This is a genomic window from Shewanella sp. SM95 (assembly GCF_025653595.1).
GTDB lineage: Bacteria > Pseudomonadota > Gammaproteobacteria > Enterobacterales > Shewanellaceae > Shewanella > Shewanella oncorhynchi.
In genome coordinates, this window is the sequence record NZ_JAKKSE010000001.1 from 346030 (window position 1) to 403700 (window position 57671).

Genomic DNA, 57671 nt, shown 5'->3' on the forward strand with positions numbered 1-57671 from the left:
TTAAAAGAGCTATGCCTGTTATTAGACGGTGATATCCAAGGCGACGAAACGCTAATTATTAATAGTGTGGCGACCTTAGAAAATGCCAAGGCGGGTCAGATCTCTTTTTTAGCCAACAGTAAATACCGCTCTCAGCTTGAGGCAACTCAAGCGAGTGCGGTGTTATTGTCAGCTAAAGATGCGCAGGATTATCAAGGTACTGCGTTAATTGTAAAAGATCCATATGTCGGTTTTGCTCGTGTTGCTCAGTATTTGGACACGACACCCAAAGCGGCGGTAGGTATCCATCCTTCGGCACAAATTGATTCTTCAGCCCATTTAGGGGAAGGTGTCGCTATTGGCGCGAATGCTGTGATTGGTGCGAACGTCATTTTAGGTGAAAATGTGCAGATTGGTGCCGGTGTTGTGCTGGGACAAGATGTGGTTATTGGCTCAAAAACACGTTTGTGGGCTAATGTCACCGTCTATCACGATGTGCATTTAGGACAGGATTGTATTATCCATTCGGGTGCCGTATTAGGCTCAGATGGTTTTGGTTATGCTAACGAACGTGGTCAGTGGATTAAAATTCCGCAGACAGGTGGCGTGCGTATTGGCGATCGGGTTGAGATTGGTGCTAATTCAACGGTAGATCGTGGGGCATTAGGCCATACAGAGATCCACGACGGTGTGATTATTGATAACCAAGTGCAAATTGCCCATAACGATATTATCGGCGAAAATACTGCTATCGCAGGCAGTACTACTGTCGCAGGCAGTGTCACTATCGGTAAATATTGTATTATTGGCGGTAGTTGTGCCATCGCAGGTCATTTGAGCATTGCCGATGGTGTGCATGTGTCTGGTGCTACCAATATCACCACTAATATGCGTGAGCCTGGCTTATACTCTTCTGCCACCGTGGCAATGGAAAATAAACTTTGGCGTAAAAATACAGTTCGTTTCCGTCAGTTAGATGAACTGTTCCAGCGTGTTAAAACGTTGGAAAAAAATTTAAAAACACCAGATTAATTGCCCCAAGGCAATTTGAGGAACTCGGTTCGTGTCTAATCAAATGAACACTATGGATATTAAAGAAATACTTAAATATCTACCCCATAGATATCCATTCCTATTGATCGATCGTGTGCTTGATTACACTCCTGGTGTTAGTCTGCAGGCGATCAAAAACGTTTCAATAAATGAGCCATTTTTTCAGGGACATTTCCCGATACAACCTGTGATGCCAGGTGTGCTTATTTTAGAAGCGATGGCACAGGCAACTGGCCTGTTAGCCTTTAAAACGATGAGTAGTGATGTACCACCGCCAGGTGTGTTGTATTACTTTGCTGGTATCGATAATGCGCGTTTTAGACGTGTGGTTGAGCCAGGAGATCAAATTCATTTTGATGTCAAAATGATTAAAGAGCGCCGCGGGATTGGCGTTTTCTACGGTGAGGCCAAAGTGGATGGTGAAGTGGTTTGTTCCGCTGAAATCATGTGTGCCCGCAGAGAGATTAGTCAGTGATAGATACATTAGCGTTTGTGCATCCCGATGCAAAAATTGGCAATAACGTCACTATTGGCCCTTGGACCTATATCGGTGCGGGCGTCGAAATTGGTGATGATTGTTGGTTGAGTTCCCATGTGGTGGTCAAAGGTCCAACGATTATCGGCAAAGGGAATCGTATTTTTCAATTCGCCTCCGTTGGTGAAGAATGCCAAGACAAAAAGTACGCTGGCGAGCCGACACGACTGATCATTGGCGACAATAACGTCATCCGTGAAAACGTGACCATTCACCGCGGTACAGTTCAAGATAACAGTGAAACCCGTATTGGGTCGAATAACCTGTTTATGAACTATGTGCATATCGCCCATGACTGTGTGGTCGGCGATAATGTCATCATGGCGAATAACGCATCTATTGCAGGTCACGTGCACGTCGGTGACTGGGCGATTTTAGGCGGTATGACAGGCGTACATCAGTTTGTGCATATTGGTGCCCATGCGTTTACTGCCGGTTGTTCTTTAGTTTTGCAGGATGTGCCTCCTTTTGTGATGGCAGCGGGTCAACCGACAGTGCCTCGCGGCTTAAACAGCGAAGGTATGAAGCGTCGCGGTTTTTCTAAAGAAAGCCAGTTAGCCGTGCGTCGTGCTTATAAAACGTTATATCGTAGCAGCTTAACGGTAGAAGAAGCGATTGAAGCATTAGCTGAAGATGCGCAGAACGATGAGCAAGTCAAATTACTGCTTGAGTTTGTAAAGTCATCGAGTCGCGGCATTATTCGCTAACTTGATGACCACATGACAACAAAAGGGCATTTTTATGCCCTTTTGTATTATTGGTTTAAGCCTTTTTTGTGGTAGACGTAGTCGTTAAAAATGCGTTTATTCATCAATGCATTCGACCATAAATGAGCTTAGTCATTAATTGAATCATTAACTTAACATAAGTGTAGGCTTGGAACGATGCATTTTAGGTGTGGTTTACCTCTTCATCCAATGCCATTAATTCATGAGACGTGATTGGTTTATGAGCAATAAAACTCCATTAGTGTTTGCCATGGTTGCCGGAGAACTCTCAGGCGATATTTTAGGTGCAGGTTTAATGGCTGCGCTGCAAAAGACCCATCCCGATGCGCGCTTTGTCGGTATCGGTGGACCCCGCATGGAAGCCCTAGGCTTCAAATCCCTGTTTGCGATGGAAGAACTCGCAGTGATGGGAATCGTTGAAGTGTTATCTCGTCTACCTCGCTTATTAAAAGTGCGGTCATCCTTGATTAAAGAGATCACCGCGCTTAAGCCCGATTGTTTTATTGGCATAGATGCACCGGATTTTAATATAGGCCTCGAGCTTAAACTTAAAGCCCGCGGTATTAAAACCGTCCATTATGTGAGCCCATCCGTGTGGGCATGGCGCCCAAAACGTATATTCAAAATCGCGAAGGCGACCCATATGGTGTTGTCGTTATTGCCATTTGAGAAAGCTTTTTATGACAAGCATCAAGTACCTTGCACCTTTGTGGGTCATACCTTAGCGGATGATATTCCGTTGCGAAGCGATAAAGCGGCGGCGCGTCAGTTACTTGAACTCGATGCCGATGCAGAATATTTAGCTATTCTACCGGGATCCCGTGGTGGCGAGTTAAAGCAACTGGCTGAGCCTTTCGTGAAGGCGGCTTTACTGATTAAACAGAACTTCCCTGATATACGTTTTGTGACGCCACTGGTCAATCAAAAACGCCGTGAGCAATTTGAGCAAGCGCTGAAGGATTTTGCACCGGATCTCGAAATTCATATGGTCGAAGGTCAGTCGCGCGAAGTCATGGCGGCTGCCGATGGCATTTTATTAGCATCTGGCACCGCGACGTTAGAAGCCATGTTGGTCAAGCGTCCAATGGTGGTGGCTTATCGTGTTAGCCCTATGACCTATTGGATTGCTAAGCGCATGATGCAGGTCGAGCGTTTCTCGTTACCGAATCTACTGGCTGGAAAAGATCTCGTCCCTGAGCTCATTCAAGAAGATTGCACGCCAGAGAAAATAGCTGCAGCGGTCACAGTCGAGTTAAATCGAGATTTTACGCCGCTCAAAGCTGAGTTTGATGCCCTGCACCAAGTGTTACGCCGTGATGCGAGCTTAAAAGCCGCTGAAGCGGTAATGGCACTGGTTGAGCCTAAACCAAGTCATGCTAAATCGCTGGAGGCTAACTAGTGGCAACTTTTAAAAGTTTAACCGAAGCCGATTTGCTGGCCTTTTCGACGGGATTAATTGCTGGTGTGGATGAAGTCGGCCGTGGGCCATTAGTCGGCGATGTAGTGACTGCGGCTGTGATTTTAGATCCAAACAAGCCCATCAGTGGTCTGAATGATTCCAAGAAACTCAGTGAGAAGCGCCGCGAAGCTTTGTTTGATGAGATTTGTGAAAAAGCCCTGTGTTATCACGTGGGCCGCGCAAGTCCTACTGAAATCGATACGCTTAATATCTTGCATGCCACTATGTTGGCAATGCAGCGCGCGGTTGCTGGGCTTAAGATTGCGCCTGCGTTGGTGTTAGTCGATGGCAATCGCAGTCCAGCATTTGTTGCCCATAATGGCGCCTCGCTTACCAGTCACAGCATCATTAAAGGTGATGGTTTAATTGCCAGTATTAGTGCCGCATCGATTATCGCCAAAGTGACGCGGGATCGTGAGATGGATGTGCTCGATGCTGCTTATCCGCAATACGGTTTTGCTAAGCATAAGGGCTATCCGACTAAGGCGCATTTTGAGGCCATCGCCGAACATGGGGTATTTGACCAATATCGTAAAAGTTTTAAACCCGTCAAGGCATTACTGGGACTGTAAGTTGTGCTCCCAAGCCACCTGAAGATACGAGTTTCAGGTTGTTTGGGTATAAGTTCCCGTTATCCAGCAAAGTCACTGGCTCTGGCTGCGTGACTTTGTTAGTCTGCTTTCTAGTTATTGTTAACCTGCTATTCAAAGATAATCCTAATTATGTCCGATCCTCGTTTTGTGCATCTTCGTGTCCACAGTGACTTCTCTATGACCGATGGCGTGGCCAAGGTCAAGCCTATTTTGGCGCAGGTGGAAGCGCAGGGAATGGCCGCGGTCGCCTTGACTGACCAAAATAACTTTTGTGGTTTGGTGAAGTTTTACAGTGGTTGCCATGGTGCGGGGATCAAGCCGATTATTGGTGCCGATTTTTGGATGCAAGTGCCCGGATTTGAAGGCGAATTATGCGCCTTAACCATTATTGCGATGAATAATGTCGGTTATCAGAATCTGACTCAAATCATCAGTCAAGCCTATTTGCGTGGCCAAGTGGCCGGCCGTGTAGTGATAGACCAAGAGTGGTTACTCACTTATAACGAAGGCATTTTGCTGTTATCGGGCGCCAAAGAAGGCGATCTGGGTAAGGCACTGCTCAAGGGTAATGGCACACAAGTCGAATCTTTATGCGACTTTTATCAGACCCATTTCACTGACCGTTATTTCCTCGAACTGATCCGCACAGGTCGCCCCGATGAAGAGCGTTATCTGCATATGGCGGTGGCCTTAGCGCAGGAGAAGGGCATCCCTGTTGTGGCGACCAATCAGGTGGTGTTTCTTAAACCCGAAGATTTTGATGCCCATGAAATTCGGGTGGCAATTCACGATGGCTTTACCCTTGCCGATCCTCGTCGACCTAAAAAATACAGTGAACAGCAGTATTTGCGTAGCGAAGAGGAAATGTGTGAACTATTCGCCGACATTCCTGCGGCGTTGGCGAACAGTGTCGAAATCGCTAAACGCTGTAATGTAACGATCCGTTTGTACGAATATTTCCTGCCCAACTTCCCGACGGGCGATATGTCCATTGAAGACTTTCTGGTCGACTGTTCGAAGAAGGGTCTTGAAGAGCGGCTCGAGTTTTTGTTCCCTGATCCTGAGGTGCGCGCCGAGAAACGCGGCGAATACGATGAGCGCCTCGACATTGAACTTAAAGTGATCAACCAGATGGGGTTCCCCGGTTACTTCTTGATCGTGATGGAGTTCATCCAATGGGGTAAAGATAACGGTATTCCAGTCGGGCCTGGTCGTGGCTCGGGCGCGGGTTCACTCGTGGCCTATGCGCTTAAGATTACCGACTTAGACCCATTAGAATTTGACTTACTGTTCGAGCGATTCCTCAACCCTGAGCGGGTTTCTATGCCCGACTTTGACGTCGACTTTTGCATGGATAGACGTGATGAAGTGATCGACCATGTGGCCGAATTGTACGGCCGCGAAGCGGTATCGCAAATCATCACCTTCGGAACTATGGCGGCAAAAGCGGTTATTCGTGACGTTGGCCGTGTGCTGGGTCATCCCTATGGCTTCGTTGACCGAATTTCTAAACTCATTCCACCAGAACCTGGGATGACGCTGGCGAAAGCGTTTGAGGTCGAGCCAGCCCTGCAAGAATCCTATGATGCCGATGAAGACGTAAAAGATTTGATCGACATGTGTCGCAAGCTCGAAGGTGTGACGCGTAACGCGGGTAAACACGCGGGTGGTGTGGTGATTGCACCGACTAAAATTACCGATTTTGCGCCGCTCTATTGCGATGCAGAAGGTAAAAACCCTGTAACACAATTCGATAAAAACGACGTCGAAACCGCAGGTTTAGTTAAATTCGACTTTTTGGGTTTACGTACTTTGACCATTATCGACTGGGCACTGGAAATGGTGAACAAGGTCGAGGTCAAAAACGGTCGCCCACCTGTGCGTATCGAAGCGATTCCGTTAACGGATGCGGCATCTTTCCGCTTGTTGCAAAAATATGAAACCACGGCGGTATTCCAGTTGGAATCCCGCGGTATGAAGGATTTGATTAAACGTCTGCAGCCTGACTGTTTTGAAGACATGATCGCACTGGTGGCATTGTTCCGCCCTGGGCCTTTGCAATCGGGCATGGTAGATAACTTCATCGAGCGTAAGCATGGGCGCGAGGAAGTATCGTATCCCGATTCTCAGTACCAGCATGAATCCCTAAAAGAACTGCTATCGCCGACCTACGGTATTATTCTGTATCAAGAGCAAGTGATGCAGATTGCACAGGTGTTATCGGGTTACACCCTTGGCGGCGCCGACATGTTGCGCCGTGCTATGGGTAAGAAAAAGCCCGAAGAGATGGCCAAGCAGCGCAGTATCTTTAAAGAGGGCGCAATCAATAACGGCGTCGATGGCGACTTGTCGATGAAGATCTTCGACTTAGTGGAAAAGTTCGCTGGCTACGGTTTTAACAAATCTCACTCAGCCGCCTATGCGCTTGTGTCTTATCAGACCTTATGGCTAAAAACCCATTATCCTTCGCAGTTTATGGCGGCGGTAATGTCGGCTGATATGGACAACACAGATAAAATTGTGACTTTGGTCGATGAATGCGAGCGTATGGGATTACCGCTCATTCCTCCGGATGTGAACAAAGGCTTGTTCAAATTTACCGTCGATGATGATTTGCGCATTGTTTATGGCATTGGCGCCATTAAAGGCGTGGGTGAAGGTCCAGTTGAATCGATTTTAGAGGCGCGTAAAGATGGCCCCTTCGTGGATTTATTCGATTTCTGTGCCCGTATCGATTTGAAAAAGCTCAATAAGCGCGTGATTGAAAAGCTGATCTGCGCGGGCGCACTCGATACTCTAGGGCCGCATCGTGCGTCTATGATGGCAACCTTGCCCGAAGCGATTCGCGCTGCTGATCAACATGCCAAAGCCGAGGCGATTGGCCAACACGATATGTTTGGTTTGCTCAACAGTGAACCCGAAGACAGTAAGCAGCAGTTTGTCGAATGTACCCCATGGCCAGATAAAATTTGGCTCGAAGGCGAGCGCGAAACCCTAGGCTTGTATTTGACTGGTCATCCGATCAATCAATATTTAAAAGAGCTTAAGCATTACACGTCCGGTCGTTTGAAAGATGTGCATCCCACCGAACGCGGTAAAACCGCTAAGGCTGCGGGTTTAGTGGTGGCAACGCGAGTGATGCTGACCAAACGCGGCTCGAAAATGGGTCTGTTGACGCTCGATGATAAGAGCGCACGTCTTGAAATCATGTTGTTTACTGAAGCCTTTGAAAAGTTTAATCATCTGCTGGAGAAAGACCGCATCCTCATTTGTGAAGGTGAGGTGAGTTACGATGATTTTGCCGGCGGTAACCGTATGACGGCGCGTAACATCATAGATATCAGTGAGGCGCGCAGCCACTTTGCCAAAGCGCTGGAAATTGATATGGATGGCAGCGAGTTAACGCCATCGGCGTTAGACACTTTCGAGCAAGCCCTAAGCCCGTGGCGTAACGGCGCTGTGCCTGTGGTGATTAATTACACTCAAGCTCAAGCCAAAGGTCAGTTTAGACTCGCCGATGCTTGGCGAGTGAATCCAACCGATGATTTAATGCTTTCGCTCGAATCATTGCTCGGGCCAAACAAGGTGAGAATTTTATTCTAATGTTGGCGAATGTCTTAGGTGTAAACAGATGAAGTTAACTTATGTCGGCTAAGTTTGACGAAGCATTGACTGCTGGCGATCTCAGCGCGCATATCAGTGCTTTTTTGGCTGCGCAATCGTTAGCCCCTGACTGCAAGTTAGTGCTGGCTTACAGTGGCGGAGTTGATTCCGAAGTCTTAGCCTTTGGTTTAAGCCGGTTTGCACGGCAACACCCGGAGTTTACTTATCAGCTAGTGTATGTACACCATGGCCTAAGCGATAACGCTGAGGCTTGGGCACAGCATTGCCTTGAGCGGGGTCTGCATTACGGTTTGCCTGTTACGGTTGAGCGAGTCACGGTTAATCGCGGGCCAAGATTGAGCCTTGAAGCCGAAGCGCGCAAAGCGCGTTATCTGGCGATTGAGCGGCATTTAAGTGCCAATGATGTGTTGCTGACGGCTCACCATGAAGACGATCAGCTTGAGACTATCTTACTGGCACTCAAGCGGGGTCAGGGGCCTAAAGGGCTGGCGGCCATGGGACAAGTGCAAGCATTAACACATGGCAGACAACTGCGGCCGTTATTGGATATCAGCCGTGAGCAAATTGAAGCCTACGCAAAACAGCAGGGCTTAGTGCATATCGAAGATGAAAGTAATCAAGACGATAAGTACGATCGAAATTTTTTACGCTTAGAAATCATTCCCCGCTTAAAAGCGCGTTGGCCGAGTATTGCGACAACTGCGAGTCGCAGTGCGGCATTGTGCGCCGAACAACAGGCGACGCTGGATTTACAGGTGAGTGAACGTTTACCTTTATGGTTAACCCAAGCCCCTTACCATACTCAAAGTGTATTCAAGCTCGATGGTTTTGCCGAACAGTCAGCCGACTGGCAAGCGTTACTCTTACGTGGCTTTATTGAATCCCAAGGTTTTGCTTTGCCCTCAAAGGTGCAGCTTAAGCAAATCATCACTCAGCTTCTTAACGCGAAAGACGATGCTAAAGTGCATATTCGAGTGGGTGAGTGTGAAATCCGTCGCTTTGCTAATCAAGTCTATTTATTCAAGTATCAAACTCACAAACGTCACACTCAGCCTGTGAGTTGGACCTTGCCACAGCATGACTTTATTTCTTTATTACAGGGAGATAGTACCGAATTAGTCGTGTCGCCTGCGGGCTTAGCGAATGGTGAGCAGATTAGGCTGATAGTGACAAAACAAGGTCCCAGAGTCCGTTTACCTTGGCCTGATGAAGTCGTTAGTGTGCGTTATCAACTTGCGGGACAATTTCGCTGCCACCCTAATTCTCGGGGTAAGGGGCGAGAATTAAAGAAACTGTGGCAAGAGTTTGCCATTCCGCCTTGGGTACGCGAAAAGGTGGGGTTTGTGTTTTATGGCGAGCAACTGGTGATGGCAATTGGACTGTGGGTTGAAAAGGGCTTTATTGTTGAGTCGAATGGACTTGGTTTACAGGTGTTTGTTGAGGAAGCAAAGGAATTCTAGTCGAGAGTTAATCTTGGAATATTGGTGTGTTCTAGGAAAGCGAGAGGAGAGTGGAACGCAGCGCGTCAGTTTGATTTAGACCTTTATGGGGTACGCGCTGCGAGTGAGTTATCGCATTTCATTTGGCATCCCTGCGCGTGTTAAACTAATTGATTTTGGCTGAGTTTATAGCAGTTACGTCCGGCGGCTTTGGCTTGATAAAGCGCCTTATCGGCAAGTTCATAAAGTTGTTCGGCTTCAATGGTATCGTGTGATTCTGCCGCCCCTAAACTACAGCTCACCCCAAATTGATTGAAACTACTGTGCTGATTGATTACCGAGACAATCCGTTCACATAACAAGCCAGCCGCATGAATATTGCCTTGGACAATAATGACGAATTCATCACCACCAATCCGGAAGGCTTGATCTGTGTTGCGTATGGTTGCACGAATGATGTCACCAAATTCCTTCAGAATATAGTCACCACATTTATGGCCGAATTTATCATTAAGTTGTTTAAAGTTATCAAGATCGAGAACTATGAGAGCGACTGCTCCTTGTTTTCGATGGGCTCTGGCGGTCGCATTACTGAGACTCTGACTGTAATAATGGCGATTGCCTAAGCCAGTGAGCGAGTCAAACATAGCTTGCATCGACATTTCTTGATATTGCAACGCATTTAATAAAGGTTGCAATAACAGCGGTTCAATATCCTGTAAGTTTGAGGTTTGTGATGGCGTAAATGGCGTCACCAGTTGGTACTGAATCGTTAATGGCATTCCTGCACACATGAGCTGTCGTTTGACGCTGATACCATAACGTTTGCCCCAGCTGAATTTGTGCTCGCCATAGGTTAAGCGCACGCCTTGGATCGGCAAGTGTTGTCCCAGCACTTTGCCATAGCAGGCAAAGACTGTCCTAGGATCTAAACTGGCATGCAGTTGTTGGATCACTTGTATCAAGTCCAATGGATTATCATTGGGACTATAATGTTCTGTTTGATAGCGATATTCGTCGGGATACAGCTCGGTCGCTAGGCCAAAGTCCATAATCATCACTCCAGCAAATGTTAGTGCGATACATCTCTAACCTAGTCTAAGCAAATACCGTGCCGCAATATTTGTTAATAAAATTTGTCTTTGTTAGTCATTCAGTTAAGCTTAAAACTCAGCGTTAGATTTTTTGACACGTCAGCATTTTGACAGGAGTCATAGCCCCAATGGAACATAGCTTTTTAATCCAAGTATTACTTATGCTCGTGATTGCCATTGTGGCCATTGCTGTGCTGCGTCGTTTGGGCCTACCCGCAATTCTGGCTTATTTACTCACAGGGGTTGTGAGTGGCCCGAGTGGTTTTCATTGGTTTACCCAGCATCAAATGCAATCTGTCGCCGAGCTTGGCGTTGTGCTGCTGATGTTTACCTTAGGCTTAGAGTTCTCTGTGCCGCGGCTGTGGGCCATGCGCCGCACTGTATTTGGCTTAGGCAGTGCGCAGATGGTGATCACAACCTTGTTGACCATGGGCGTGGCCCTATTGTGCGGCTTGAATTGGGTTGAAGCCTTGGTTATCGGTGCTGCCATCGCGTTGTCATCTACTGCTATTGTCCTTAAATTACTCAATGAACAGGGATGGCTGAGGCGCCGCCACGGTGAACTCTCCGTCAGCGTGCTTTTGTTCCAAGATTTAGCGGTTGTGCCGTTGTTGATCCTATTGCCATTACTGGCCAATGGCGGCGAACCTTTGATGGTCGCGGACATCGCCTTTGCCTTGCTTAAAGGCATATTGGCTTTTTTCCTCTTAATGGCGTTTGGTAAGTGGGCGTTGCCGCGGATATTTGATGAGGTTGCGCGTTCTCGCTCCAATGAGCTGTTTGTATTATCGACCTTAGTCGTTGCGCTTGTCACAGGGGCTTTTACTCAGTGGCTAGGATTATCTATGGCGCTGGGGGCATTTATGGCGGGTATGCTGCTGGGAGAAAGCCAGTACCGCCGCCAACTTGAGGCGGATATACGACCGTTTCGCGATCTATTGATGGGACTGTTTTTCATCTCCATTGGCATGATGCTGGACTTTACCTTAGTGATGCGTTTCTGGTGGCAGATACTGCTGATCTTAGTGGCGGTTGTGCTAGGTAAGGCGCTGATCATTCATGGCATTTTAAGATTAGTAGGCGAGCCCTTTCGAATTGCGATGAGTACGGCTATGAGCTTAGCTCAAGTGGGGGAGTTCAGTTTTGTGGTATTGGCTTTAGCGGTCAACTATCAACTTTTAAATAATGAGATCAGTACCATATTAGTCATGGTCGCCGTGCTTTCCATGGCAATAGCTCCTTGGTTAGTTCGTCATAGTGTGGATATTGCTAAGTGGGCGCTGGGGATCCGTCAGGCAAAGCATGTGGATGAAGCTGTGCCATTGATGATGGATGATCATGAGCTGGTGATGATTTTTGGTTACGGCCGAGTAGGACAAACCATTGCCCGTTTTTTAAAAACTGAAGCTGTACCTTATCTGGTATTGGATCTCGATCCAACGCGCGTCACTGAAGCGCGTCGTGCGGGCGAACCTATTTATTTCGGTGATGTGTGTAAACGGGCAATTTTAAAACAAATGGGCGTTAAACAGGCCAAGATGATCGTTATCACTTTTTGTGAGTCACGTAGTTTAGAAGAAGTCTTACCTTTATGTAAGTTATTGGCACCAGAGGCTAAAATTTTAGTTAGAACCAAAGACGACAGCGATCTAGACTTGCTTAAAAAGGCGGGAGCTAATCAAGTGATCCCTGAGTCTTTAGAGGGGAGCTTGATGTTAGTATCGCAGGTACTACACCAATGTGGTGTGCCATTGGCACGGATCCTAAAACGGCTAGAATCTGAGCGGCGCAATCATTATCAATTTTTACACGGCTTCTTTTCCGGTACAGAAACTGATTTTACTTTAGAGTCATTGCATGCGGTGGCATTACCGCGTGGGGCCGATGCGATTGGTAAAACTGTTGCCGATATCATGTGGGAAACATTGAAAGTAGAGTTAAGGGCGATTCGTCGCAATGGCGCTGAAGTGGAACATCCTGAGCAGGACTGGGTTTTTCGTGCAGGGGATATCTTACTGATAGTGGGTAAACCACGGCGACTTGAGAAAGCTGAGGCTAAGCTCCTACATGGCTAAAGGCCTGAGGTTCACTCTTTTGAGATGGATGAAAATGCAGATATAAAAATGCCGACATAGTGTCGGCATTTTTGTCTGGAACTTGTTAACTTAAATTAGACAAAGTCTAATTACAGAATAACTACGTTCGCAGCTTGAGGACCTTTTTGGCCTTGTTCGATGTCAAAAGAAACCTTTTGACCTTCAGCAAGAGTTTTAAAGCCTTCTGAAACGATTGCGCGGAAATGAACGAATGCGTCAGCGCCACCATTGTCAGGAGAAATAAAACCAAAACCTTTATCTTCGTTAAACCATTTAACTACACCAGTAGTTTTAGACATGAATGTCTCCAAAATTTTCAAACAAATAATTCGCAATTATGCGGTATGTTAGCCAGAAATAGAATTATTTACATTGATGATAAGTTATGAGTGGAAAGCTTCATGACAGCAAAAAAAATATTACAGGCGTAGCGAAGGTTTTCAAATACATAATATTGCTTATAAATAGGTCTGAATCACAGGCCGGAGTGCAGATTAACATACTCTAGGGGTTTGTATAGTTTTATTTTTAAATGCCTCTCATATTGAAACTGCTTTTTTGCGACTCATTGAGTGCGCAAATTAGATATAACTATTAATATTCAACTATTTAGATTTTATTTTTGATTGTTATCTAGTGTGAAAGTTTTTTTATGTTTGCCATGACTGACCTGCGATTAACCTTTCAATCCGTTCCATTAGGTTTAAATACGGCTTATATGCTTAGGTAAGGATTCTGTCATGATTCGTTACGTTATTGAATTGTTGCTTATTTGTGGTTAATGGTATTCTCGTCATCCAATAAAAACGTGCTTGAGCTATGGATTCAGGGCGATAACTTTAGATTGAATATAATAAGAATGGAGAATGACGTTGAAAACAGTACTAAAACGGATTGGACTCGGCAGCTTAGTCTTAGTGCTGTTATTAGTGGCGCTGGCAGCCCATGAATGGTTTGCGAAAAAACCGTTTTTCTTTCGCGCATTTCTAGATCGAAGTGTGGTCAAGATGGCTTTCGAAAGCCCTGAGACCTTAACCTCATTGGGTTTCTTAGAATCGGTAGGGATTACAGGCCATAACGCCGAGTTGGATGATAATAGTCCAGAGGCGATGGATAAGACTTTCGCGCAAGTGCGAGATCTGCGTGAAACCTTATTGAGCTATTCCGATGCGGATTTAGGTGAAAATCAACGTATCTCCAAGGATATTGCCCTATATCTTGCCGATTTCGCATTGGTCTCTGAGCCCTATCGTTACCATAACTATCCGCTGAATCAGTTGTTTGGCGTGCAAAACGGGTATCCAAGCTTTATGCAGGCGCAGCACCAAGTGCATTCTGTGGGCGATGCTGAAAACTATCTGTCGCGTTTACAAAAAGTGAAACTTAAGTTTGCGCAAACTCTCGAAGGCTTAAAAATTCGTGAGGCTAAGGGGATTATCCCGCCAAAGTTTGTGATTGAGCGTGTTCTGACCGAGATGAATGAGTTTGTCGCGACGCCGATTCAAGACAATATTCTCTACAGTTCCTTCAAAACTAAATTGGTTGACACGGATATCAGTGCCGATGAGCAAGCACGGTTATTGGCAGCGGTGGAAGCGGACATTAAAGGTTACGTGCATCCAGCGTATCAATTATTTATCGACTACCTTACCCAGCTACAAGCCAAAGCTGGGACGGATGATGGTTATTGGGCGCTGCCAAATGGCAACCTTGCCTATGAGCAACTGCTGAAGTTCTTCACGACCACTAATTACACTGCGGACGAAATCCATGCCAAAGGGCTCGCTGAGGTAGATCGCATTCAAAATGAAATCATGACTATCTTAGCCGCTGAAGGTTACGATATAAGCCAAGGTTTCTCGGTCGCGATTGAAGCATTAGCCGCCGATCCTAAGTTTTACTACAAGGATAGCGATGCGGGTAGGGCGCAAATCCTCGTCGATTATCAAGCGATTCTTGATGAAGTGAATGCGGGACTCGGTGATGCCTTCCGTATTCGACCCGAAGCAGGCATGGAAGTGGTGCGCATTCCTGAATTTAAAGAGAAAACGGCACCGGGTGCCTATTATCAGCAGCCCGCGATTGACGGTAGTCGTCCAGGGCGTTTCTATGCCAATTTATATGACATCAAGGCTACGCCTAAATACGGTATGCGCACTTTAGCCTACCACGAGGGGATCCCTGGGCATCATTTCCAAATTGCGGTGGCGATGGAGTTAGAAGGTATGCCACTTATTCGTAAGATGGCGCCTTTTACGGCGTACATTGAAGGTTGGGCTTTATATAGCGAACGTTTGGCTTGGGAGCTCGGTTTTCAAAAGGATCCCTTTGATAATATCGGTCGTCTGCAGGCAGAGTTGTTCCGCGCTGTGCGTCTAGTGGTAGATACAGGTATTCATCATAGCCGTTGGACTCGCGAGCAAGCGATTGACTATATGAAGAAAAATACTGGCATGTCCGATCGTGATGTCACGGCAGAGATTGAGCGTTATATCGTTATGCCAGGCCAAGCGACGGCCTATAAAGTCGGCATGATGAAAATTCTCGAACTGCGCGAAAAAGCCAAGTTGGCCTTAGGTGATAAGTTCGATCTCAGGGATTTCCACGATGTAGTTCTGAAGAATGGTGCAGTTCCTTTGGATATCTTAGAAACATTAGTCGATCGCTACATTGCTGATAAAAAAAGTGCTGATACAAAAAAGGCTGAGGCCAAAGCCACTGACGCTAAAGCGAAAGTTTAGCATTTGGTTGTAACAGTTAACGCTCAGTAATTGATAATAAAATATTACTTATCAATGGCTTTGCTCTGGGTGAGACCCGTTCCCTGTCTGCGGATAAGTTTGTTATTTTATCCTGCGGGCATGGTGGGGCTGTCTATCGTGGCTATCATTCTGGCTTTCGGCCAAGGCTTTCAATACAATCCCACACAACTTATTGATAAATGTCGCGCGGCAATGGCTTGCTATTGCTCGGAGTTGATATTTTTAGTTTCAAGGTTTTTACATGAATCGCTTGTCCCCCCAAGATCCTATCCAATTGACTCGAACCACTATTGAGTCATTATTCACGCCGCCAACCTTAATGCGTGCCCGTGATTATGTGATGAAGGGACGGGTGTTGAGCGCCAAAGCGAACGCCGATTTTCGTCATATTGAAGGTCGTGTCATGGGGACGGAATCCCAGCCCTATCGGCAGGATATTCGCCTTGTCAGCATGAACCATAAGTTGATCATGAATGGCTTCTGTTCATGTCCCGCCACTGGGCATTGCAAACATATTGCTGCCGTACTTTACAGTTTACTGAGTGATAGAACCGTTGAAGATCAACGTATTGCTCAGTGGTTACATCTGCTAGACGAAAGTGATGATCTCACGGTTTCAAATGTTGATTTACTCTACGACGATCGCGTGCTGTACGTGTTATCTAAAGATGATAACGGTGTGTTTCTTGAGCTAAGAAAAGGCAAGTTGGCGAAGAATGGTGGCTATAACAAAGGCTCGAAAATCGCTTTGTCTGACGTGCAATATTATATGCCCGCTTGGATTGGCGCAGAAGACGTGCTCATCATCAATCTCATCATGTCAACCCGTCGCCATGGTGCCTCGCGTCTGTATCTTAAAGCTCAGTTAGGTGCCATGGCACTGGAAAAAATGCTCGTCACTGGGCGGTGTTTTTGGGAGGAGAGCCGTTTACCGCTCACCCGAGGTGAAGCGAGCAAGCCTGAATTCATTTGGCTAGATAAGGATGCCGAGCATAAACAAATGCAGTTAATGCTGCCCAATAAGGACAATTGGGAGCTGATCCCCTGTGAGCCACCGACTTATATCGATTTAGATTATTTTAAAGTGGGCGCATTAGACACAGAGATCAGTGTTGAAAAACTCTTGTTACTCAGTCAGATGCCGCCAGTGCCTAGCTCTCAGATTGAACTGGTGAGCCACAAACTGATTAAGCATTTTTCGGCGAAAACGGTACCTACGCCTGCTTTGATTGATTTTGTCGAGCTGCAAGTGCCGCTTCAAGTTAGGTTGACCTTAACCTCGCAGGATTTACCTGAGTTTGCTATGGCGCAGCCATTAGTGCTGCTGGAATTTGTCTATCAAGATGTGGTGCTCGGCGGCCAATATCCCGACGAGCCCTTGTCCTTAGTCACCCATCAAGGCAAAACCTATCAAGTCGCGCGTCAACTCGATGCGGAAATGGATGCGATTAATCGTCTGATGGCATTGGAACTGGTGGAGCTGGCGCCTTCTTTTATCCCTAACAGTGGCAGGTATGTCAGTATTTGGGGGTTAGGTTCACTGCCTGAAACGATTGATGCTTGGTTGCACTTTATTCAACAGGAAATCCCGGCGCTAGAGGCTTTAGGTTACCAAGTGCATTTTGCCGACAATTTCAGCTTAAATGTCATTGAGACTCCGCTGGCGATTGAGCTGGATGATACGCAAGAGGGGTGGTTTTCTCTGTCACTGAATGCTGACATCGATGGTCAAATAGTGCCTATGCTGCCCTTAATTGCCACTTGGCTTAAGCAGTACGGTGAGCCCGCCGATGATGCAGAACTGTTGTTACCCAGCCCAAATGGTGATTGGTTAAAAGTCAAAGCCAGCGTGATTAAGCCGCTGATCAGCATTATTTTAGAACTATTCGATAGCCACAAAGGCAATAGCGTGTCTTTGCCTAAATACCGTGCCCACCTATTAAATGATTTTGCCGACAGTGATATTCGTCTGCTTAATGGTGAACGAGTGCGCAGTTTAGCGACTAAGCTCGAAAATTTTAACGGTGTGTTAGAGGTCGCAGTCCCAGACAACTTAAATGCTGAGTTACGTCAGTATCAACAGCAAGGGTTGAATTGGCTCTGTTTCTTAAAGGAATATCAGCTTGGCGGTATTTTGGCCGATGATATGGGGCTGGGTAAAACCATTCAAACCTTGGCTTTTTTACTTAAGCAGCAAGAACTAAAATCCACGGTGGCAAGTTGTTCACCGAGTTTAATTATTTGCCCAACGAGCTTGGTGGGCAATTGGGCGAAAGAAGCCGCGAAATTTGCGCCATCGTTAAAGCTTGTCGTGATTCATGGCGCCTTGCGTAAGCCTTTGCTCGAACGCTTAAATGAGTTTGATATTGTGGTGACGACCTATCCGCTGATCGTGCGCGACAGTGACTATTATCAACGGCAGGTGTTTGAACATATCGTGCTCGATGAAGCACAGCAGATAAAAAATGCGCAGGCGAAAGTGACTCAAGTGATTAAAGATCTTAAAGCGCCGTTTAGATTGTGCCTGTCGGGTACGCCGCTTGAAAATCATTTGGGTGAACTTAAGTCTTTGATGGATTTTTGTTTGCCCGGACTACTCGGCACGAATGTTTTTTTTAACAAATCCTTTAGGCACAAAATTGAACGTTATGGCGATATGGAGCAAGCGCAAATCTTGAGTCAACGGATTGCGCCTTTTGTGCTGCGTCGAACCAAAGATGAAGTGGTCGGTGAATTACCCCCTAAAACCGAAATCTCCCAGAGCTTAGAGTTAGAAAAAGATCAGCGAAATCTCTACGAGAGTATTCGACTGGTGATGGAGAAAAAACTGCGGGATTTATTTGCCACTCAAGGCGTTGGTAGCAGTCATATTGAGTTTCTCGATGCCTTACTTAAGCTACGCCAAGCCTGCTGTGATCCGCGTTTGGTGAAGTTAGAGCAAGCGCAGAAAGTGAAGAATAATGCTAAGTTAGATTGGCTGAAACAGAACTTACCAGAAATGGTGCAAGAGGGGCGTAAGATATTGATTTTCAGCCAGTTCACTAGCATGCTCAGCTTGATTGAAGCTGAGCTGGTGGACTTGGGGCTCGATTACAGTAAGCTCACAGGACAAACTCGCCTACGCCAAGCGCAGATAGATAAGTTCCAAGAGGGCGATACGCCTGTGTTCTTAATCAGCTTAAAAGCGGGCGGAACTGGGCTTAATCTCACCGCGGCGGATACTGTGATCCACTATGATCCCTGGTGGAATCCGGCGGCGGAAAAACAGGCTACGGATAGAGCCCATCGCATCGGCCAAGATAAGCCAGTGTTTGTCTATAAGCTGATTGCAGAAGGTACAGTAGAAGAAAAAATCCAAGAAATGCAGCAGCATAAGCAAAGTCTGGCGGACAGTATTCTCGAAGGTAAAGGCAAGGGCACATGGCAAGGAAGCGCCGATGAACTGTTATCGCTCTTTAGCTAAATCGTGGCCAGTTTTCTAAATTGATTGAATCATTTGACTGAGGTGAACCATGCAGTACCAAGTCGACACTCATACTCATACTGTGGCTTCGAGCCATGCTTATAGCACGATTCATGACTACTTAGCGGTGGCAAAGCAGAAGGGGATTCGCCTATTTGCTACCACAGATCATGGGCCTGCGATGGCCGATGCGCCGCATTTTTGGCACTTTGTGAATTTAAGAGTTTTGCCGCGTATGGTTGATGGCGTCGGGATTTTGCGGGGTATCGAAGCCAATATCAAAAATATCGACGGCGAGATTGATTTCTTTGGTGATTATTTAAAGCAGCTCGATATTGTGCTCGCAGGATTTCATGAGCCCGTCTATCCTCCGTCAGATAAAGCGACTCACACAGAGGCCATGATTAATGCGATTAAGAGCGGCAAGGTTGATATTATTACTCATCCGGGAAACCCAGCCTATCCAATTGATATTGAAGCCGTTGCCCGCGCCGCTGCCGAATACGGTGTGGCGCTCGAAATTAACAATTCCTCCTTTGAAGTGTCCCGTAAGGGCAGCGAAGCCAATTGCACTGCGATTGCCAAAGCGGCCAAGGAATTTGGCACGATTTTAGTTATGGGCTCTGATTCTCACGTGGCTTTTAGCTTAGGCGGTTTTGCGCGGGCGCAAGCGATTATCGATGAAGTGGCTTATCCGCCATCACGATTACTCAATCGTAGTCCTTCAGCACTCTTAGCCTTTTTAGCCGCCCGTGGCCATGAAACCGTTGCTGATTTGATCCCCTTATTCAGTGACGATGAGCCATGCTGTTGATTAGTGATGAAAATAGTGGCAACTAAAGTGACGCCACTTCAATGCGGGGCGGCGAGTGCCACAGATGCTAACATTCCTCAAGTGGTGTTAATCACTGGCGCTAAGAGTCAGCTCGCTCAGGCCTTGCTGAGAGTCGCTGCCGATATTGGCGAGCTAGCCCTAAATAGCAGCACAAGTACAAACTCAGTCGCACCAATTAAGCTTTATGCGCTAAGTCGCAGTCAGTTAGACATTACCGATGCCGCCAATATTGCCGCCGTATTTGATCAATATCGACCAAGCTGGGTGATCAATTGTGCGGCCTATAATGCGGTCGACGCAGCTGAGCATGATGCAATCGAAGCTAATCGCGTGAATGCACTCGGCCCTGAGTTATTGGCGCAGCAATGTTGGCTGTCGGGGGCGGGCTTACTGCATGTGTCGAGCGATTATGTGTTTGGTGGTCATGCTGTTCGTGATGTTAGAGAAACTGGCGTTGAGCAGTATCAAAATCCAGACTCAGCTTCAAATCATTTACCAAGGCCATTTGTTGAAATTGATGCTCCCGAGCCGTTGTCTGCTTACGGTACGAGTAAGTTGCTCGGCGAGCAGAAGGTATTGGCGGTTCTGGGCGAGGATGCAACGATTGTGCGTACCTCATGGCTCTACGGTCAAGATGGGCATAATTTTGTCCAAACCATGCTGAACTTGATGCGCACTCAACCAAGCTTGGAGGTGATAGTCGATCAAATCGGCTGTCCGACGTGGAGTGATGCACTCGCTAAGGTGATTTGGCAATTAGTCATGCAACAGTGCTCGGGCGTATTTCATTACAGCGCCCAAGGCCAATGCAGTTGGTATGAATTTGCCTGTGAAATCCAGCGACAAGCCCTAGCGCTCAATCTGTTAAGTCAACCTGTGGTTATCCAGCCGATTACCAGCGCTCACTATGCTAAACAAGCATTAAATCGCGGCGTGAGTTTGGCAAAAAGACCGAGTTATAGCGTGTTGAATAGTGCCAAAGTGCAGTCCACTTTGGCTGTCAATACCTTACTGACCATGCCTGATAACGTCGTATGGCAAGATTGGCGTCAGCAACTGAATTGCATGTTGCGACGCTATTATGACGACAATTAACGTGACTCACATTTGGGGTTAGGCAGCTTTAATCAGGCGTTAAGCGTTTACATCATCGTAGTGATTAACGCTTTCGAAAACAATAAGCCCGCCAATAATCAGATTTAAGCGACGGCTTTAGACTATCAATATGAAACATAGGCTGTGAATACGAATGCAGCTGGACTTAAGCCTCTTCTCAGCGCCAATGGCTTGCCTTAGTATCGTAATCACTTTGTTTATCTGTGGTTTTGTGCACCGCGGTTTAAGCTGCGAGTCTTAGTCTATTTTGCTTGATGTATGATGAATTTGTTCTAAATTCCCCTTGGATGACAATGGCATAATGCCAAGATATTTTACGCATTAAGGAAGTTTCAGTGACAGACAAGACGACAATAGCGCAGACATTAACCAAACAAGATCTACTGCAAGTGGTCGCGATTGCCAAAGCCGCAGGCGATGCCATTATGACGGTTTATGGTCAAGATGACTTTTCGGTGAGCCATAAGGGGGACGATAGCCCTGTGACGGCCGCCGATTTAGCCGCGCACCACGTGATAGTGGCGGCATTGGCAAAGCAGTTTGTCGGTATTCCTATTATGTCTGAGGAAGCGGCGGATATCGCGTGGGACGTGCGTCGTCAATGGCAAACCTATTGGTTGATTGATCCTTTAGATGGCACTAAGGAATTTATTAAACGCAATGGCGAGTTTACCGTCAATATTGCGCTTATCCATCAAGGGGTTGCTATCACAGGTGTAGTATATGCGCCTGTGCTCGATACGTATTATTACGGCGCTAAACATTTAGGTGCGTGGCGCCAACAAGCGGGTCAAGAGAGTCCCTTATTGGGCGCCAACACGCCACGCGAAATGCCGATGATTGTCGGCAGTCGCTCGCACTTGAGCCCTGACTTAGCGCAATATTTACAACAGTTTGGTGAGCATGACATCTTAAGCGTGGGTAGCTCGCTTAAGTTTTGTATGTTGGCAGAAGGCAGTGCCGATCTGTACCCCAGACTGGGTCCTACCAGTGAGTGGGATACCGCAGCGGCGCAAGCTGTGCTCGAAAGTGCAGGCGGCACAGTTGTCTGTTATGACTCAGGTGAACCATTAACTTATAATCAAAAACCTGACATTTTAAATCCTTACTTTATTGCCACAGCTCCTGGCTGGGTAAAATAACGATTGCCTAGAATCAATCTCACTTGATGAAAGGGCAAGCTAAACACTGGAGTAGTAATTCATGATGCGCATGGGCGTCGATTTAGGCGGAACAAAAATAGAATTAGTCGCACTGAGTGATGAGGGCAATGAGCTATTTCGCAAGCGTGTGACGACGCCACGTGACTATCAGGGCACGCTTGCTGCGGTGGTTGATTTAGTTAAGGAAGCGGAAGCGACTCTTGGCGAAAAAGGCACTGTCGGCGTGGGTATTCCAGGTGTGGTATCGCCCTATTCAGGTTTAGTCAAAAATGCTAACTCGACGTGGATCAATGGTCAGCCCCTCGATGTACATTTAGGGGAATTGTTGCAGCGTGAAGTGCGGGTTGCCAATGATGCAAACTGTTTTGCGGTATCAGAGGCGGTCGATGGGGCAGCCGCTGGCGCTTCTGTGGTGTTTGGCGTGATTATTGGTACTGGCTGCGGCGCGGGTGTGGCAATTAACGGCAAAGTTCACGGTGGTGGTAATGGTATCGGCGGTGAATGGGGTCATAATCCTTTGCCTTGGATGACTAAGGAAGAGTTCAATACCACCCGTTGCTTCTGTGGTAATCCCGATTGTATCGAGACCTTTATCTCTGGCACTGGCTTTGTGCGTGATTATAATGCGGCTTTGACGACGGCGGGTACAGTGCGTGCTCCTGCCAAATCAGGTGCCGATATTATGTTGTTAGTCGATGGAGGTGACGCCATTGCGGTTGCTGCGTTTGATCGTTATATGGATAGACTCTCACGTTCACTCGCCCATGTAATCAATATGCTCGATCCCGATGCCATAGTGTTGGGCGGCGGAATGTCGAATGTCGCGGCGATTTACCCAAGATTACCGGCATTGCTGGCCCATTATGTGGTGGGGCGTGAGTGTCATACGCCTGTTGTGCAGAATCTATACGGTTGTTCATCGGGAGTGCGCGGTGCCGCTTGGTTGTGGGAAAAGTGATCCATTATTGAGGATATAAACTCCACCAGTGAACTCATTACGCTATGAAATCAACGTCTAGTGATATCAGAGTCTTGTAAACAATAGCCCAGTAAAACGCTGGGCTAGTTTTATGTGCGATGTGTTCCCCCCGTATTTTGATGCTATGATTGCGCTCCTTTGGATTGCTTGGCATGGACATCATGTTTTGGGTTAAGAAAGTTGTTTCACAGGGGATGATGCCGATTCCCTTTATCCTATTGTTATTACTGATTTCTTTTCTAGTATGGCGCCGTCGCAGTATGGCGAAATACTTAGTATCCTGCGCTTTTTTTCTCTTACTGTTTTTAAGCAGTCAACTGAGTGTGAATACCTTAGTGCGGCCGTTAGAATCAGCTTACCCGATTAATTCCACGCCCATCGCAGGCGCTTGTTTTGTGATGGTATTAGGTTCAGGGCATGCTGATATAGTAGGAGCGACTGCGGTGCAATCCTTATCAGACGTCGCCCTTACAAGGTTAACTGAAGGAATTCGGCAACTTAAGTTGGGTCAAGAGTGTATGTTGATTGTCAGTGGCTGGGGCGGTGAACTCACTCAATTTTCCCATGCTGAAATGATGGCTAAAGCCGCGGTAGAGCTAGGTGTTGATAAAAGCCGAATTATTCAATTTCCACTGGCGCGCGATACGATAGAAGAAGCGCAATACTTAAAGTGGGAGTTAGGGGAGGAGCCCTTTCGCTTAGTCACATCGGCCACTCATATGCCAAGGGCGATGGCTATTTTCGCCGCTAAAGGCTTACACCCCGATGCTGCCCCAACGGATTTTATTGGCCGAGATGATTTTTGGTGGCGGTTAACTGCCGATAATTTAGTGGCTTCTCAACGGGCGATTCACGAATACATTGGCCGTTTGTGGTTATGGATAAAGGCCGTAAGTTAAAGGTGTGGTTTGCCAAGTTCAGTCTAAAGATAGTGAGTTTTAACAGGAAGATGAACAATGACAATTGAGTCAGAAATAGTATCTGTGCGTCCTTTATCGAAACGAAATGGGTTAACCTTAACTTGGCTGGGAGGCTTAAGTCTGGTGCTGGGTTTGGGACTGTTTCTGACGTGGCCGGCCTTGTTTGCTGTTGGTTTGATGTTTTTTAGTTTGGGCGCTATTTCACTCATTCTCGGTTTAGCCAAGGTGTATGAGCCGGAAACGACTCTAGCACTAGATGACAAGGGGCTGACCTATTTTCATCGCCGCGGCAAAGTGTCTATCGATTGGGATAATATTCAGCGGGTCGATATTCCGCGGGTGACTAATGGTTTAGATACTATAGAGTTATCTTATTTAGGCATTAAACTGAAACATTTAAATCCCATTCTCGATAATATTTCCCTGCGTCTAGCAACAGGATTATTAACTGAACAGCGACCTTTGCTGGTGACAGCCGCCTCTCAAGATGCAGACTTAGCGACTTTAGAAACTTATCTCGGCGCTGAGTTTGGCCCTTTAGTGATAGAAGGGGATCGTTATCGTGGTGTATTGGCTATGTTTGGGCATCGCTGCGTGATGTTAGATACGCGTTTAGGGTATCACTTGTATATTCCCCATGACAGTTTAGATAGGGAACCTAAGGACTTTATTAAGTTACTTAGACAACGTATTGCACAATGTAGCCGCTCAGCTGGTTAAATCTACAATCTCAATTGAAGATCATCAGCAATAAAAAAGGGGACCCTAGGGTCCCCAATGAGTTGCAGAGATTAAAGTTTGGGTTGTGCAGGGGCAACCCAAAGGTACTAGTGTGCTACCTCTGCGTGTACCTTATCTACACCGTAGGTTTTACCTTCAGCATGACAAGTTGCGCAAGATTCTACTGGTAAGTTAGGATCTGTCATTGCGTCAGCTTCAACCACAGCACCGTTGCTTCTAAAGTGAGCGACAGCCGCTGCATCAGAGTGAGCGTGACAGCTACGGCATGATTCAGCTACTGGGCTAATGTAGTTGCTACCCACTTTGATTGAACGTTTCTCAGAGGCTAAACCACCGTCAGCCGCAAACAGTTTTGCATCATCTTTGTGACATGCAGAACATGCAGTTTCTGGTGACGGATAACCGACTAATTCACCATTGGCATCGCGGAAGATCCCTGCGATAACATCAAAGTTACCACTGTGGAAACGGTGGGCGACGGTGAATAAGTCTTTGTTATTGAAAGTGACTTCTGGATTAATGACTTTGCTACCGTCTTCACCTTTAGAAACCACTGTTTTATGGCCTGATGCACCTGTTGTATCGTTGTGACAGTTCATACATTGATCAAAAGTGTAAGTTCCGTGTCTGGTGCCCTTGATATAATCTAAGGTGCCGTGACAGGCGTTACATTTTGCTTCTTCTACGGTAATTCGAGCAGGATCTGTCATTCGAGCTTTAACTACTGCAGAAGCATCTAAGCTATAGAATTTAACAGGAGCAGTGTTACCAATTGGATTTGTTGGGCCAAATTCAAGTCCTGTGGCATTACAGCTACTCACTTTACCTGCTTTGATACAGACGTTGGCTTCTGAACTGACGTAGATAGTACCAACAGCTTGGGCATCGGGAATATCTTTTACGAAGGTTAATACACCATCGGCCAGCGTACCATTTTCAAGCTTAAGAGCGATTGCTGTTGGTTTGACATCTCTCCAAGCATAAACAGTACCATCAGTGGTTACGTTACCCAGTAATAAGCCGTTAGCCACAAACATACCAGTAGGGTTAGTTGTCGCGTTATACACTTTTAAATCGGTTCCGTTAGGAATTGCAGCGCCATTCATGGTCACATTGGCTTTTAATGTCAATGTTTTCATTCCAGGTGTTGCTGAAGTCACTACTGCTGCACTGGTAAAGTCAACTTTGAATAGGCTTGCATACTCAGCGCGTTTACCGACACTGTGTACAGCTTCAGGTGTTAAGCTACCGCTGCCATGGCAAGATTTACATTGAGTATCATCAGCTTGGGCTAAACCAAATTCTGAATGGTTTTCGCCAGTGGTGAAGTTCACATTGATATGACAACCCACACAAGCTTGCGCATAAATATTGGTGTTATAACTTGGTGCACCATCATGACAAGATTTACATTCTTTCAAATCAGATGGGAAACCAACTTCACCGAAATATTCTTTTGCTTCGCCACTTAAGCTGTCACTGATGTGATGACCTGCGTGGATCCTATGGATCATGGGAGCAAAATCAAATACCCAACCTTCGGCCAGTTGTGCGTCACTTGGAACGAGATCAGGGTTATGACAAGTTACGCAGTTTTTAACATCTTGGTAGTTATGGTGGGCTTCAATCTTCGCGATATGGCCGTCTACTTCACCGTGACAGTTTTTACATGCCGCACTAGATACTGTGTCTTTACCCGATACACCTAATTCATCTGTTGCAGGGATAAAATCAACGGGTACAGACAAAATCTTGTCAGATAGGACAACACCAGTACTATCGGCGATGTTGTAAGCACGTAAAAAGACTCTGTGTACTGCGTTTGGATTATCATTTGGATTAATGATTGGCGCTGCGCCACCATAAGTCCAAGTTGCTGTGTAAGTGCCTGGCGTCGCTGTATCTTCGGTTAAAGTACAAGCGTTTTTAGTTCCGTTCAGGCCGTTTAGAGTACAAGTTAACGAAGTGCCAGCGGCATTTGCCGTGGCATTATTTTGCCACTCAATCGGCGCGCCAGTACCTGAGGTGTTTTCATTTGCTGTTAAAGAATAAATTGCAATTTTATCCAGTCCTTTGAAAGGGACTACTTTGCCTGCATTTTTACCCGTAACAGTAAATTTAACACTGAAGCCTTCACTGCTGGTCACTTTAATGTCAGCAGGACTTAACGTGAATGCCAGATCTGTAATGGATTGAGCTGTCGTTGCGAAGGAACCCGCAGGGGCTCCGGGTGTACCTGGTGTTCCGGGAGTGCCTGGTGTTCCGGGTGTACCTGGTGTGCCAGGTGCCCCATCTTGACCATCGCTTCCGTCCCCGCAGGCGGTAAGACTTAAGGTACTGACGAGAGCCAGTGCCAGTAGAGATTTATTGTAGTTTTTCATCATCGCGTCCCTTTTTCTATCTATAAGACTGCGTGTGCAGTGCCTCTAATATAGGAGGATTCATCTACTTATAAAGTGGTATTTGCAAATTTGTATCTGATATGTGAACGATGATTTAACACCTGCGAATGGTAATTCTAAACTTTGCATTTTGATATTTTAAATAGTGAAATTAAGCCGCTAGCCTATGATGTGTATCACAATTTCAATCTTTAAACTTAGGCCGAAATGATGAATTCATTTTCGGTTAAGCAAAATGAACGATGTTAAGAGAGCCTGAATCTTAAGTCGTTATCTTAAGGTTTTGAGCACAAAAGCAATGGGATAAGAGAGCGAGGATAGGGGGACGATATGGTATTTTAAAGTGATTGAATTGTGCCTTGGATAAATAGAAGCTATAGCCCAGTAAACCCAGTAAACCCAGTAAACCCAGTAAACCCAGTAAACCCAGTAAACCCACTTAACCCACTTAACATCCATGACGTAAGCTAGGTTGATGAACTTAGTGTGTAATCTATTTTTGTATTAGTGTGCTGGTTCGAGTGCGGCAAGTAAGGAGCGCACGACGAGATCACACTGGCTTTGGCTGTAACGCCGATGAACTGCAGGTTTCTCAATCAGATAATAATGTGGCGCCATCATAGTTTCGTGGAGTCTATTAAGCTCTGTGTCGCTAAGGCGCTCGAGATGTAATCCGGGCATATGTTTAACTGTGTGCATATCAATGCTAGAACAAAAAGCCACACTCTTCATGGTTAATAGATGGGCATACCATTCCTCCCTGTCTATCACTTTCTCTACAGTAGGCAATAAGATACCTTGGCGCTGGCAAAATAATTCTAAGGGATCGATTTTACTGTTAAAGCCCTTGAGTTCTTGAAATAGAAACGGATGGCGACAAATTTGCTCTAAGGTAATATTCGTCTCAACGTCCCAAAGCGGATGTTGCTTGGCTGCAACGATATAAATGCCATTGATTGAGCCAAGTTTGGTGTAACTTAATTCTTTATTTTCAGCACTTTCAAACGTAATCCCAAAATCAAGCGCACCTGCGTGGATCAACTCAGCACTATTTTCCTGCCATTTATGTAAGCGTATTTGTCCTAGCTTTTGGGCAAGTTCAGGAGTGCTTAACTGAGGCGCTAAAAAGCTTAGTAGGCCATTACAAGCAGCGATATGCAGCGGTAAGTCGGTATTGATGGCCGCATTTTGTATCTGGATTGCAGATTGTTCGAGGTGATAAACCGATTCAGTAAACTGGCAAATAGCAACATAGAGACTTTCTGCTAAAGGCGTCGGTTTAAGCCCCTGTTGACGACGATAAAATAGTTCATCATTAAAGGTTAGGCGTAATGCATTGAGGCAGCGGCTTATTTTGGGGGCAGAAACATCTAGCGCTTTGGCCGCGCTATTTGAGTGTCCAGTGTCGAAAATACTTTTAAATACAAGCAAGGTAAAAACATCGAGTTCACAGATCTGTTTTAGTAATAAGTTGCTCATTTTGTATTTTGCCCTGTATGAGTCTTAAATGTTTTTGCGGCGCTATTAGGGGAGTTCTGTGTCCTTGCGATAACCCGAACCACCGCGATCAAATATCATGGATACTAACTGCCAAGATTAACATTCAGCATGCGGATTAACTGTGATCCCTCTCGGCAAAATAACAATTATTTAACTATTGTAAAGAGAGGGGGGAGTTAGATGAGTAGGCGCTATGTTTAACATCGGGCGGAAAGGAATGATTGAGCTAAAAGAGTGAGTCAAAGTCTGCTCACCTAAGGCGGCGAGCAAACGATAGTGATGCATTTCGGATTAACGAGATTCTATGACGTCGTTTTGCACGGACGGTAAGTTGAGTGGATCTGCTGTTGGGGTATGGCCTATTGCATGGGAATAAATGGTTGGTGCATCTTCTTTAATCCGCATCCCGATAAATTGGCCACCCTCAAGGATTTGCATTGAGGTACTTGCCACTTCGCCGTCGACAACACCATTACGTTGGATCACTAAACGCTCACAAATGAGTCTGCCTTTGAAGTGTCCATCGACGATAAATTCATGGCACTTTACTTCACCTTGAATTATACCGCCTTGTTCTATGGTGATATTGGCCTCAGAAAGCAGCTGACCTTGGATATCACCGCCAACAAGCACGTCGCCTGTTAATTCGATATTTCCCGTGAGTTTAGTGCCTCGAGCAATAAAGCTAAAAGAGGTACTTTTTTTAGGCGGGAAAAACAGTTTTTTTACAAACATCATCATAAATTAACTTAATTCGAGAAGGGATTAACTGAGTTCAACAGAGGCGCGATACTAGCTTAAAATCCATGAGAAGCACAGCTCTGCATGTGTTAATGCAATTACAGTGTTCTATCAAGTTGGTCGTTTTATCTCAATGGCTTTGCTAGGGCAAGGAGCTACGCAGGCACCGCATCCAGTACAAAGATCAAGGTCTATTTTAGGGCTCGGAGCCTGACCAATACTGAGCACAAAACTGATGGCTCTTGGTTCGCAGGCATCCTTACAACTTTGGCACCAGATCCCTTGAAAGGTTAAGCAGCTTTCTTGAATATGGGCTTGGTATTGCCAAGGTGCTTGAGTCAAATCGAAAATATTTTCAGGGCAAGCTTTAGCACACAGAGTACAAAATGTGCACTCATTGTCCTTAAAGGAGACTTCAGGAAATCCGCCATCACCTTTGATGATAATGTGAGTTTCACAAACCTCAAGACAGGCGGAACAACGAGTACACACATCGGTAAACTCGATATCATCACGTACCCAAGGCGGCCTTATCGCATTATCTTTACGCCGGCGAAAGAGGCTGCGACGGCTGTGATTAATACTTTGAGTCATGTTGCTCCTCGGGTGGTTAATGCTGTAAAGCGATGGTATTTAGAGGGTAAAGAAAAATGGCTTGGGAGATTTCCACAAGCCATTCAAGTTATTAGCCGTTATAACCATTCGGATTGGTTGATTGCCAATGCCAGCTACTGTTGGCCATATCTTCTAGGGTATGAGTCGCTTGCCAGCCAAGATCTTCCCTTGCGTGGGTTGGATCGGCGTAGCAGGCGGCAATATCCCCTGGGCGACGTGGCGCAATTTGGTAGGCAATAGTGTTACCACAGGCTTTTTCAAAGGCCTTAACCATGTCTAATACACTATATCCTTGGCCTGTGCCTAAGTTATAGGTCACTAGACCAGGTTTAGTGGCCAATTTTGCAAGCGCTTTTAAATGACCATTGGCTAAATCCACGACATGGATATAGTCACGCACGCCGGTACCGTCGTGAGTTGGATAATCATTACCAAACACGCTTAAGGCGGTGCGTTTACCCACGGCAACCTGCGCAATAAAGGGCATCAAGTTGTTAGGGATATCGTTAGGATCTTCGCCGATTAAGCCACTGGCATGGGCGCCAACTGGATTAAAATAGCGCAGACGGGCGATATTCCAGCTCGGATCGGCATTGTGTACATCTGCCAGTATATGTTCAACCATCAACTTAGACTGACCATAAGGGTTTGTTGCCCCTGTGGGGAAGTCTTCGGTGATCGGTAAACTTGCGGGATCGCCATACACAGTTGCCGATGAGCTGAACACGAGATTTTTTACCTTAAATTCTGCCATGACTTGGCAAAGGATAAGCGTACCCGTAACGTTATTCTCATAATACTTCAGGGGTTTTGCGACGGATTCTCCCACCGCTTTTAATCCTGCAAAGTGGATAACTGAATCAATAGCATGATCGTTAAACACTTTCTGCAATAACGCTTTATTGAGAATATCGCCTTGATAGAAAGTAACCGATTTACCAGTGATCCGCTCGACTCGGTTTAAGGCTTCTATGCTTGAATTAGACAAGTTGTCCAATACAATCACATCATTACCAGCATTGAGCAGTTCTACTACTGTGTGGGTGCCAATATAGCCAGCACCACCGGTCACTAAAATCGTCATTACTTAATTCCTTTTACAACGGTTTTTAAATAGTGCGCAAAATCTTCACCGATTTCGCTGTGGCGCAGGGCATATTCAACGTTAGCACGCATATAACCTTGCTTGTTACCACAGTCATGGCTCTTACCTTCCATGTAGTAAGCATTTACGGTTTCTTGCTTCATTAACATCGCAATCGCATCAGTTAATTGAATTTCATCGCCTGCGCCCGCAGGGGTTTTAGCCAGTAGCGGCCAAATGCTGGCTGGTAAAACATAACGGCCTACAACGGCTAAATTAGAAGGAGCTTCATCTACAGAGGGTTTTTCAACCAGTTCGACTAATGGCTCAGATTCACCCGGTTGTAAATCATGACCATTCACATCGGCAATACCGTATTGGTTGACGACGTTATGTGGCACGCCTTCCACCATGATTTGACCGACTTGGGTTTCATCAAACAGGGCAACCATAGCGGCTAAGTTATCGCTACGAAGGTCACAGCTGGCTTCATCTATGATCACATCCGGTAGCAATACGGCAAATGGTGCATCGCCGACGACAGATTTAGCACACAAAATCGCATGACCTAAGCCTTTAGCTTGAGATTGGCGCACGCTGATCACTGTTACATCTTTAGGACAAATGGATTGTACTGCTTCAAGTAACTGACGTTTAACGCGGCGTTCTAATTGGGCTTCTAATTCGAAACTGGTATCGAAATGGTTTTCGATAGAGTTTTTACTGGCGTGGGTCACGAGTACAATTTCTTTGATCCCAGCAGCGATAGCTTCACTGACTACATATTGAATCAATGGCTTATCAACAACGGGTAACATTTCCTTTGGAATTGCTTTGGTCGCTGGAAGCATACGAGTGCCTAGGCCTGCGACAGGAATAACGGCTTTACGAATTTGATGTTGTTTCATTGCGAACCTTTTAGGTCAAGGAGATGCGGTTAATGGCCAATATTGTAAATGACCTGCGCAGAAAAGCTATTTAGAAACGCTGAAAACTTAGGATATTTAAGTATTTTTACAGCGAAGTCGACGTAAGTTTTAGCAAAGGTAGCACAGAGCATCTAATCCAGCATGGGTGATGTGCAATTGCATGGCGTTTTTAATACCCTTGTAATATTTGCTTTACGTTTACGTCACAGTAGTGGTGCAAGAATAAAGTGTGAGGGAGTTAACAAATTTAAAGGCTTAGATCACTATGGTTCCATGAGCGCTAGCCACTAAGTGAAGATTATGACGAAAGGAACAGAGTACATCGCTCACAGAGCTGATGACACAGGGTTTATCAACTACCCGCAAGAAGAACATGAGATTTGGAGCCAGCTTTATGCCCGTCAAGCGATAAACCTGCCTGGCCGTGCCTGCAAGGAGTATTTGCAAGGGCTAGATGCCTTGGCTATGCCAAAGGATCGTATTCCGCAACTTACTGAAATTGATACTGTATTGCAAGCGACCACCGGCTGGAAAACGGCAGCCGTACCTGCGCTTATTTCCTTCGGCCGTTTCTTTGAACTACTGGCCAATAAAGAGTTTCCTGTGGCGACATTCATTCGCCGTAAGGAAGAGTTTGATTACCTGCAAGAGCCTGATATTTTTCATGAAATCTTTGGTCATTGCCCTTTGCTCACCAACCCTTCATTTGCTAATTTTTCACATATGTATGGCCAATTAGGTTTAAATGCCAGCAAAGAAGAAAGGGTGTTTTTAGCGCGTTTATACTGGTTTACGGTTGAGTTTGGCTTGCTACAGCCTAAAGATGGCCCCTTGTGTATCTATGGTGGCGGTATTTTAAGCTCACCTGGTGAAACTTTATATGCAATGGAAAGTGACGTGCCAGAACGTCAACCCTTTGATTTATTGAATGTGCTACGAACCCCATATCGCATCGACATTATGCAGCCGATTTATTATGTGATTGAGCACATTGATATGCTTGATGAAATTGCCAAAATGGACATCATGAGTTATGTCACTAAGGCACGTCAGTTAGGTTTATTTGCTCCTAAATATCCTCCCAAAGCCAAGGCGAGCTAGTCTCGATTCGATGGATGGTTTGATGTGTTATTTGAGTCGCCATCTAATTTAGTCATGTGATTTAAGTAATTAATAAGTAATGAGTAAAGTGCAACTGAATATCCCTATTAATGTTGCCAACAGGAGTATGTATGACTGCGTTATCGAATATGAAATGTGAAGCGTGCCAAGCCGATGCACCAAAAGTGACCGATGAAGAGTTGGCAGAACTTATTCGTATGATCCCTGACTGGGGCGTGCAAGTGCGTGACGGCGTAATGCAGCTTGAGCGCGTCTACAAGTTTAAAAACTTTAAACTGGCGATGGCATTCACGAATAAGCTGGCGGATTTAGCGGAAGAAGAATTCCATCATCCCGGCATTTTCACTGAATGGGGTAAAGTGACTGTCACTTGGTGGTCGCACTCCATTAAGGGGCTACATAAGAATGACTTCATCATGGCCGCCAAGACAGACCAGTTACTAGGTTAATTATTTAATCAATTTAATCAGCATCTTAATGTGTTTTATGATGCTGATTTTTTCTTCCTGTTACAATTCAACTGTAAACTAGGCTTGCCACTTTCAGTTTAACCTTCTAACGTATACGGGCTCTGCTATTTCCCCTCATCGCTGACGTTTTCGTCAAAGGTAACGATTTGCCTAGCAAGCGTTATTTTTGTTGTAAAGCCTAAGGCGAAAAATAGCTCTGCACGGTTTATCCCCAAAATTCAAATCAAAAAAGGGAATATCAGTCATTATGCGCTTGGAAGTCAGCTGTCAGGATCGTGTTGGTTTAGCCAAAGATATCTTAGTCGTGTTAGAGCGTTATGGTATTAATTTAATTGCCATTGATGCCAGTAACCAAGGATTCCTGTACTTACAATTTGCCGAAATCAGTTTTGAAACCTTGAGTGCCTTGATGCCGCAGATCCGCAAAGTGGAAAGTGTCCACGATGTGCGTACGGTGTCATTTATGCCCTCAGAGCAAGAACATTACGCCCTTAAAACCCTGCTCAAAACCTTACCCGACTCCGTTTTTTCTATCGATGCCAAGGCACGTATTCGTATCGTTAATGAGTCCGCCTTGCTCAATATAGGCATGGGTGAGCACGAAGTGCTCGAAGAGTCGCTTAATCATTGGGTGCAAGGTTTTAACTTCAGCCGATGGTTGAGTGAAGCACAAGTATTGCCACAAGCGGCGCGAGTTCAAATCGGCCCGAATGAGTATCTTGCCGAAATGCTGCCGATTTACCTACCTGATGAGGATGAAAGAACCATCTTGGTTGGTGCTGTGGTGTCGCTAAAATCCCCTGCGCGTGTTGGAAAACAGTTTAACGCGCTGCAGAACCAAACCACTGGCTTTGAAAATGTATTAGCCAGCAGTGACAAGATGAAGGAAGTGCTTAAGCAAGCGCGGCGTATGGCCCAGCTCGATGCACCTTTGTTGATCACGGGTGAAACGGGTACTGGCAAAGAATTAATGGCCAGAGCTAGCCATGATGCGGGGATGCGCCGTGAAAAACCTTTTATCGCCATCAACTGCGCCGCTCTGCCCGACAGCGCTGCCGAAGAGGAATTATTCGGTTACGTCAGTCAGGGCAAAGTCGTCAAACGAGGCTTTTTTGAAGAAGCTAAGGGTGGCACAGTATTTCTCGATGAAGTGGCGGAAATGTCTAGGGCGGCTCAAGTTAAGCTGCTACGGCTATTGCAAGATGGCACTTTTAGACGCATAGGGGGCGATGAAGAAGTGCGTGCTGATGTGCGAATTATTTGCTCGACCCAGAAAAATTTAGCTGAACTATGCCAAACCGGCGAGTTTAGGGAAGATTTGTACTATCGCATCCATGTGCTGAGTTATCACATTCCGTCCTTACGCGAGCGTAAAGTCGATATCATTCCACTGACGGAAATGTTCCTCGAACATTACAGTCAACAGTTGTCTAGCCCAGTGCGGCGGATTTCGGCCCAGTGCCGCGACCATTTGCTCACCTACGCTTGGCCAGGTAACGTACGCCAATTAAAGAACGCGGTCTTTAGAGCCGTGTCTATGTGGGATGGCTCGGCCGAGTTGACGGTAGAACAGCTGAAATTGCCGTCATACGCCGAAGGTTTTGGTTACTTTGATAATGAGTTTGAGGGCAATCTGGACGATGCAATGAAGCAGTTTGAAGCGAGTTTGTTGCGTCGATTATATCCGGCCTACCCGAGCACTCGCCAGTTGGCGAAAAAGCTAGGTGTATCACACACAGCTATTGCTAATAAACTGCGTGAATACAAGATAGCCAAGCGCCGTTAGTTAGAGTCTCGTTGGGTTGACACAGTCAATGTAACAGTATCGTTCCACTTAGTTGCCGACTTTTCAGGCATATTGCTTACCGAGATATTGATAAGCGGTAACTAGGTTATAAACGTAATGATTAGTTTACAAAATGTGAAATAATTGACCTAAATGTGATTTTGGTCACGCTATAGGAATCTTGAGCTGCATCGGGTATTTCTACGCGCAACAAATACGTTAAAGCAAGTAACAGAGCATGCCTCGTTGGCGCGGACTGCGTAACGTGTATGCCCTTAATGAGTCAAAAAGTCCGATTTAAATCGCCGAATATAAGCTGGGTGACGTCACGCGTTTTCCAGCACAATAAAATTGTACACCTAGCCGAAGAGCACTGGAGCCAATATGAAACTTGCAAGTTATAACAATGGTCGTCGTGATGGTCAGTTGATGTTAGTCAGCCGCGATCTCACTAAAACGGTTGCCGTTCCTGCCATTGCCCACTCTATGCAGCAATTACTCGATGGTTGGGATTTACTGAGACCGCAATTGCAAGAATTGTACGATGCGTTAAATGAAGGCATGTTAGATAACGCGCAAGCGTTCGACGAAGCTAAGTGCTTGTCGCCATTACCGCGTGCTTACCAATGGGCCGATGGTAGCGCTTATGTGAATCACGTTGAGTTAGTCCGTAAAGCCCGTGGCGCAGAAATGCCAGAAACCTTTTGGACAGATCCGTTGTTTTATCAAGGTGGCTCAGACAGCTTTATTGCCCCTAAAGCGGATATCCCATTGGCGAGTGAAGACTGGGGTATCGATTTCGAATCTGAAATTGCGGTTATTACCGATGATGTGCCTATGGGCGTGAGCACTGACAATGCAGCTAAGCACATTAAATTGTTGATGCTAGTTAACGATGTGTCATTGCGTAACTTGATCCCTGGTGAGTTGGCGAAAGGCTTTGGTTTTTTCCAATCTAAACCATCGAGCAGTTTTTCGCCTGTGGCTGTGACACCGGATGAATTGGGTGTCCGTTGGGAAGATTCGAAAGTGCATTTACCGCTGATCACCTATTTAAATGGTGAATTATTTGGTCGTCCGAATGCAGGCGTTGATATGACCTTCAATTTCAGTCAGTTAGTTTCGCATGTTGCAAAAACCCGTCCATTGGGCGCAGGCGCGATTATTGGCTCTGGTACTATTTCTAACTATGACCGTAGTGCAGGTTCGAGCTGTTTAGCGGAAAAACGTATGTTAGAAGTGATTGCCGAAGGCAAAGCCACTACGCCATTTATGCGTTTTGGTGACACAGTGCGTATCGAAATGCTCGATGATAATGATGTAACCATTTTTGGTTCTATCGATCAAAAAGTGGTTGAATACAAAGCCTAAGGCTTTCCCTTAAAGGGCTACACCGACTCAAACTAACGGGGCTTAATTGCCCCGTTTTTATACTGACTTTTATAAGGACATGAAAATATGAAGCTTTACGGTTATTGGCGTTCCAGTGCAGCCTATCGGGTTCGAATTGCCCTTAATCTCAAGGGGATTTCAGCCGAACAGTTTTCAGTACATCTCGTACGTGATGGCGGCGAGCAACATAAAGCTGCCTACATTGCGCTTAATCCTTTAGAGTTAGTGCCAACCTTAGTGGTGGATGATGAGCTGGATGTGGATGCCTTGTCGCAATCTTTAGCGATTATCGAATATCTTGATGAGATACATCCACAGTCGCCATTATTGCCTGCATCGGCTCTTGAACGTGCCCACGTGCGCGCTATGGCACTTACGGTCGCCTGTGAGATCCATCCATTAAACAACTTGCGGGTATTGCAGTATTTAACGCAAACCTTAGGTGCTGATGACACCGCCAAAAATACTTGGTATCACCATTGGGTCGCAAGTGGTTTTACGGCCTTAGAAACCTTGTTAACACGGCATAGCGGTCGTTATTGCTTTGGAAATGCAGTGACATTAGCTGATTTGTGTTTAGTACCGCAAGTGTATAACGCCCAGCGTTTTAATGTGGATTTAACGCCTTATCCCAATATCATGCGCGTGTGGGCTGAGTGTAATCAGCTTGAAGCCTTTGCCAATGCTGCGCCAGAGCGCCAAGCGGATGCGGTGTAACGAATTGCGTGGATACGGTTTTTACGAATAGAAAGAATGGATGATGAGGCTTGCTTTACAAGTCTAATCTCAGCGATGGAGTTTAAATGCTTTTCAGTAAAAAATGTCCGTATTGCAAAGGTAAACTCGGCGCTAAGGATGTGCCGATTAAGGAAGGACGCTGCTGCCACTGTGATAAGCCGATACTGTACAAATTCAATATAATAAAATGGATGCTACTGTTCGTGCCTATCTATATTGTTAGCGTTAATCTGCTAGACAAAGATGTACATGGTTTTTGGATTTGTGTTGCGGTGATGGCACCTATTTATAGTTTCGTTTCACTACTCTGTCATGAGGTCGTAAAGTGCTCAGAAACCGATGGCGAAGTGGAGTAAGCCTAATGTCTTTCCCGTGTTTTTATCTGATATTGAAGCGGGCGATACTGTTATGAGTGGTGCTACGAATAATGTTATGAATGATGCAATGAGTGAAGCAGCGCTAGAGCATCAATTACTTGAATGGATAGCTCAAGACTGCGAGCGGGTGAGGGCGCTTGAACTCGCGCTTCAATGTGCCAAAGTACACTCAATGCCGCAGTGGTGTCTGGCGGCGGGATTTGTCCGTAATTTAGTCTGGGATCGCTTGCACGAATTTGAGTTGAGTCCACTGAACGATATCGATCTGATCTATTTTTGCCCTTTAGATATTAGCCCTGAGCGGGATCTGGCGATTGAAACTTATCTTCATCAGCTTGCCCCTGAGTTACCTTGGTCGGTTAAGAATCAGGCGCGCATGCATAGTCGCAATCAAGACATGGCTTACACATCTTGTATTGATGCTATGGCCCATTGGCCAGAGTTAGAAACCGCGGTTGGAGTGTGTTTAAAATCTCATGTTGAGACAGATACTCAGGTAGATGCAGAGACTGCTCATCATTCCATGCATTACGGTATTGAGCTGGTGGTTCCCTTTGGGCTGAACTCCCTGTTTGCCCTCAAATTGAGCGCCAATCCAAAGCGATCATTACCACTGTTTGAGCACAGAGTTGCGACTAAGGGCTGGCTAACTCGCTATCCTTTGCTTACGTGTTGCTACTCAAGCTAATCTTCTCACTTTCTTATTCGTTCAGTCTAAAACTGACTTAACCGCCTCACACTGTCATTCCATGCAATCTAGTTATCTAACATGATAGGTATCATCCTCAAGCCGTTTTTATTTGTCCATTTTCTGTTTTTATCCTAATACCAATCGTATTAAATATCTGTTCATTCAGCGGGAGTTCAACGCGCTTTAGACAAGGCTAAGGCTTGAAGGCATAGTGGTACTCTGTCGAAAGCCTTAAACGCAGTATAAAGCGCGTTGAAACCCGCCCTTCGGGAGCCACACAGGCATCCCACTCCGGTGTTGCATTGACTTAAAAGGGAATAACCATTTTTGCGTCAATGCGCCTTGGATTGAGATGCCTGTGAGGCTCTGAACTGATTAGATATTTAATGTGATTGGTATCATTTAACCCATCTCTATAATTTGAAATTAATGTTCAAATAACCTCTTAGTTAAGTGCTTTTCATTGTTACTAAAATGTTTATGGTGTTATTGATCACTACCTCTTGCGGAAGTCATTAGTGATGGCTAATACAACACTTAGCTCACAGAAAACAAAGGGGTATTATCAATAAATGTTTGAATTTCGTGATTCAGCTCCCATGTGTAGTACCTATAAGTGAGTATTGCTCACTCACTTTGATTTGGATCAATAAATCAGCCGCATATCTCTGGCAGTGTAGGCGTCAATTGTTAAGGATGTAATACAAAACAAAAACCTATGTTGTACATATGGAGTATGATGATGAATAAAAACACTGTTTCTACACTGGTCGCTGCCACCCTTTTAGCCGCTGGTTTTTCTGCCTCTGTATCGGCTCACCAAGCGGGTGACATTATCGTTCGTGCGGGTGCTGTGGTTGTTGCGCCAAATGAATCAAGTGCCAACGTTTTAACTTTGGGTGAGTTTTCAGTCGATAATAATACCCAATTAGGCTTAAACTTTGGTTACATGTTGACAGATAACTTTGGGATTGAGTTATTAGCGGCAACCCCTTTTAGCCATACCGTTTCTTTGCCTGCAGATGGTGTCGGTGAGATTGCTGAAACTAAGCAACTGCCGCCAACGCTAGTGGCGCAGTACTATTTCGGTAATTCTCAATCTGTTATTCGTCCTTATATTGGTGTAGGTGTTAACTACACTAACTTTTATGACAATGATTTTAATGCCCATGGCAAGTCTCTAGGATTAAGTGATTTAAGTATGAGTACTTCTTGGGGCTTAGCTGCACAAGTAGGTTTGGATTATCAAGTGAACAAGAATTGGTTGGTGAACGCATCTGTGTGGTACGCAAAAATTAGTACAGATGTTAAGTTCACTGCCGGAGGTGCGCAACAACAATTCGAAACCGATATTGACCCATGGGTTTATATGGTCAGCGTAGGTTACACTTTCTAATCTACGGATCAGATAAGCGTAAAAAAGGAGCCTTAGGCTCCTTTTTCGTTTCTGCACTTTTATCCTGACATGTTCCACTCAGGTTAAGCCGACTTAGCGCTTTGGCTTTTTAGCTTTCCAGTGGCGAGTGTTATAGATAAATTCGGGTAATAACACAGTAAGCCAAGCGACGAGGCGCCAGCGTTTGGTCACATAGACGCGGCGTTTGCCTTGTTTCATCGCCTTGATGATTTGCGCCGCGACTTGTGGCAATGGTGCAAGCCACATCGCACTTTGCTGCATAGCGGCTTTATCGAGCAAACCAAGTTGGATATCGGTAATCGTAATCGGTAGCTTAAGGCGCTGAGCATGCATACTTAAGCCCTCAAGGTAATTCTGCCCAAAGGCTTTTGAGGCGTGATAGGCCACACTCGGCCCGCCGCGTAGGCCCGCAATCGAGTTGATTGCCGCCAGTTGTCCATAACCTTGCTCGCGAAATAGTCTAAATGCCGTATTGCAGATGGCAGCAAAACCTCGCACATTGACATCGATAATGTCTTGCTCCGGTAGCCAAGGCAGCTCAGGATCATAACTATTAAGGCCTGTATTGACTAAGACTAAGTGTGCGCCGCCAAGACTTTGCCAGACTGATTCAAGTTGGTTGATGATGGCTTGAGGTTGTTCAATTTGAAGTGCAAAAACTTGTACTTTTGTTGGCAAGGATAAGGCAAAATCGCGCAGTGATTCTGGATCTTGGGCGAATAAGACTAATTCAACCTGTTGATCTGCCAATTGCTTTGCAAGTTCACGACTTAATTGTGAGCTAGCTCCCACAATTATTGCAGTTGCTTGGGTCATAGATTTTTCGGCAACGAAATGGTGGCTTATGATAGAAAGTTATGCTCACCAAGACAAGATTTATAGCTTGGGCGTGTGGACATCTAGAAGTCTTTATGTATGATTAGGAGAAACAAAATGAACAAATGGTTGCGTTTAAGCGCGTTGAGATTAACAGCCTTAGCATTAATGGCCATCATGGGGGGGTTATCGGGTTGTGCAACACCGAATGCTATCGTTGAGATAAAAGGCGAGACCTTATATCGCGAACGGATAGCCTTACCTGCCGATGCTAAGGTCATAGTGCAACTGCTTGATGTCTCAAAAATGGATGTGCCAGCCATAGTGATGGCGGAGCGCGTACAACAAGGTGCTGCGACACCGGCACCATTCAGTTTTGCGATTGGTAGCGATCAGTTCCAACCCGGTCACACTTATGCCATAGGTGCCCGGATTATGTTGGGTGATAAGTTATTGTTTATTAATACTCAAGCCTATCACATTGATCTCAATTCCACTGAGCCAATGACGATACTGCTAGAGAAAGTCGGTGGCTAGTTAGCCCGCTCAGAAGTGAGCTGACATACGCGCCGAATCCGTTAGTATTTACGAACAGAAGAGGCGCGGTATGCCGGTTAGAATTCCAGATCATCTGCCCGCAGCAGGGGTGTTAGAGTCAGAAAATATTTTCGTTATGTCCGAGACTCGGGCGGCGAATCAAGATATCAGGCCGATGAAGGTGCTGATTTTGAACTTGATGCCGAACAAAATCGAGACTGAAACCCAGTTATTGCGCTTACTGGGTAACACGCCTTTACAAGTCGATGTGGATTTACTGCGCATTCACGACAAAGAGTCCAAGCATACTTCCATCGACCACATGAATACTTTTTACCGTGACTTTGAAGCCGTGCGCCATAAAAATTACGACGGTCTCATTATCACAGGCGCGCCGCTTGGGCAAATCGATTTCGAAGATGTGGTTTATTGGGATCATATCCGTGAAATCATCGACTGGTCCCAAGAGCATGTCACCTCAGTGTTGTTTTTATGCTGGGCAGCCCATGCGGGCTTGTATCATCTCTATGGTTTAAATCGAAAAATATTGCAACAGAAGCGTTCTGGCGTATTTGTACATAGGCGCACTTGTCAGCATTTCCCACTGCTACGTGGTTTTGATGATGAGTTCTTTGCACCCCATTCGCGTTTTGCCGAGATGGATGTGGAAGAAATTAGGCAACACCCGCAGCTGCAAGTGTTAGCGCAGTCCGATGAAGCCGGGGCCTATTTAGTATTAAGTCGCAATAACCGTAACTTGTTTGTAATGGGTCACCCTGAATATCAAAAATCGACTTTAAACGATGAATACCATAGGGATTTAGCCCAAGGCTTAACGCCAAATGTGCCACAAAACTATTATCGAAATAATAATCCAGAAGCTGAAGCCATTGCCCGCTGGCACAGCCACGGTAGTTTGTTGGTCAGTAATTGGCTCAATTATTACGTTTACCAGTTAACGCCTTATGACTTAAGTGATATGACGGCGATGACGCCGTGGGAATCGCGATAAGGTTTTGTTTAGCCTTTTATGGTGATGTGGTCACATGGATGTGACCTAAGCTGATACCCAAAATCCCTTAATTTATCTCTCCCTTCGATTCTGTTGTCCACGCTTGACTGTGCTTAATTCCTGCCTCGCTGTAAATCCTTACTGACAATTTTTACCCGATAAAATCGACACATTAGACCAAGGAATACTTGCTTTACGTTCGCGTAAACGTCAGAGTTGTTTTATTGTCGATTTTATTAAACGTCCCAAGGCTAGCACTAGGCCTTGTGGTCAATTTGGGTTGGAGCCTGCATGAGTACTGAACCGTTAAATCAAGATATTGTTATTGTTGCCGCTAAACGCACCCCTATGGGTGGTTTTCAAGGCAGTTTGTCATCTGTTGCATCACCGACTTTAGCCGCGACAGCCATTAAGGGCTTGTTGGTGGAGACTCAATTAGCGGGTGAGCATGTCGATGAAGTCTTGATGGGCTGCGTATTACCCGCTGGTTTAGGTCAAGCGCCTGCGCGTCAGGCCACTTTAGGTGCGGGATTACCCTTATCCGTTGGTGCGACCACAGTGAACAAAGTCTGTGGCTCAGGCATGAAGACGGTCATGTTAGCCCACGATTTGATTAAAGCGGGCAGTGCAAAAGTGGTGATCGCTGGCGGTATGGAAAGCATGAGCCAAGCGCCGTATCTCTTGGATAAAGCCCGCGGCGGCATGCGCATGGGCCACGGCAAAGTGCTCGATCATATGTTTTTAGATGGTCTTGAGGATGCTTATACTGGCGGCGCCATGGGAACGTTTGCCCAGAAAACAGCCGATGAATTTGGGATCACTCGTGAGCAGATGGACGCCTTTGCGCTAAGTTCGCTCGAAAAAGCCAATGCCGCGATTAACTCGGGTGCCTTTAAGGCCGAAATTACGCCTGTCACAGTTAGTGATCGTCGCGGTGATGTGACTATCGATACCGACGAGCAACCCGGTAATGCCCGCCCTGAAAAAATTCCTACGCTGCGCCCAGCCTTTACCAAAGATGGCACTATCACAGCAGCTAACTCTAGCTCTATTTCCGATGGCGCAGCGGCATTGATGCTGACCTCTCGCGGCGAAGCTGAGCGTTTAGGCTTAACTGTATTAGCCACCATTAAAGGCCACACCACCCACGCCCAAGAGCCTTCACTCTTTACCACTGCACCGGTTGGGGCTATGGCGAAATTGCTGGCTAATGTGGGTTGGTCAACGGATGAAGTCGATTTATTTGAAATCAACGAAGCCTTCGCCATGGTGACTATGCTTGCCGTGTCTGAACTGGGTTTAGATGTGGCTAAGATTAACGTCAATGGCGGCGCTTGCGCTTTAGGTCATCCTATTGGCTGTTCTGGTTCACGTTTGCTAGTGACTCTAATTCATGCTTTAAAAGCCCGCGGCCTTAAGCGCGGTGTCGCCTCGCTGTGTATCGGCGGTGGTGAAGCAACAGCGATGGCCATCGAGGTCTAATCGCTTAACATTTTAGTTAAATCAACAAGACTGAGATTAACAAGACTTAGATCATTTAGATTTGAATCAACAAGACGGGGCTGGCAAGGGCAATCACTTCCCTTGAGGATAATCATAATATCGCACCGCCAGTCCATCACTCTACAAGGAAAGGATTGCAACATGACCACACAAGTAAAGCATTACATTGACGGCGAGTTTATCCAAGGTACGGGCACATCACAGATTATTGTCACCAATCCCGCGAATAACTCGCCGATTGCCGTGATTAATGCTGCCACTAGCGAAGAAGTTCACGCTGCGATTGCCAGCGCAAAAGCGGCCTTTAAAACCTGGAAAGAAGTGCCAGTATCTGAACGTGCGCGCGTCATGTTGCGTTATCAACATTTGCTAAAAGAACATCACGACGAACTGGCGACCATTCTTGCAAAGGAAACTGGTAAAACCTTCGAAGATGCCAAGGGCGATGTATGGCGCGGTATCGAAGTGGCTGAACATGCTTGTAACGTGGCGTCATTATTGATGGGTGAAACTGTCGAGAACGTCGCGCGTTCAATTGATACTTACAGCTACACTCAACCACTCGGTGTGTGTGCCGGTATTACGCCATTTAACTTCCCTGCGATGATCCCGTTATGGATGTTCCCATTGGCGATTGCCTGCGGTAACACTTTCATTTTAAAGCCTTCAGAACAAGATCCTATGACGCCGCAGCGTCTGGTTGAGCTGTTTGTTGAGGCGGGCGCACCTAAGGGCGTATTGCAATTAGTGCATGGCGATAAAACCGCCGTAGATATCCTGCTGGCAGACCCTGCGATTAAAGCCATTTCTTTCGTCGGTTCTGTGGCTGTGGGTCAATATATTTATAAAACGGGTACCGATAACTTAAAACGCGTGCAAGCCTTTGCGGGCGCGAAAAACCACTGCGTTATCATGCCAGATGCAAACAAACAGCAAGTGATCAACAACTTAGTTGGCGCTTCTGTGGGCGCGGCGGGTCAGCGTTGTATGGCGATTTCGGTTGCCGTGTTTGTTGGCGCCGCTAAAGAGTGGATCCCAGAATTAAAAGAAGCCTTAGCCAAAGTTCGCCCAGGTTTATGGGACGATAAAGAAGCGGGTTATGGTCCAGTTATCAGCCCTGCAGCTAAGGCGCGGGTGCTTAAACTTATCGCCCAAGGTAAAGCCGAAGGCGCCGAGTGTTTACTCGATGGCAGCGATTTTACCGTGGTAGGTTATGAATCCGGTAATTGGATTGGCCCAACCATGTTCGATAAAGTCACTACTGAGATGAGCATTTACAAGGAAGAAATCTTTGGCCCTGTACTGTGTTGTATGGAATCAGACTCCTTAGAAGCCGCCATCGAATTAGTTAACGCCAGCCCTTATGGCAACGGCACTTCTATCTTTACCGCTAGCGGTGCAGCTGCCCGTAAATATCAACATGAAATCGAAGTCGGCCAAGTGGGGATTAACGTGCCTATTCCTGTGCCATTACCTTTCTTCTCATTTACCGGTTGGAAGGGCAGTTTTTACGGCGATCAACATGCTTATGGCAAGCAAGCGGTGCGTTTCTATACCGAGACCAAGACCATCACTTCCCGCTGGTTTGAGTCCGATATCGCCGTAGCTTCAACGCCAAATATGAGCATTAACTTACGCTAAGCTCGGTTATAAACCACGGCGTCTTTATGGCGCCCAATTTATTCAATAAAAAAGTGACCAGAGAGTCATAGGAGAGCCCAATGGATTTTAATTTCAACGATGACCAACGTCAGTTTGCCGATCTTGCGCGCCAGTTTGCCGCGGAAGAATTAACCCCGTTCGCCGCCAAGTGGGATGAAGAACATCATTTCCCCAAAGACGTGATCCAAAAAGCCGGTGAGCTAGGTTTTTGCTCTCTGTATTCGCCAGAATCCGAAGGTGGCATGGGTTTATCGCGCCTTGATGCCTCGATTATTTTTGAAGAACTTGCCAAAGGCTGCACCGCGACCACGGCCATGCTGACCATTCATAATATGGCGACTTGGATGGTGACGACTTGGGGCACTGAAACCCTGCGTCAGACTTGGTCTGAGCCGTTAACCACTGGGCAGATGTTAGCGTCATACTGTTTGACTGAGCCGGGCGCGGGTTCGGACGCTGCATCTTTGCAAACTAAAGCGGTGCGTGACGGTGATGAATATGTGATTTCAGGCTCGAAAATGTTTATCTCGGGTGCGGGCGCCACTGAGCTTTTAGTCGTGATGTGCCGTACAGGTCAAGCTGGGCCTAAGGGAATTTCGGCCATTGCCATTCCGGCGGATGCCGCTGGTGTTATCTACGGTAAAGCCGAAGATAAAATGGGCTGGAATGCCCAGCCGACCCGTCAAATCACCTTTGAAAACGTGCGCGTGCCAGTAGCGAATTTGCTCGGTGAAGAAGGCCAAGGTTTTGCGTTCGCGATGAAAGGCTTAGACGGCGGTCGCATCAATATCGCTACCTGTTCTGTGGGTACGGCGCAGTCGGCTTTAGAGCGCGCAACTCAATATATGAATGAGCGTCAGCAATTTGGTAAACCGTTAGCGGCTTTCCAAGCGCTGCAATTTAAACTTGCCGATATGGCGACAGAATTAGTCGCAGCCCGCCAAATGGTGCGTCTTGCGGCATTTAAACTCGATAGTGGCGATCCTGAGGCCACGGCTTATTGCGCTATGGCGAAACGCTTTGCCACTGATGTGGGTTTTCAAGTCTGCGATGCGGCGCTGCAAATTCATGGTGGATATGGTTATATAAGGGAGTACCCGCTGGAACGTCATTTCCGTGATGTGCGTGTACACCAGATTTTAGAAGGCACTAACGAAATTATGCGCTTAATTATCGCCCGTCGTTTACTCGATGAAAATGCAGGACAAATCCTGTAATTCAACTCGCAATATGCATGACTTACAGGTCGGCGATAACTGAAAAGGAGTCTATAAAGATGGAATATTTAGTTGAACGTATCGAAGGCCACACGGCGATTCTGACCATGAACAATCCGCCAGCCAACACTTGGACTGCCGAGAGTTTACAGGCGCTTAAAGCCAAAGTGCTTGAGCTGAATGCCAATAAAGAGATTTACGCCTTAGTGTTAACGGGCCAAGGGCAAAAGTTCTTCTCCGCTGGCGCCGATTTAAAACTGTTTAGTGATGGTGACAAAGGTAATGCGGCAACGATGGCCAAGCATTTTGGTGAAGCCTTTGAAACCTTAAGCCAATTCCGCGGTGTGTCGATTGCCGCGATTAACGGCTATGCCATGGGCGGCGGCTTAGAAGTCGCGTTGGCCTGCGATATTCGTATCGCCGAAATTCAAGCTGTAATGGCATTACCCGAAGCGACGGTCGGTTTATTACCCTGTGCGGGTGGCACTCAAAATCTGACCGCATTAGTCGGTGAAGGTTGGGCTAAGCGGATGATTTTATGCGGCGAGCGTATCGATGCGACTCAGGCATTGAATCTACGTTTAGTGGAAGAAGTGGTCGATACTGGCGAAGCGCTTAATGCGGCAATTGCCTTAGCCGTCAAAGTGGCGAATCAAAGCCCAAGCAGCGTGACTGCGTGTAAGACGCTTATTCAAGCGGGGCGCACTATGGCGCGTAGCCAAGCGCTACCGATTGAGCGTGAGTTATTTGTCGGATTATTTGATACTGAAGATCAGGCCGAAGGCGTGAATGCGTTTTTAGGGAAACGTAAAGCTGAGTGGAGAAACCGCTAATGACGAATGTAGTAGATAATGACGTGGTCGAGCATGTCGCAAATCAGGTCACGACCACACAAAATGTGGTTTTTCAAACCTTAGCCACTGCTTCTGGCAAATTGGTTGGTGTGGTCACACTCAATGTGGAAAAAGCCCTCAATGCCTTAGATTTAGGCATGGTGCGCGCTATGACGGCGCAGCTTAATCTGTGGAAGAAAGATCCCCTTATCGCTTGCATCGTATTAGATGGCAGCGGTGAGAAGGCATTTTGTGCTGGTGGTGATGTGCGCGCTTTATACCATGCTTCCATTGCCGCTAATGGGCAAGTGACTGAGGAAGCAAAGGTTTTCTTCGAAGAGGAATATCGCCTCGATTATCTACTGCATACCTTTGGCAAACCTGTGTTGGTGTGGGGCGATGGCATTGTCATGGGCGGTGGCCTCGGTTTGATGGCGGGCGCGAGCCACAGAGTCGTTACCGAAACCTCGCGTATCGCTATGCCTGAGGTGACTATCGGCCTGTATCCCGATGTGGGCGGCAGTTATTTCCTTAATCGTATGCAGGGCAAGATGGGATTGTTTTTGGGATTGACCGCCTATCAACTCAATGCCGCCGATGCCTGTTATGTGGGCCTTGCGGATCATTACCTGAACCGCGACGACAAAGAGCTGATGTTTGATGCCATGGCAACCTTAGATTGGAGTGATACGCCAGCTCTTAATCATCAACGTTTAGATAGCATGATCAACGAGCTGTCTAATCAAGTGGATATTCCTAAGGGCGACAGTGTATTAGCCGAAAGTCAAGACATAATCGACAGGCTTATGGCGGGCAGTCTGCAGGATATTGCAGCACGCATGTCAACTCTGGTATCGGAAGAAAAGTGGTTAATGAAAGCGCGGGACACCTTCCTTGCGGGTAGCCCTATCAGCTGGCACTTGGTCTATATCCAAGGGCAGTTAGGGACTAAGCTTAGCTTAGCTCAATGTTTCAAATGGGAGTTAACCGCAAGTGTTAACGTGTGTGCCCACGGTGATTTCTGCGAAGGCGTTCGTGCACTCTTGATTGATAAAGACAAGAAACCGCAATGGCGTTTTAAGGATGTTAACTCAGTACCCACAGCGGTACTTGAGCAAATATTGGCTTCCCCATGGGGCGAGGCGCATCCCTTTAACCAACTGAGTTAAGCGTTTAAGGGCCGAGTTGGCTAAGCGCTGTATTTATCGGCTTAGCTAAGCTCGCTTTACTCTGTGATAATGACAACATAATCAATTTGATAGCATTATCACAACACTAAAAAGAACAACACAGGAGTGATGGCATGAGTACAGTAGCCTTTATCGGTTTAGGTAATATGGGCGGCCCAATGGCGGCCAATTTATTAAAAGCAGGCATGACGGTTCGCGTCTTTGATTTAGTCCCCGAGGCTATGCAGCAATTGGCCGAAAAAGGCGCCTTAGTATCAAGTACCGCCTGCGGCGCTGCGGCGGGCGCAACTGTGGTGATTACTATGCTGCCTGCGGGCAAGCATGTAAAAAACTTATATTTAGGCAATGGAACAGACAAAGGCCTACTTGAAGTGGTTGCGGGTGATACCTTGCTCATCGATTGTTCAACCATCGATGCGCAAAGCGCACAATTAGTGGCGGCCGAAGCGGCTAAAAGCGGCATCGAATTTATGGATGCACCAGTTTCTGGCGGCACGGCAGGCGCGGCAGCGGGTACTTTAACTTTTATTTGTGGTGGCTCGGATAACGCTTTTGAACGTGCGCAGCCCGTACTTAAGGCTATGGGTGTGAATATCTTTCACGCAGGCGGTCCAGGTGCGGGGCAAGTCGCGAAAATCTGCAATAACATGCTGTTATCTGTGTTGATGGTCGGTACTTCCGAAGCCCTGCAAATGGGCGTCGATCATGGTCTCGATCCCAAAGTGTTATCCGATATTATGAAGGTCAGCAGTGGCGGAAACTGGACGCTAGAGAAGTACAATCCCTGCCCAGGCGTGATGGAAACAGTGCCTTCTTCTAAGGGCTATCAGGGTGGCTTTATGGTAGATTTGATGGTCAAAGATCTCGGTCTGTCACAAGAAGCTGCATTATTGAGCAACTCTAGCACGCCAATGGGCGCTTTAGCCCGCAGCTTGTATGTCAATCATGCAAGACAAGGCAATGGTCGCCGAGATTTTTCCAGTATATTTGAACAATTTGCACCACTTAAAAAATAGACACAGATAACAAGGGATCACCAGATGGATTTAAAAGATAAGGTTGTCGTCATTACTGGCGGCGCGGGTGGCTTAGGCTTAGCAATGGCGCAAAATTTTGCGCAGGCGGGTGCCAAGATAGCGCTTATCGATGTGGACCAAGAAAAACTCGAGCGAGCCTGCGCTGAGCTTGGATCGGACACTGAAGTCCAAGGTTATGCCTTAGACATTACCGACGAAGAAGACGTCGTCGCGGGTTTTGCCTATATTCTCGAAGATTTTGGTCAAGTGAACGTGTTAGTGAACAACGCCGGTATTCTGCGTGATGGCATGTTAGTCAAAGCCAAAGACGGCAAAGTCACTGATCGTATGTCTTACGAGCAATTCCAATCGGTGATCAATGTGAACTTGACGGGCAGCTTCCTCTGCGGTCGTGAAGCGGCAGCGGCCATGATTGAATCCGGTCAAGCGGGCGTGATTGTCAATATCTCTAGCCTTGCTAAAGCGGGCAACATGGGTCAGTCGAACTATGCCGCCTCCAAAGCGGGCGTTGCGGCCATGTCTGTTGGCTGGGCGAAGGAATTAGCACGTTACAATATCCGTAGCGCAGCGGTTGCACCGGGCGTTATCGCTACTGAGATGACAGCGGCAATGAAACCTGAGGCGCTGGAGCGTTTAGAGAAGCTAGTGCCAGTAGGACGCCTTGGTCATGCCGACGAGATAGCTTCCACCGTACGCTTTATTATTGAGAACGACTATGTAAATGGTCGCGTGTTCGAAATCGATGGTGGTATCCGTCTGTAATGACGATATCTTATTGATATTCATAAAAACCGAGCTGAGGCTCGGTTTTTTATTGCGTAAAGAAACATAATGGCATTTTGAACTCAGTCTTTGGATTTATTTAGATTTCACTGTTGGAGTTGACATTTAGTTGTTAACCTTCAACAATCGCCCTCCAGTTTTTTTACATAACTTTACATACATGTTTGTCGCATGTAACGGAGCTTAACATCCGGATGTCTTGGCAGGATAAAGCCCTCTGGCTTGAGAAAATCACTAAACGCATGATGTTAATCGTGGGTGTCCTAGGGTTGATTGTGATCTATTGCGGGTTCTTTTTTCTGCTCTTCAGTGGTCGCTCTGTGGCCGTGATCCCGTGGTTTTTCCTTATCTCACCTTGGGTGTGTATTTATTTTGGTTTAACGCAAGTACAACAAGTGCAAGTGGTAAATTGGTTCTTAAAAAAATTTAAAAAATAACTAATTTACACATAACTCATTTCTGCAAGTTCATATTTTGTTTCGGTTTGTGCAGTTGGCAAACATTGGGGAGAAACAATGAAGCTACATGGATATTTATGGATGCTGGGGGGCTTATTTTGTTTAGGTGCTTGCGAGCGCTCGAACAAAGAGACGCCGCATCTTAGTGATAATGGCGCGCGCATAGTTGCGCCCTATGGTAGTTGGCAGTCTCCGCTATCGGCGACTGAAGTTTTTGAGCAGGCCGATACTGTGGCTGAGTTGCAAAGTGTTGATGGTGCTATTTATTTCTCTGAGTCTGATGGTGAAAAACAAGGCCAAGTCGGCATTAAACGCCTCGATCAACGGGGAAAAATTACCGACATAGTGCCGCCTGCGTTTAATGTTAAATCCGCCGTTCATGAATACGGTGGTGCCGCTTTTTTGGGGATTGGTCAGAGTCTGTTTGCCACTAAGGCACAGGACCAACTGTTTTATCGTTTTGCCCCTAATCAACCCCCTTTGCCTTTAACGCCAAATGGTACTCGTCATGCAGATTGTATTGCTTACCCCAAAGGGTCGAGGATTATCTGTGTGCGCGAAGATCATCGTCAAGCGGGTGAGCCTAAGGCGAGTCTTGTTACCATTAATCTTAATTTTGCCGGTGAAGGCGATACCTTTGTTTCGGGCCATGACTTTATTTCTTCGGCAGCCATTTCGCCCGATAACAGCCAACTGGCGTGGATCACGTGGGAACATCCCTATATGCCATGGGATAATAGTGTGCTCTGGCTTGGGGATCTGGACCGTAAAGGGCAATTACACAATATTCGTAAGGTAAACACGCCCGCAGACTCTTCGGTGTCGCAGCCGTTATTTAGTCCTGATGGGCAATTGTATGTCGTATCGGATATTAGTAACTGGTGGAATATCTATCGAGTTACAGCACAAAATACCTTAGACCCAGTGCTAAAGAAAAAGGCCGAGTTTGCGGTGGCTGATTGGTATTTAGGCAATCATAACTATGCCTTTGAATCCGAAAAAACGATTATTGCCAGTTATATGCTTGGTAGTCAGGCCGTTTTAATTAGACTGCATCTAGATTCAGGCCTGACCGAATCTTTGGCCGTCGACTTTGGTGAAATCACCCAAGTGATCCGAGGGGAAGATGCTGTTTATTTTGTCGGCGCTAAGGCGACGCCAGAGAAGGGCATTTATAAAGTGATCGGTCGTGGTACTGAGTTGGTGTATACCCCTAACTTACCAAAACTTAATCCCAACTATATCTCCCGTGCTAAAAATATTACTTTTAAAACAGGTGCTAACCAGCAAGCTTACGGTTATTTTTATGGTCCGGTTAACCCCAACTATACTGCGCCTAATGATACCCGTCCGCCCTTGATTGTAATGTTACACGGCGGTCCTACGGCGCGGGCGAGTCTGGCTTATCGCAGTGACATTCAATTTTGGACCAGCCGAGGCTTTGCGGTTCTCGATGTTAATTTCCGTGGCAGCAGTGGTTTTGGCCGTGCTTATCGTCAAAGTATCTACGGAAAATGGGGCCAAGTTGATGTGGAAGATGCAGTCAATGCGGCCCGGTATTTAGTTGATAAAGGTTGGGTTGATGGACAAAAGCTGGCGATTCGAGGTGTTAGCTCTGGTGGGTTAACTGTGATGTCGTCCTTGGCATTTTATGATGTATTTCAAGCGGGGGTGAGCTATGCGGGGATCAGTGACTTTGAACAGCTCGCCAAGAGTACCCATAAATTCGAGACTGGCTACTTAGATCTGCTTATCGGCCCCTATGGTGAAAATCAAGCCCGCTATAGGGAACTGTCGCCCCTGCATCATCTTGAAGGATTGAATGAGCCTTTATTAATTTTTCAAGGATTACGTGACCAAATAGTGCCACCACAGCAGTCGCGGCAGATTTATGAGGCGTTGAAAGTGAGAGGCGTCCCTACGGCTTATATCGCTTATCAGGATGAACCCCACGGCGGTTGGAAACCTGAGCACAAGGCCGCAGGATTAGAAACTGAGCTGGCATTTTATGGGCAAGTGTTTAACTTTACCCCTGCGGGTAAGCTTGCAACACTGGTACTGGATAACGCCGCGGCGCTAAAGCCAACCATAGTGAGAAGCCAATAACGCGGTATTTACCGTTATTGAACTTGCCATCGCTATTGCGATTGGCTTTTACCGCAACACTCAGAGCCAGCATTTTGCTGGCTCTTGTGATTTTCATGGCTGCCATGAGTCTCGTGACTTAGGCTGTCGATAATGGCGCAGTGGGGCTGATCGCCGCCTTGGCATTGGGTCACCATGTGCTGCAATTGCACCCTAAGCTGTTGTAACTTATTGATTTGTTGCTCGACATAGGCAAGGTGCGTTTGGGTAAGCTGCTTAACGTCCTCGGCATTACGGCTTTCATTGCCCTTAAGACCAAGCAAGGATTTGCAATCCTCTAGTCTAAAACCTAAGTCGCGACATTGATGCACAAACTTAAGCGCTTCAATATCTTGATGGCGATAAACTCGATAACCCGCCTCATTGCGCTCGCCGCACACTAAACCAATATCATGGTAATAACGGATACTCTTAACACTTAAGCCCGTTTGTTTCGCCACTTCACCTATCTTCATTTTGACCTCTATTTTTCCAACTGAATGGTATCACCCATTTCGCCTAACAATTAATTGTCGATGTGATCACATTGAGCAAATTCATCCTTGACTCTCCAGTGATGGGAGACTTTATCTTAGACCTATAGTGTGAAACATCAAGTGAGGGATCTCCCATGTCTATGACCAGACTCTATGTCGCCAATATGAATTGTGCTGGCTGCGTCGCAAAAATTGAAAAGGCGTTTGCCGCCCAAGAGGGCGTCGAAGCGCGTGTGAATCTCGCCGATAAGCAAGTGACGGTAGAAGGCAAGATGAGCGCTGATACCGCCTTGGCTGTGATGGCAAATGCGGGTTATCCGGCGCAGGTCGTTATTGATGCTAAAGTCGCCGCCGAAGAAAAACGCCTTGAAGATGCCGCCGAGTATCGACTGCGAATGCGCCAAGCTATAGCTGCGCTCGTTGTGGGTGTGCCCATGATGCTGTGGGGATTACTGGGTGGTGAAATGATGATCAACAGCCCAAATCTGCAACTAGGCTGGGGCATAATGGGACTGGTCACTTTGGCTTTACTCATCACCACAGGTGGACATTTCTACCAAGGCATGTGGCGGGCGCTCAAAGCCAAAACCACTAACATGGATACGCTGATTGTGCTGGGTACCAGTACCGCGTGGGCCTATTCCATGTTGGTGGTCATTATGCCGAGCGCATTCCCTATGGATACCCGCCATGTGTACTTTGAGGCGAGTGTGATGATTCTAGGTTTGATTAACTTAGGTCATGGACTCGAACTCAAAGCGCGGGGCAAAACCAGCGAAGCGGTGCAGCGACTGCTCGGGTTGCAATCCACTTCTGCGATTCGTATCACGGATAAGGGTGATGAAAAGGTTGAGATAAGTCAGTTGAAACTGGGCGATAAGCTGCGTTTGCGCCCCGGTGACCGAGTTGCCCTTGATGGTGAGGTCGAAACAGGGCAATCCCTACTCGATGAAGCCATGCTCACAGGTGAGCCTATTCCCGTGCTTAAAAATCGGGGAGACAGTCTGAGCGCGGGCACAGTCAACGGCAATGGCAGCCTAGTTTACCGAGTGACGGCTGGGCAACAAGATACTAAGCTCGCCAAAATCATTGCACTGGTGCAACAGGCACAAACGTCAAAATTACCCATAGGTCGATTGGCCGATAAGATCTCAGCGGTATTTGTCCCGACTGTGGTGGCGATAGCGCTGCTGGCGGCGGCTATTTGGTATTTTGCAGGTCCAGCGCCCGCCTTAAGCCATGCGTTAGTGGTGCTGACGAGTGTGCTTATCATAGCTTGTCCCTGTGCGTTGGGGCTGGCGACACCTATGTCTATCATGGTGGCTGTGGGCCGCGCTGCCCAAATGGGCGTGTTAGTTAAAAATGGCGAAGCGTTGCAAACCGCCAGTAAAGTCGATTGTGTGGTGCTGGATAAAACCGGCACTGTTACCTTAGGCAAGCCGCAAGTCACTGACTTTGTATTAGTACAAACACTGAGTGATGCCGATAAAGAAACCTTGCTGGGCGAAATCGCAAGCCTTGAGCAGCACTCTGAGCATCCGTTAGCGGGGGCGATTAGCAGTTATGCCAAGGAATCACTGACGCAATTGCCCGATACACAGGCATTTACGAACCATCAAGGTAAGGGGATTGAGGGCAAGGTTGATGGCGTATCGCTGGCGATTGGTAATCTCGCATTGATGACGGCATTGGATATTGTCAATTCCGATGGCAGTGCCTTAGATCCAAAAGCGACATTAAGCTTTGCAAATCAAGGTAAAACCCCGATTTATGTCGCCAAAGCGGGCAAGTTAGTGGCCACTATCGCGCTTGCTGATCCGATTAAACCCGATGCCAAAGAAGCCATCGCGGCCATGCTACAAAGAGGTATTCGCGTGGTGTTGTTAACGGGGGATAACCCACAAACGGCGCAGGCAGTGGCCGACCAAGTGGGTATCACCGAAGTGATTGCCGGCGTACTGCCCGAGCAAAAACAACAACATGTGCTGGATTTACAAAAGCAAGGGCATGTGGTGGCTATGGTTGGGGATGGTATTAATGATGCGCCAGCTCTGATGAGCGCGGATGTGGGGATCGCGATGGGATCGGGCACTGAGGTGGCGATTGAAAGTGCGGACATCACCTTGTTGTCGCAGCAATTGATAGTGATTGCTAACTTATTGGCATTGTCGCGGGCGACGATTACCAATATTAAGCAGAATCTGTTCGGCGCCTTTGTGTATAACAGTTTAGGCATTCCGGTTGCGGCGGGCGTGCTTTATCCACTCACGGGCATGTTATTAAGCCCAGTGATCGCGGGCGCCGCTATGGCCTTATCTTCACTCACTGTGGTGACGAACGCCAACCGCTTAAGACGGCAGAAGTTATAAGCTGTCGATACCTAAGCTAACTTAAAATGTTGAAACGGGTATCTTGAGTTAGCTTAGGGCTATGTCCACATTAGCACTTACTGCATAAGCCTTTAGCGTCGGCAAGCTTTGCGACGCTAAGGGTCATCAGATTGTCATTCTGCTCGAATACATTGAAAGCTAAGCCAATAGGGTAAAATTAATTACGCTTCTCACGCAGGCATTGTGCGGCGATTTCGGCATTCCCTCTGGCTTTTGATCCGCCTTGGTAGTTGATAATTTAGCCCAAACTGCTATAGTGCCACGTTTATTTTTACCCCTTCGGCATAGCGTTATTTGGTTTATGCTTACTTAAGCGGCGCCAGCTGGCTCGGCCAACATTACTCGATTTGGAAGTTCATTTTGATCACAACAGCAAATATCACCATGCAGTTCGGCGCTAAGCCACTGTTTGAAAACATCTCAGTTAAATTTGGCGGTGGTAACCGTTACGGTCTTATCGGCGCGAATGGCTGTGGTAAATCGACCTTCATGAAGATCCTGTGTGGTGATCTAGATCCTAGCAGCGGTAACGTCTCGTTAGATGTGAATGAGCGTCTGGGTAAATTAAGCCAGAACCAGTTCGGTTATGAAGAATTCAACCTGATCGACACCGTGATCATGGGCCACCGCGAACTGTGGAAGGTAAAGCAAGAACGTGACCGTATTTATTCTTTACCCGAAATGAGTGAAGAAGATGGCATTACCGTCGCCAACCTAGAGATGGATTTTGCTGAGATGGACGGTTATACCGCCGAATCTCGTGCTGGCGAATTACTGTTAGGTGTAGGTATCGGTATTGAAAGCCATTTTGGTTTGATGTCTGAAATCGCACCGGGTTTAAAACTGCGTGTATTGTTAGCACAAGCCCTGTTCTCTGATCCAGACGTGCTGCTGCTTGACGAACCTACCAACAACTTGGACATCGACACTATCCGTTGGTTACAAGACATGTTGAACCAACGTAGCAGTACTATGGTTATCATTTCGCATGATAGATATTTCTTAAACTCAGTCTGTACGCACATGGCTGACTTAGACTACGGCGAACTGCGCGTTTATCCAGGTAACTACGACGAATACATGCAAGCGGCTACTCAAGCTCGCGAGCGTTTATTGTCTGATAATGCGAAGAAAAAAGCCCAGATCTCTGAACTGCAAACCTTCGTAGCACGCTTCTCGGCTAACGCCTCTAAAGCGAAACAAGCCACATCACGTGCCCGTCAAATCGACAAGATTAAGTTAGATGAAGTAAAAGCCTCTAGCCGTGTGAACCCCTTCATTCGTTTCGAGCAAGAGAAGAAATTGTTCCGTAATGCCTTAGTGATTGAAAACCTAACTAAAGGCTACGACACTCCGTTATTCAAAGACTTAAACTTAATTGTTGAAGTGGGCGAGCGCATTGCGGTATTGGGTGAAAACGGCGTCGGTAAAACAACCCTGTTACGTACCCTGATCCACGATATTCCGCAGGATGCAGGTACTATCCAATGGTCTGAAAACGCTAACATTGGTTACTATGCACAGGACCATGAGTCTGATTTCGCTAACGAAATGACGCTGTTCGAGTGGATGAGCCAATGGCGCAAGCCAGAAGATGACGACCAATCGGTACGTGGCATCTTAGGCCGTATGTTGTTTGGCTCTGACGACATTAAAAAGTCAGTCAAAGTGCTGTCTGGTGGTGAGAAAGGTCGTATGTTATTCGGCAAGCTCATCATGCAAAAAGCCAATATTTTAGTGCTCGACGAACCGACCAACCACATGGATAT

At 46.5% G+C, this 57671-nt stretch carries 47 protein-coding genes and 1 pseudogene (2 of these 48 only partly in view); 37 read left to right on the forward strand and 11 right to left on the reverse strand.

Features of this window, described 5'->3' with window-relative positions:
• From lpxD to tilS, 7 genes are all read left to right on the forward strand, one after another.
• Nucleotides 1–1011, forward strand: the 3' portion of a protein-coding gene (gene lpxD, locus L5M29_RS01550; protein ID WP_263165823.1) for a UDP-3-O-(3-hydroxymyristoyl)glucosamine N-acyltransferase. The gene continues 15 nt to the left of window position 1, outside the view; the window shows 1011 of its 1026 coding nt (coding positions 16–1026); its start codon lies beyond the left edge, outside the window; the stop codon is at nucleotides 1009–1011.
• A gap of 31 nt (nucleotides 1012–1042) precedes the next feature.
• Nucleotides 1043–1507: a 3-hydroxyacyl-ACP dehydratase FabZ gene (fabZ, locus tag L5M29_RS01555; protein ID WP_006080990.1), complete on the forward strand. Its 465-nt coding sequence runs from the start codon at nucleotides 1043–1045 to the stop codon at nucleotides 1505–1507.
• Nucleotides 1504–2274 carry an acyl-ACP--UDP-N-acetylglucosamine O-acyltransferase gene (lpxA, locus tag L5M29_RS01560; protein WP_028760598.1) on the forward strand — a complete coding sequence of 257 codons (771 nt, stop codon included), beginning with the start codon at nucleotides 1504–1506 and terminating at the stop codon, nucleotides 2272–2274. Before fabZ ends, lpxA begins: the two co-directional genes overlap by 4 nt.
• A 241-nt stretch (nucleotides 2275–2515) precedes the next feature.
• Nucleotides 2516–3694, forward strand: coding sequence for a lipid-A-disaccharide synthase (gene lpxB, locus L5M29_RS01565; RefSeq protein WP_113938987.1), 1179 nt, complete (start codon nucleotides 2516–2518; stop codon nucleotides 3692–3694).
• Nucleotides 3694–4326, forward strand: a complete 633-nt coding sequence (rnhB, locus tag L5M29_RS01570; protein ID WP_263165825.1) for a ribonuclease HII — start codon at nucleotides 3694–3696, stop codon at nucleotides 4324–4326. Before lpxB ends, rnhB begins: the two co-directional genes overlap by 1 nt.
• 150 nt (nucleotides 4327–4476) lie before the next feature.
• Entirely contained in the window at nucleotides 4477–7950 is a 3474-nt protein-coding gene (dnaE, locus tag L5M29_RS01575) for a DNA polymerase III subunit alpha (RefSeq protein WP_198573602.1), read from the forward strand.
• Nucleotides 7951–7991: 41 nt separating this feature from the next.
• Nucleotides 7992–9431, forward strand: a complete 1440-nt coding sequence (tilS, locus tag L5M29_RS01580; RefSeq protein WP_263165827.1) for a tRNA lysidine(34) synthetase TilS — start codon at nucleotides 7992–7994, stop codon at nucleotides 9429–9431.
• A gap of 140 nt (nucleotides 9432–9571) precedes the next feature.
• Here the strand turns inward: tilS and L5M29_RS01585 are convergent, their stop codons facing one another.
• Nucleotides 9572–10462: a GGDEF domain-containing protein gene (locus tag L5M29_RS01585; RefSeq protein WP_105249714.1), complete on the reverse strand. Its 891-nt coding sequence runs from the start codon at nucleotides 10460–10462 to the stop codon at nucleotides 9572–9574.
• A gap of 170 nt (nucleotides 10463–10632) precedes the next feature.
• Here L5M29_RS01585 and L5M29_RS01590 point away from each other — a divergent pair, with 170 nt between their 5' ends.
• The gene (locus tag L5M29_RS01590; RefSeq protein WP_263165830.1) at nucleotides 10633–12579 is read left to right on the forward strand and encodes a monovalent cation:proton antiporter family protein; all 1947 of its coding nucleotides are present in this window, start codon (nucleotides 10633–10635) and stop codon (nucleotides 12577–12579) included.
• A 110-nt stretch (nucleotides 12580–12689) separates the two neighbouring features.
• Here the strand turns inward: L5M29_RS01590 and L5M29_RS01595 are convergent, their stop codons facing one another.
• Nucleotides 12690–12899 carry a cold-shock protein gene (locus L5M29_RS01595; RefSeq protein ID WP_006080998.1) on the reverse strand — a complete coding sequence of 70 codons (210 nt, stop codon included), beginning with the start codon at nucleotides 12897–12899 and terminating at the stop codon, nucleotides 12690–12692.
• A 567-nt stretch (nucleotides 12900–13466) separates the two neighbouring features.
• Here L5M29_RS01595 and L5M29_RS01600 point away from each other — a divergent pair.
• From L5M29_RS01600 to L5M29_RS01635, 8 genes are all read left to right on the forward strand, one after another.
• Nucleotides 13467–15341: a DUF885 domain-containing protein gene (locus L5M29_RS01600; protein ID WP_263165831.1), complete on the forward strand. Its 1875-nt coding sequence runs from the start codon at nucleotides 13467–13469 to the stop codon at nucleotides 15339–15341.
• Nucleotides 15342–15603: 262 nt separating this feature from the next.
• Complete coding sequence (locus L5M29_RS01605) at nucleotides 15604–18825, forward strand: DEAD/DEAH box helicase (RefSeq protein ID WP_263165833.1); 3222 nt, start codon at nucleotides 15604–15606, stop codon at nucleotides 18823–18825.
• A 49-nt stretch (nucleotides 18826–18874) separates the two neighbouring features.
• A complete protein-coding gene (locus tag L5M29_RS01610; RefSeq protein WP_028760589.1) occupies nucleotides 18875–19639 on the forward strand; it encodes a phosphatase in 765 nt (254 codons plus the stop codon).
• A gap of 6 nt (nucleotides 19640–19645) precedes the next feature.
• Nucleotides 19646–20755 carry a dTDP-4-dehydrorhamnose reductase gene (rfbD, locus tag L5M29_RS01615; RefSeq protein WP_263165836.1) on the forward strand — a complete coding sequence of 370 codons (1110 nt, stop codon included), beginning with the start codon at nucleotides 19646–19648 and terminating at the stop codon, nucleotides 20753–20755.
• A gap of 356 nt (nucleotides 20756–21111) precedes the next feature.
• Nucleotides 21112–21918: a 3'(2'),5'-bisphosphate nucleotidase CysQ gene (gene cysQ / locus L5M29_RS01620; protein ID WP_263165838.1), complete on the forward strand. Its 807-nt coding sequence runs from the start codon at nucleotides 21112–21114 to the stop codon at nucleotides 21916–21918.
• Between the two features lie 61 nt (nucleotides 21919–21979).
• A complete protein-coding gene (mak, locus tag L5M29_RS01625; protein ID WP_263165840.1) occupies nucleotides 21980–22897 on the forward strand; it encodes a fructokinase in 918 nt (305 codons plus the stop codon).
• Between the two features lie 218 nt (nucleotides 22898–23115).
• Complete coding sequence (locus L5M29_RS01630) at nucleotides 23116–23817, forward strand: YdcF family protein (RefSeq protein WP_263166099.1); 702 nt, start codon at nucleotides 23116–23118, stop codon at nucleotides 23815–23817.
• Between the two features lie 57 nt (nucleotides 23818–23874).
• On the forward strand, nucleotides 23875–24558 hold the full coding sequence (locus L5M29_RS01635) for a DUF2982 domain-containing protein (RefSeq protein WP_131523788.1): 684 nt from the start codon (nucleotides 23875–23877) through the stop codon (nucleotides 24556–24558).
• A gap of 107 nt (nucleotides 24559–24665) precedes the next feature.
• On the opposite strand, the gene L5M29_RS01640 is transcribed toward L5M29_RS01635, so the two are convergent.
• From L5M29_RS01640 to galU, 6 genes are all read right to left on the reverse strand, one after another.
• The gene (locus L5M29_RS01640) at nucleotides 24666–26963 is read right to left on the reverse strand and encodes an OmcA/MtrC family decaheme c-type cytochrome (protein WP_263165841.1); all 2298 of its coding nucleotides are present in this window, start codon (nucleotides 26961–26963) and stop codon (nucleotides 24666–24668) included.
• A gap of 522 nt (nucleotides 26964–27485) precedes the next feature.
• Complete coding sequence (locus L5M29_RS01645) at nucleotides 27486–28460, reverse strand: LysR family transcriptional regulator (RefSeq protein ID WP_263165842.1); 975 nt, start codon at nucleotides 28458–28460, stop codon at nucleotides 27486–27488.
• Nucleotides 28461–28772: 312 nt separating this feature from the next.
• Entirely contained in the window at nucleotides 28773–29222 is a 450-nt protein-coding gene (locus tag L5M29_RS01650; protein WP_113938943.1) for a polymer-forming cytoskeletal protein, read from the reverse strand.
• A 111-nt stretch (nucleotides 29223–29333) separates the two neighbouring features.
• Nucleotides 29334–29816, reverse strand: coding sequence for a ferredoxin-type protein NapF (gene napF / locus L5M29_RS01655; RefSeq protein ID WP_168823154.1), 483 nt, complete (start codon nucleotides 29814–29816; stop codon nucleotides 29334–29336).
• A gap of 91 nt (nucleotides 29817–29907) precedes the next feature.
• A complete protein-coding gene (gene galE, locus L5M29_RS01660) occupies nucleotides 29908–30921 on the reverse strand; it encodes a UDP-glucose 4-epimerase GalE (RefSeq protein WP_028760579.1) in 1014 nt (337 codons plus the stop codon).
• On the reverse strand, nucleotides 30921–31829 hold the full coding sequence (gene galU, locus L5M29_RS01665; RefSeq protein ID WP_168823151.1) for a UTP--glucose-1-phosphate uridylyltransferase GalU: 909 nt from the start codon (nucleotides 31827–31829) through the stop codon (nucleotides 30921–30923). Before galU ends, galE begins: the two co-directional genes overlap by 1 nt.
• A gap of 321 nt (nucleotides 31830–32150) precedes the next feature.
• Here galU and phhA point away from each other — a divergent pair, with 321 nt between their 5' ends.
• The 7 genes from phhA (at nucleotide 32151) to L5M29_RS01700 (ending at nucleotide 38423) form a co-directional block, all read left to right on the forward strand.
• Nucleotides 32151–32951, forward strand: a complete 801-nt coding sequence (gene phhA, locus L5M29_RS01670; protein WP_219250194.1) for a phenylalanine 4-monooxygenase — start codon at nucleotides 32151–32153, stop codon at nucleotides 32949–32951.
• 131 nt (nucleotides 32952–33082) lie between these two features.
• A complete protein-coding gene (locus tag L5M29_RS01675) occupies nucleotides 33083–33421 on the forward strand; it encodes a 4a-hydroxytetrahydrobiopterin dehydratase (protein WP_106650051.1) in 339 nt (112 codons plus the stop codon).
• Between the two features lie 268 nt (nucleotides 33422–33689).
• Nucleotides 33690–35228, forward strand: coding sequence for a transcriptional regulator TyrR (gene tyrR, locus L5M29_RS01680; protein ID WP_263165843.1), 1539 nt, complete (start codon nucleotides 33690–33692; stop codon nucleotides 35226–35228).
• Between the two features lie 384 nt (nucleotides 35229–35612).
• Entirely contained in the window at nucleotides 35613–36599 is a 987-nt protein-coding gene (locus L5M29_RS01685) for a fumarylacetoacetate hydrolase family protein (RefSeq protein ID WP_263165845.1), read from the forward strand.
• Between the two features lie 87 nt (nucleotides 36600–36686).
• Nucleotides 36687–37337, forward strand: a complete 651-nt coding sequence (gene maiA, locus L5M29_RS01690; RefSeq protein ID WP_212600044.1) for a maleylacetoacetate isomerase — start codon at nucleotides 36687–36689, stop codon at nucleotides 37335–37337.
• An 86-nt stretch (nucleotides 37338–37423) separates the two neighbouring features.
• Nucleotides 37424–37714: a hypothetical protein gene (locus tag L5M29_RS01695; RefSeq protein ID WP_263165847.1), complete on the forward strand. Its 291-nt coding sequence runs from the start codon at nucleotides 37424–37426 to the stop codon at nucleotides 37712–37714.
• A 52-nt stretch (nucleotides 37715–37766) separates the two neighbouring features.
• Entirely contained in the window at nucleotides 37767–38423 is a 657-nt protein-coding gene (locus L5M29_RS01700) for a nucleotidyltransferase family protein (protein ID WP_263166101.1), read from the forward strand.
• A 97-nt stretch (nucleotides 38424–38520) separates the two neighbouring features.
• Here the strand turns inward: L5M29_RS01700 and L5M29_RS01705 are convergent.
• A pseudogene (locus tag L5M29_RS01705) lies at nucleotides 38521–38703 on the reverse strand (hypothetical protein).
• 465 nt (nucleotides 38704–39168) lie between these two features.
• Between L5M29_RS01705 and ompW the strand changes: the two are divergent.
• Complete coding sequence (gene ompW / locus L5M29_RS01710; protein WP_263165849.1) at nucleotides 39169–39822, forward strand: outer membrane protein OmpW; 654 nt, start codon at nucleotides 39169–39171, stop codon at nucleotides 39820–39822.
• A 93-nt stretch (nucleotides 39823–39915) separates the two neighbouring features.
• Here the strand turns inward: ompW and L5M29_RS01715 are convergent, their stop codons facing one another.
• Nucleotides 39916–40659 carry an SDR family NAD(P)-dependent oxidoreductase gene (locus L5M29_RS01715; protein WP_131523783.1) on the reverse strand — a complete coding sequence of 248 codons (744 nt, stop codon included), beginning with the start codon at nucleotides 40657–40659 and terminating at the stop codon, nucleotides 39916–39918.
• Nucleotides 40660–40776: 117 nt separating this feature from the next.
• Here L5M29_RS01715 and L5M29_RS01720 point away from each other — a divergent pair, with 117 nt between their 5' ends.
• From L5M29_RS01720 to L5M29_RS01770, 11 genes are all read left to right on the forward strand, one after another.
• Nucleotides 40777–41196, forward strand: coding sequence for a YbaY family lipoprotein (locus L5M29_RS01720; RefSeq protein ID WP_263165852.1), 420 nt, complete (start codon nucleotides 40777–40779; stop codon nucleotides 41194–41196).
• A gap of 70 nt (nucleotides 41197–41266) precedes the next feature.
• Nucleotides 41267–42208, forward strand: a complete 942-nt coding sequence (gene metA / locus L5M29_RS01725; protein WP_028760567.1) for a homoserine O-acetyltransferase MetA — start codon at nucleotides 41267–41269, stop codon at nucleotides 42206–42208.
• 291 nt (nucleotides 42209–42499) lie between these two features.
• On the forward strand, nucleotides 42500–43690 hold the full coding sequence (locus L5M29_RS01730) for a thiolase family protein (RefSeq protein WP_263165854.1): 1191 nt from the start codon (nucleotides 42500–42502) through the stop codon (nucleotides 43688–43690).
• 162 nt (nucleotides 43691–43852) lie between these two features.
• The gene (locus tag L5M29_RS01735) at nucleotides 43853–45352 is read left to right on the forward strand and encodes a CoA-acylating methylmalonate-semialdehyde dehydrogenase (RefSeq protein WP_263165856.1); all 1500 of its coding nucleotides are present in this window, start codon (nucleotides 43853–43855) and stop codon (nucleotides 45350–45352) included.
• 80 nt (nucleotides 45353–45432) lie between these two features.
• Nucleotides 45433–46590, forward strand: a complete 1158-nt coding sequence (locus tag L5M29_RS01740) for an acyl-CoA dehydrogenase family protein (RefSeq protein ID WP_113938930.1) — start codon at nucleotides 45433–45435, stop codon at nucleotides 46588–46590.
• 59 nt (nucleotides 46591–46649) lie between these two features.
• On the forward strand, nucleotides 46650–47423 hold the full coding sequence (locus L5M29_RS01745) for an enoyl-CoA hydratase (RefSeq protein WP_011789976.1): 774 nt from the start codon (nucleotides 46650–46652) through the stop codon (nucleotides 47421–47423).
• Nucleotides 47423–48592, forward strand: a complete 1170-nt coding sequence (locus tag L5M29_RS01750; RefSeq protein WP_028760562.1) for an enoyl-CoA hydratase/isomerase family protein — start codon at nucleotides 47423–47425, stop codon at nucleotides 48590–48592. Before L5M29_RS01745 ends, L5M29_RS01750 begins: the two co-directional genes overlap by 1 nt.
• Before the next feature lie 134 nt (nucleotides 48593–48726).
• Entirely contained in the window at nucleotides 48727–49629 is a 903-nt protein-coding gene (gene mmsB / locus L5M29_RS01755; RefSeq protein ID WP_131523779.1) for a 3-hydroxyisobutyrate dehydrogenase, read from the forward strand.
• A gap of 24 nt (nucleotides 49630–49653) precedes the next feature.
• Entirely contained in the window at nucleotides 49654–50412 is a 759-nt protein-coding gene (locus L5M29_RS01760) for an SDR family oxidoreductase (protein WP_011846385.1), read from the forward strand.
• 215 nt (nucleotides 50413–50627) lie between these two features.
• Complete coding sequence (locus tag L5M29_RS01765) at nucleotides 50628–50870, forward strand: hypothetical protein (protein ID WP_006081033.1); 243 nt, start codon at nucleotides 50628–50630, stop codon at nucleotides 50868–50870.
• 78 nt (nucleotides 50871–50948) lie between these two features.
• A complete protein-coding gene (locus tag L5M29_RS01770; protein WP_263165859.1) occupies nucleotides 50949–52997 on the forward strand; it encodes an alpha/beta hydrolase family protein in 2049 nt (682 codons plus the stop codon).
• Between the two features lie 32 nt (nucleotides 52998–53029).
• Here L5M29_RS01770 and L5M29_RS01775 read toward each other — a convergent pair whose 3' ends face one another.
• The gene (locus tag L5M29_RS01775; RefSeq protein WP_263165860.1) at nucleotides 53030–53491 is read right to left on the reverse strand and encodes a MerR family DNA-binding protein; all 462 of its coding nucleotides are present in this window, start codon (nucleotides 53489–53491) and stop codon (nucleotides 53030–53032) included.
• A 155-nt stretch (nucleotides 53492–53646) separates the two neighbouring features.
• Between L5M29_RS01775 and L5M29_RS01780 the strand changes: the two genes are divergently transcribed.
• Nucleotides 53647–55881, forward strand: coding sequence for a heavy metal translocating P-type ATPase (locus tag L5M29_RS01780; protein ID WP_263165861.1), 2235 nt, complete (start codon nucleotides 53647–53649; stop codon nucleotides 55879–55881).
• A gap of 381 nt (nucleotides 55882–56262) precedes the next feature.
• Nucleotides 56263–57671, forward strand: partial view of an ABC-F family ATPase gene (locus tag L5M29_RS01785; RefSeq protein ID WP_081729050.1) — the 5' portion only. Its footprint extends 184 nt past the window's final position; 1409 of the gene's 1593 nt are visible here — the first part of the coding sequence; the start codon lies at nucleotides 56263–56265; the stop codon falls past the right edge of the window.

Excerpts from the sequence above, each read along its gene's own strand:
- L5M29_RS01695 (WP_263165847.1), top strand. The coding sequence starts at position 37,424 with ATGCTTTTCAGTAAAAAATGTCCGTATTGCAAAGGTAAACTCGGCGCT.
- L5M29_RS01735 (WP_263165856.1), top strand. The coding sequence starts at position 43,853 with ATGACCACACAAGTAAAGCATTACATTGACGGCGAGTTTATCCAAGGT.
- phhA (WP_219250194.1), top strand. The coding sequence starts at position 32,151 with ATGACGAAAGGAACAGAGTACATCGCTCACAGAGCTGATGACACAGGG.
- L5M29_RS01770 (WP_263165859.1), top strand. The coding sequence starts at position 50,949 with ATGAAGCTACATGGATATTTATGGATGCTGGGGGGCTTATTTTGTTTA.
- L5M29_RS01740 (WP_113938930.1), top strand. The coding sequence starts at position 45,433 with ATGGATTTTAATTTCAACGATGACCAACGTCAGTTTGCCGATCTTGCG.
- L5M29_RS01590 (WP_263165830.1), top strand. The coding sequence starts at position 10,633 with ATGGAACATAGCTTTTTAATCCAAGTATTACTTATGCTCGTGATTGCC.
- galE (WP_028760579.1), bottom strand. The coding sequence starts at position 30,921 with ATGACGATTTTAGTGACCGGTGGTGCTGGCTATATTGGCACCCACACA.
- L5M29_RS01700 (WP_263166101.1), top strand. The coding sequence starts at position 37,767 with ATGAGTGGTGCTACGAATAATGTTATGAATGATGCAATGAGTGAAGCA.
- tilS (WP_263165827.1), top strand. The coding sequence starts at position 7,992 with ATGTCGGCTAAGTTTGACGAAGCATTGACTGCTGGCGATCTCAGCGCG.
- napF (WP_168823154.1), bottom strand. The coding sequence starts at position 29,816 with ATGACTCAAAGTATTAATCACAGCCGTCGCAGCCTCTTTCGCCGGCGT.
- dnaE (WP_198573602.1), top strand. The coding sequence starts at position 4,477 with ATGTCCGATCCTCGTTTTGTGCATCTTCGTGTCCACAGTGACTTCTCT.
- tyrR (WP_263165843.1), top strand. The coding sequence starts at position 33,690 with ATGCGCTTGGAAGTCAGCTGTCAGGATCGTGTTGGTTTAGCCAAAGAT.
- ompW (WP_263165849.1), top strand. The coding sequence starts at position 39,169 with ATGAATAAAAACACTGTTTCTACACTGGTCGCTGCCACCCTTTTAGCC.
- L5M29_RS01635 (WP_131523788.1), top strand. The coding sequence starts at position 23,875 with ATGACAATTGAGTCAGAAATAGTATCTGTGCGTCCTTTATCGAAACGA.
- L5M29_RS01650 (WP_113938943.1), bottom strand. The coding sequence starts at position 29,222 with ATGATGATGTTTGTAAAAAAACTGTTTTTCCCGCCTAAAAAAAGTACC.
- L5M29_RS01640 (WP_263165841.1), bottom strand. The coding sequence starts at position 26,963 with ATGATGAAAAACTACAATAAATCTCTACTGGCACTGGCTCTCGTCAGT.
- metA (WP_028760567.1), top strand. The coding sequence starts at position 41,267 with ATGCCGGTTAGAATTCCAGATCATCTGCCCGCAGCAGGGGTGTTAGAG.
- L5M29_RS01630 (WP_263166099.1), top strand. The coding sequence starts at position 23,116 with ATGCCGATTCCCTTTATCCTATTGTTATTACTGATTTCTTTTCTAGTA.
- L5M29_RS01600 (WP_263165831.1), top strand. The coding sequence starts at position 13,467 with ATGACGTTGAAAACAGTACTAAAACGGATTGGACTCGGCAGCTTAGTC.
- mak (WP_263165840.1), top strand. The coding sequence starts at position 21,980 with ATGATGCGCATGGGCGTCGATTTAGGCGGAACAAAAATAGAATTAGTC.
- rfbD (WP_263165836.1), top strand. The coding sequence starts at position 19,646 with ATGAAAATAGTGGCAACTAAAGTGACGCCACTTCAATGCGGGGCGGCG.
- L5M29_RS01610 (WP_028760589.1), top strand. The coding sequence starts at position 18,875 with ATGCAGTACCAAGTCGACACTCATACTCATACTGTGGCTTCGAGCCAT.
- L5M29_RS01730 (WP_263165854.1), top strand. The coding sequence starts at position 42,500 with ATGAGTACTGAACCGTTAAATCAAGATATTGTTATTGTTGCCGCTAAA.
- L5M29_RS01765 (WP_006081033.1), top strand. The coding sequence starts at position 50,628 with ATGTCTTGGCAGGATAAAGCCCTCTGGCTTGAGAAAATCACTAAACGC.
- L5M29_RS01750 (WP_028760562.1), top strand. The coding sequence starts at position 47,423 with ATGACGAATGTAGTAGATAATGACGTGGTCGAGCATGTCGCAAATCAG.
- L5M29_RS01605 (WP_263165833.1), top strand. The coding sequence starts at position 15,604 with ATGAATCGCTTGTCCCCCCAAGATCCTATCCAATTGACTCGAACCACT.
- L5M29_RS01675 (WP_106650051.1), top strand. The coding sequence starts at position 33,083 with ATGACTGCGTTATCGAATATGAAATGTGAAGCGTGCCAAGCCGATGCA.
- galU (WP_168823151.1), bottom strand. The coding sequence starts at position 31,829 with ATGAAACAACATCAAATTCGTAAAGCCGTTATTCCTGTCGCAGGCCTA.
- L5M29_RS01685 (WP_263165845.1), top strand. The coding sequence starts at position 35,613 with ATGAAACTTGCAAGTTATAACAATGGTCGTCGTGATGGTCAGTTGATG.
- L5M29_RS01780 (WP_263165861.1), top strand. The coding sequence starts at position 53,647 with ATGTCTATGACCAGACTCTATGTCGCCAATATGAATTGTGCTGGCTGC.
- L5M29_RS01715 (WP_131523783.1), bottom strand. The coding sequence starts at position 40,659 with ATGACCCAAGCAACTGCAATAATTGTGGGAGCTAGCTCACAATTAAGT.
- L5M29_RS01745 (WP_011789976.1), top strand. The coding sequence starts at position 46,650 with ATGGAATATTTAGTTGAACGTATCGAAGGCCACACGGCGATTCTGACC.
- L5M29_RS01775 (WP_263165860.1), bottom strand. The coding sequence starts at position 53,491 with ATGAAGATAGGTGAAGTGGCGAAACAAACGGGCTTAAGTGTTAAGAGT.
- L5M29_RS01585 (WP_105249714.1), bottom strand. The coding sequence starts at position 10,462 with ATGGACTTTGGCCTAGCGACCGAGCTGTATCCCGACGAATATCGCTAT.
- L5M29_RS01595 (WP_006080998.1), bottom strand. The coding sequence starts at position 12,899 with ATGTCTAAAACTACTGGTGTAGTTAAATGGTTTAACGAAGATAAAGGT.
- maiA (WP_212600044.1), top strand. The coding sequence starts at position 36,687 with ATGAAGCTTTACGGTTATTGGCGTTCCAGTGCAGCCTATCGGGTTCGA.
- mmsB (WP_131523779.1), top strand. The coding sequence starts at position 48,727 with ATGAGTACAGTAGCCTTTATCGGTTTAGGTAATATGGGCGGCCCAATG.
- L5M29_RS01645 (WP_263165842.1), bottom strand. The coding sequence starts at position 28,460 with ATGAGCAACTTATTACTAAAACAGATCTGTGAACTCGATGTTTTTACC.
- lpxB (WP_113938987.1), top strand. The coding sequence starts at position 2,516 with ATGAGCAATAAAACTCCATTAGTGTTTGCCATGGTTGCCGGAGAACTC.
- L5M29_RS01760 (WP_011846385.1), top strand. The coding sequence starts at position 49,654 with ATGGATTTAAAAGATAAGGTTGTCGTCATTACTGGCGGCGCGGGTGGC.
- L5M29_RS01720 (WP_263165852.1), top strand. The coding sequence starts at position 40,777 with ATGAACAAATGGTTGCGTTTAAGCGCGTTGAGATTAACAGCCTTAGCA.